Consider the following 57,671-nt stretch of genomic DNA (forward strand, 5'->3'; position numbering starts at 1 on the left):
AGCACAATAAAAGCAAGCAGGTGTACGTTTATAGAGTAAACGTTAGAACAAAATGGAACAGTATAGACTCTTAGCAGAATGCCTATTGCCAGCCCACATGCTTGACTGGTTTGACTTGAAGACTGTACGTGTCGAGAAGAAAGGTGACACACAGGTGATTCTCCTTTATCTCGATGAGAACGAGCAGAAACCTGACGACAGAGAAGACCTGCGCCCCAATGGATTTACACGCGAAAGTGTGTTTCACGACTTTCCGATTAGAGGTCAGGAAGTTCTGCTTCACGTGCGCCGTCGCAGATGGCTTGATGCAGATGGTCACAACTTGATGACCGAATGCAATCTCATTCAGGAGTCCACCCGCTGCTCTACGGAGTTGGCGGATTTTTTAAAAGAAGCGTTTGGAGACGCGCCCTATAACGGCCCGTTCGTTTGAGGATGACTATCACATAGACGGTGATGAGTATGGCAGAGCCTACAAGGACCACCTAAGCGGCTATCGTGAATGGTCTGAACTAGGCCATGCTGACGAGTGGCTCATCTTCCCAGAGAACATAAGTCCTCACGTCAGCATAGATGAGACATGCTTGTCCACGGGAGAGGTATACACAATAGCCTCGAACATGGATGCACATGGTCGCAAGGGATGCCTTATTGCTGCCGCCATGTACGACCGTGAGGATGAGATCCTTAACTATTTTGTCAATCGCTCTACCAATGCATCAGCAGAATCCCTCAATGCAAAGATCAAGCATTTCAGAGCACAACTCAGAGGTATCATTGACCGTAAGTTCTTTCTCTTCAGACTAATGAAGATCTATGCCTAATCCACACACTTTTACTGGTGCCCCCCTTATTCCTCTTCCTCTTCAGAGGAGGTGTCGAGGCGTGTGTCGAGCGAGATGCTTACGGCAGCGAAGCGGTCGATGGAAATCACGATGGGTATATACTCGTCGGTGCCAGGATGACTGACACTTGCTGCAAAGCGAAGTGTGGAACCATCGACACGGTCGAAGACGAGCCCCTCGAGTATGCCAGTGGCACGATAGTCGTCGTCGAGGCAGCTGTTGAAGTCGGCCTTAGTGAAGGTGCGTGAGAAGAATGTCGTGCCGTCGCCACGGGTGATGTTGAGCGAGATGCGGTTGTCATAGAATTGCTGCCCCGTCTCGTCCTTCACCATTGCGAGGCTGTCGTCAGCCTGTCGGTGTATGACACACGTCAAGTGACTGCCAGCGAGGTCAGCCTCCGCCGTCTGGTTATACTCCTGCATGCGCACGGGCGCCGCCGGCTCTTTCTTCTCCACTTTCTTCACGATGATATCGTCAGTCTTCTTTGTCTCTTTGCAAGCCGTGAAGCCTGCCGCTACGGCCACCAAAGCCAAGATAAATATTTTCTTCATTCTATTCCTAAATTTCGTTTTGAGTGCAAAGATATATCTCTTATTTTCAATAATTTGCACCTTTTCAAGCTTTAATTTTGAGTAAATATACACCTTTTCAAGCTTTTATTGTTTGCAAAATTACACCTTTTCAAGCTATAATACAAGTTTTTTGTCTTAAAAAAGAAAAAACAGAGGAAAAACTTGTTTTTGTTTTCACCTCTCAATTGGCACCAAATGTATTGATTAGCACAAAAAAAGGTGCGGTAGTAAAGCCGCACCCTATATATTTAATATTCAAAATCTTACAGTGTGAAATCTGCCGTTCCGCGGATGTCAAGTTCGCTGGCTCCGATGTATGCCCTGAACTTGCCAGGCTCCGACTTCCACTGATGTGTCTGCTCGTCGAAGAACTGGAGGTCGCGTGGAGTGATGGTGAACTCTACCACCTTTGTCTCGCCGGGAGCGAGGCTCACCTTGTCGAAGCCCTTGAGCTCCTTTACCGGACGGTCAACCGAACACTTCAGGTCGCCCAAGTAAAGCTGCACCACCTCCTTGCCCTCACGAGAGCCAGTGTTGGTGACGCTCACCGTCACGTCGTAGTTCTCGCCATTGGCCTTCACCGACGGCTTGCCATACTTGAATGTGGTGTAGCTCAGACCAAAGCCGAAGGGGAACTGGGGCTGCACTTTCTTTGTGTCGAAATGACGGTAGCCCACATAGATGCCCTCCTTGTAATACACCTGGTCGTTGACGCCGGGATAACCCTCCTCGCCATACTGGAAGCAAGGATAGTCGTTCTTCTCCTTTGCGAAGGTGATGGGCAGCTTGCCGCTTGGGTTAACCTTGCCCGAGATGATGTTGGCAAGGGTCTCGCCCGACATCGAACCGAGGTACCAGCACTGCAGCAGAGCCTTCACCTGTGAGAGCCATGGTGTGGCGTATGGGTTGCCGGCATACATCACGGCGATGATGTTCGGCTGTATCTTGGCAAGTTCGGCGATGAGCTCGTTCTGTCCGTAAGAGAGGTCGTAGGTCAGTCGGTCGCCGCCCTCGCAGTCCTGCTGATGGTTTTTGTTCATGCCACCGATGAAAATGATGAGGTCGGCATCCTTAGCCTTCTCCAAAGCCTCAGCCTTCAGTCTTGCCTGAGTCTCGGCAGGTACCTCATCTACATGTGCATACATAGGACGGCCGGCTGCATATCCCTGTGCGAAGTCTATCTTGTCGCCATACACGGCCTTGAGACCCTGCAGAGGCGAGATGTCGAACTTGGTCTTCAGCTCTGACGAGCCGCCGCCCTCGCTCATGTTGCGCACGGCATTGTCGCCCACGACGAGGATCTTGTTGTAGCGAGACGCATCGAGAGGCAATATCGCATTTTTCAATCTTTCAATATTTCCATTTTTCAACAGCACCACACCTTCTTCACCTACTTTCAGGCAAGCCTCATAGTGGTCGGGCGAGCACTGCTTGCCAATCACCTTATTGGGGTTCATGGCTGTGCGGAAGATGGTGCGGAGCACGCGTGCGGCCTTGTCGTTGAGCACGTCCATGGAAATCTTTCCCTCACGCACGAGCTTCTCAAACGGGTCAGCAAGGAAATAGGTGTTGTAGCCCTGCGAGTTGTCGGCAGTCATACCGTTGGTAAACGAACCCATCTCTATGTCGAGACCACCGGTGGCAGCTTCCCATGTGTCGTGAGTGCCGCCCCAGTCGCTGATGACAGCACCGTCGAATCCCCAGCGCTTCTTCAGGATGCCGTTGAGCAGCGAGTCGTTCTGGCAGCAGTGGACGTTGAGCCACTTGTTGTATGAGCCCATCATGGTCCACAGTCCCGACTGCTTCACACACTTCTCGAAGGCAGGCAGATAGATTTCCTCCACGGCACGCTCAGAGACGTTGACATTGACCGTCATTCGGTTCACCTCATGGTTGTTGAGGAAGAAATGCTTCAGGCAGCAAGCCACGCCATTCTTCTGTGCGCCTTTGATATAAGGCACTGCCATCTCGCCAGCCAAGTAAGGGTCTTCGCCCATATATTCGAAGCTACGTCCGTTGAACGGGCAGCGTGCGATGGTTGTACCAGGTCCGAGCATGATGTCTTTGCCACGGAAGGCAAACTCCTCGCTCACCTTGTTGCCATAGTGGTATGACAGGTCGCGGTTCCATGTGGAAGCCAAGCATGTGAGCGACGGGAAGGCCACGATAGAGTCGTTGTTCCAGTTGGCGTAACCCCATGAGTTCCAGTCTATCTCAGCACGGCAGCCATGAGGACCGTCGGCCATATTGAGCTGACGGATGCCAAGGCGCGGCACTCCGGGTGTTGTGAACTTACTCTGTGCATGCAGTATCTGCACCTTCTCGTGTAATGTCATACGTGAGAGAGCATCCTGCACACGGTCTTCTACTGGAGCGTTAGGGTCGAGATAGACCTGTGCTCCTGCCGCCAACGTCGTGGCGACCATAATTGCCATTGAAAAGAATTTTTTCATAACTGATTGTTGTTACTTTTTTATAGTTAATGATTTTTCAGATAGTCCGTATCCTTTAGCTTTTATGGTGACGTCGCCACCGTCGGTAGCCACCACGCAGAGCGCACGCCCGTTAAAAGCCTTGCGCTTCGTGTCCTTAAAGCGTTCCATGGAAATAGGGTTGCCATTGTCAACACCCACTATGCGTCCGCCTTCCACCTCGAAGAATATCTGGTCTTCGGCACGCGGACAGAGGTTGCCGTCAGCGTCAGTCACCTCCACGGTGATGAATGCGAGCGAGTCGCCGTTAGGATTGTTGACAAATGCGTCGCGATCGGCAGAGAGACGCAGGGCGGCAGGAGCGCCGGCAGTGCGTATGGTCTGCTCAGCCACCACCTTTCCTTCACGTCGTGCCACGGCCTTCACCTCGCCTGGCTCAAACCTCACACGCCACATCAGGTGATACTGGTGAGAGTCTTTCTTCGCCTTCACACCCTGTGAGCGTCCGTTGATGAACAGTTCCACCTCGTCGGCATTGTTATAGTAGCACCACATGTCGATCTCCTCGCCGGGAAGCCAGTTCCAGTGGGGGAAGAGATGGAGCACCTGACGGTCGGTCCATTCGCTCTGATACATGTAATAAGAGTCCTTGGGGAATCCGGCAAGGTCAACAATGCCGAAATAGCTGCTGCGGGCGGGGAATCCGTATGGTGTAGGTTCGCCGATGTAGTCGAAGCCAGTCCATATAAACTGTCCGCCCACGAAGTCGTTGTGTTTCACCACGTCCCACGTCTCTTCGTGTGTAGAGCTCCACGAGGCGTGCATATTGTCGTAGGCCGAGCACTGGAACGACGGGTCCTGATACGGCAGCCACCACTCTACGGGGGCTTTATACACCGAGTCTGACGGCATCATATAGAAGCCGCGGGTCTGTAGTGCCGACACGCTCTCTGAGAAGATGAAAGGCTTGCCGGGGAAATTCTTTGGCACGTCTTTCACCCACTCGTGATGATAGTTAAAGCCGATGATGTCGAGAGCCCCGCTCTTAAAGAGATGATTATTGGGGTCAGGCTCGTTGCAGCCTGCTGTGATGGGGCGCGAGGTGTCGTAACGGCGTATGACGTTGCACAGATTACGGCAGAGGATAGAGTTGACGCTCATCTCCTCGCCATGTGCGAGGGTAGAGGCGTCGTGGCCGGCATTGAGTATGAGGTTGGCCTGTTCGGCAGTAAGATTATCGGCATCAGCCGACGACCACTGCTCGAGCACCTCGTTGCCTACGCTCCACATGAGGATAGAGGGATGGTTGCGGTCGCGGAGCACGAGGTCGGTAAGGTCGCGCTCAGCCCACTCGTCGAAGAAGCGTGCGTAGTCGTTCTTGGTCTTGCGGCGTCGCCACATGTCGAACGACTCGTCCATGACGATCAGTCCCATCGTGTCGCACATGGCGAGGAGCTCAGGTGCGGGAGGGTTGTGTGAGCAGCGTATGGCGTTCGTTCCCATCTCCTTCAGTATGCGTAGCTGGCGGTGCAGGGCGTCTTCGTTGATGGCGGCACCGAGGCATCCGAGGTCGTGATGCAGGCAGACGCCGTTTATCTTCATCTGCTTGCCGTTGAGCGAGAAGCCCTTGGCGGCATCAAAGCTGAAGGTGCGGAATCCCGTTACCGTCTCGTATGCGTCCATCACCTTGCCTTTCAGCTCTATCGTGGTCACCACCTTATATGTATATGGGCGCTCGCACGACCAAAGCTGGGGGCGCTTCACGGTGAGTGTCGTATGATATGTGGAGCGCGACTTGTCGGCAGGCTTAGGTGGATAGACAAGCAGCATGGGCGAGGCAGAGGGCAGAGTGACGGTCTTTGCTGCTTCAGCCACGGTCTTTCCTTCGGCATCCACCACCTTATTCCTCACCACAATCTTCTCTTCCGTGCCAGTCATATTGTCCACCACTACCGACACGTTCACCTTCTTTCCTTCAGCCACAACGTGTGTTCCCCAGTGAGCCACATGTATCTTTTCGGTCTTCACGAGCCACACATGTCGGTAGATGCCGCAGCCACTATACCATCGGCTGTTGGGCTGGTCGCTGTTGTCCACACGCACAGCCACCACATTCTCCCCGCCAAACTTCAGATGAGGCGTAAGGTCATACCGGAATGAGCTGTAGCCGTAGGGACGCTGTCCTAACAGTTGTCCGTTGATCCACACCTTGGCGTTCATATACACGCCGTCGAAGTCGATGTAAAACTGTTTGCCCTTGTCGGCGGCATCCACAGAGAATGTCTTGCGATACCACCCCACTCCACCGGGCAAGGCACCGCCGCTGTTGCCTGAGGGAGCCGAGGCAGAGAAGTCGCCTTCGATGGCCCAGTCGTGTGGAACATTGAGAAGTCGCCAAGTCGAGTCGTCGAAATCACGTTGTGACATCTGCGTTGAATCAGCGAGAGCGAATCGCCACCCTTTGTCGAAATTGAGAGTCTCACGGGCGTCGCTTCTGCATATCACTGCAAGCATGGCAACGATCGATAACAATAGTTTTTTCATAAAGTTAAGTTATTTGTTATTATTTTGTGTGCAAATTTACAAAAAACCTACGTTATCACCAAAGCTTTTGACGTTTTTTCATTATTTTCGTCGTTCATTGTCTTCCTCTATTGATGCGAGAGGCGAGACCATAATTCGTTGCTTGTCGATTTTCACTTCTACTATATTCATCATGTTGAGATTTTCCACTATGACTTGAATACCCTCACTACGGTCAGGCACAAAATGAAAGGGAAGATAGTCAACGTGACAAAGAAAGACCGCAAGGCAAGCGGCAACCGCACAAGGAAGGTGTCGGGCTACGTGACCGACGAGAACGGAGAGGCACTCATTGGAGTAACCATCTGCAAAGGCACCACACAAGGCTATATGCTTGGCGGCACATACGAGGTCATCGACCGTGGAAAGAAGGGCACTGACGAGGATTATTTCCTTAGCCGCAATATTGAACTTTTCAACAGTTTCACACCTGAAGCCACAAACTATCTCGAAACTGGACATGTTTTTAGAAATATTAGCAACGCAAACATGATGTACGACTACCTGATGGACTTCGCACAAATGTATCATTCCCACTAAGCGTGCTCAGTAACAATCCAAACATAACAAAACACAACTATGAAGAATAAAAAGTCTCTATTTCTCGCAGCGACAATACTGTGAGTCGCTGGTGATTCGCTGCCATTGGTCCACTTCGTTCCTGGTGCTTCTCACACGGGGGATGGATTATCCTAAAAAAGGATGATCACTCTATTATGATGACCTTTCCACCTCTTATGTATATGCCAGCCTTTTTGCCATTAGTCTTTGTACCCTGCAAGGTGTAGATGGCATCGTCATTGTCTGTGGCATCTTCATGGATATTGTCGATACCAGTCGATTGGCTCTTAAGATACTCTGCATAGTCGGGCAGGTAATAGCCCACATGTGGAGGCTGGTTGTAAGCGGTGTTCTGCCATGCTACTCCCATACGATATGTGTGGTCGTGCATAAGTGTCGGTATGGCGTGTTCAGTCGGAATGTTTGTTGTGAAGATATTCAGTGTGCATCCGTCTGACGAGTCCCATAGGATGATTTCCTCTCGCCAGTCGCCGAGGAGGTCGGCAGTGAGGTTGGGAGTCTTCTTTGTGCTGTTGCATGTTTTTGAGTTTCCATAGTTGTAGAGGGTTAGCAGTCGTGTCATTCCATTTCCGTTCCATGTGTCCATAATGTCACCGTCGAGCAGTTCGTCCTGCAAGTCGCCGTTCCAATAGCAGCGGAAGTTGAGCGATGTGCTCTTGGAACTCACCACCTTGTTAGCAGCATTACGCTGGTTGCGGTCGTTGGACGACGAGAACTCATATCCCCTGTTTGCACCGATTATATCCGATGCTATGCCTCTTCCGTTGTCTTTCCCTCCTTCGGCACTGCATATAATCTCACCTGTGGCGGCATCATGCAGGTCCCATCCGTAGGGCGACTCCTCATGCACGGTAAACACCTCCATGCCGGGACGGTCGGGGTCGATGTCGCCCACGTGAATTGCGTCGCCATGACCATAGCCTGTGGAATAGAGCAAGTAGCCGTTGTGGTCGATGGCAGATGCGCCGAGTGTGATCTCGTCATATCCGTCGCCGTCGTAGTCGCCCACACTGAGGTTATGGTTTCCGTTGCCGTATGTAGTTCTGCTTCCGCTCTTTCGTCCCGTAGGTTCAGGGGCAGCTATATCCACTACAGCTCCACTTTCGTCTCTCACTTTGTATTTTGTCTTTGAGTATGAAGAGTGCATCCATCTCGTTTTCAGTTCCTTGCCGTCAAATTCCACAGCCCATACATAAGAATATGTGTAGTAGCCTCTTACATATATGGCACAAGGCGAGTATTCGGCACCGTCGAGATATGCCACTGCCGCAAGATAGCGCTCACCGCGGTTGCCGTATTCCTTGTCGGTCTTGCCCGTACGGTCGTCCCAGTTCTTTGTCCATCCGTTCACTCCGTCAAGACTGTCATAGTTACCGTTTCTGTTGGGGTTATAAAGCACGGTGTGTATGGCCTCGCCCGTCTCTCCGTTGAACACCGTGAGCCATTCCTGTCCGCCTTTTATCCTTCCTTCTGAGTTGCGCCAGTCCTTGTAGTTGTCCACGGTCTTGATATTATCTCGGGTAGCCGCCTCGCTGACATATTTTCCGCTGCCGTCCTTGCTTCCCGGTGCCGTCTTGCACATCATCTCGGCCTTGCCGTCACCGTTGAAGTCATACACGAGGAACTGGGTATAGTGTGCTCCCGCCCTGATGTTCACTCCAAGGTCGATGCGCCATAGCTTTGTGGGCTTCTCTGATGTCATGTCGAGTTTATATGCGTCGAGATATACGTTTCCTGTATATCCCTTCTGCGAGTTGTCCTTTGAGTTCGACGGGTCCCATTTCACTATGAGTTCATATTGTCCGTCGCCATCAACGTCACCCACCGAGCAGTCGTTCGGGGTGTAAGAGTAGCTCTCGCCGGTGGGAGTGACTCCGTCAGCGGGCTTGTCGAGGGTTTGTCTGAGGAAGATCTTGCTCCAGGGAGTGAATGACTTCGTGCGCTCCACCTCCTTGCCGTCCTTCTTCACCACAATCTCATAGCTGCTTAACTCTGTACCCTCGCTATCCTTGAAGTTCGACACTTTCGAGTCGCTCTTGATGGTATTGCCGTCTCTTACGATGTCAAACAGGACGCCAGGCTCATCTGTGCCCAAGATTCTCCAACTGAGGAATATTCCCTTTCCGCCCGATGCAGGCAAGGCCACAGGAGCGCGGTCGAGGTTTTCCATCTGTGAGATAGGTGTAAAGAATAGTGTGTTGTTATCTTCCTCCGTCGCGTTTACGCCCATAGCGGCGCATGATAGCAGTAGTGTGCAGATAAGATGTTTCATTTCTTTATTTTGATTTACTTATAGATTACGTCTTTGGCTGCAAATCAAATGCAAATCGAGAGCAGAACTTGCCAAGATGCAGCTTTGGTTATGCAAAAGTACAATTAAAATTTGAAAGGACAAAGAAAAAGGGAGAAAAACTTGCGGCTTGCTCCCTGATTATATTTCTTTTTTCATTGAGAAGATTGCTTCCTTTAGCGAAGGAAGCTCTTTTTCAATAATCCACCATATTTGGTCGATATCAGTTCTCTATCGTATTGCATATATTCCATCTCGCTCTATTCTTGATTTTAACAATGGGTTCATGTTCTTATGCATACGGACAACATCTACGGAACATTTAAATAAATTCTCCAGATAATCTTTCAAGGCAGCCAAGAGAAACGGATTGGGTGTTTGCGTTTCTACACACACATCCAAGTCGCTCTTTTCCGTCTGTTCGTTTCTTGATACTGAACCGAAAATGCGCAAAGTCCTAATCCCAAAATCACTTACGATTTTTGAACTATTCTCCCTTATTGTTTTTATACAGTTCTGTAATTCCATCTTCATTCTTTGAATTTATTTCGCTGCAAATCAAATGCAAATCGAGAGCAAAACTTGCCAAGCTCGCTTGAGCAATTATGCCAAGATGCAGCTTTGGTTATGCAAATCAAATGCAAATCGAGAGCAGAACTTGCCAAGCTCGCTTGAGCAATTATGCCAAGATGCAGCTTTGATTATGCAAAATTACAAATAAAAAACGAAAGGACAAAGAAAAAGGGAGAAAAACTTGCGGCTTGCTCCCCGATAAAAATATTATTCCACTAAAACAGGTCACTATGGGTACCTGTATCAACAAGTATCAATTCCAACGCACCCCCTCTTTGTTTCGTTATGTTGGGATGGTCAACCTGCAAAGTGAACAATGACAAGTAGAGTCAACGAGGATTATAAATAATAAATTAACTTGTCAACCTGTTTTATGAATAAGACGATAAGTAGTCAACATAAATAGTTTAACTACAGATGACAACTGGACACTCGTGTGTCACGGTCGTTCCATAGTTAGTGTCACGAGTGTTCCATAGTTATGGTACGGTCGTGTCACTAACTATGGTACGACTGTTCCAAAGGCCTTTCTTTTTCCGCAATAACCGTCAATGTCTCACTCCTTCGCCTGCCATTCATCATCCTTTAAGGAAGCACTTCTTGAGGTCCATCATGATGTGCTCTATTTACTCTTTATTTTCTATAGTTTTTTGGTCTTTATACAAGCAACATGACGAAAAGGCGGCAGAAATGATGGGAAAATGGCAAGAAAGTAGCTATCATTGTCATCCAACAAGCCCTATGACGATGCGGTCTTAGGCAGTTTTTCAGAACGTCTGTCACCTTATAAAAGAGATAAAACACAGATATACAGATGGTTAAAAAACGAGGTGACAGTGACAGATGTTTTCAAACTTTTATTTTTTAGATAATGTAACCGACGAACGAAGCAAGAGCAGAGCCACTTCACCAGTCAGCACTGGTATGGATACTATCTGATTACAGTGATTGATGAAAAAAAAAATGTAGCTGCCGAGAAAGCAAAGAGGCAGGACGTGATGTCCTGCCTCTTTGCTGTATGCTGTTTATGCTATGATTGACAAGCGTATTACATCTTCACGGTAAGGGCCTTGCCATTGTACTGAACCATCTTACCTGCGGGATTGTCGAGGTTGAGCGGTGTGCCATCGGTGACGAGAACCACGTTGAAACGACGGGTCTTCAACATGCCGTCGAACGAACCGCGGCGAGCACCGATGGTGAGAGTCTTCGACGCATCGTCCCACTGGAAGAGGATCTTCGACGACTTGCCCTTCTCATAGTTGTAGTTTGTTCCCTCGTCTTCGTAGAGCTCAAACTCGCCGTTGGCTCCTGTATAGACATAGAGATTGATGAGTTCGGGTTTCTTCTCGTCGCTCCACTGCAACTCAGGACCGAAGGGAACGATAGCTCCCTCGCGAACGAATACTGGCATCTTCTCGTATGGGGCGGAAACACATACCGACTTGCCGCCATCATAGCGCTTGCCTGTATAGAGGTCGTACCATGCTGACTGCTTGGGGAAATAGACGTCGCGCGAGCGTGCCTTGTATGTGCCTACAGGACAAGCCATGAAAGCTGGACCAAACATCCACTGGTCGCCGATATTGAGCACTTTCTCGTCAGAACCGAAGTCCATGACCAAGCCACGGAGCATGGTGTAGTCCTTGTAGTTCACCCAGCCTGCCATAGAATAGAGATAAGGCATCATGCGATAGCGCAGCTTGTCGTAATAGACGATGGCATTATAGCAAGGATGGCCTTCGGGTGCCAGGTTCCACACCTCGCGATACGGCCACTGTCCATGGGCGCGGTAGAGAGGGATGAAACAGCCAAACTGGTTCCAGCGTGCGTTGAGCTCGCGCCACTCCTTGAGGTCTTCGTTCTCATATCCACTCTTCTCATATAGCTTCTGAGCCTCTACATAACGATTCTCGACACAGAATCCGCCCTGGTCCATTCCCCAGAATGGCACTCCTGCCATGGAGAAGTTGAGTCCGGCTGTCATCTGCGCACGCATGTCCTCCCATCGTGTTCCGATGTCGCCGCTCCATGTGGCGGTAGAGAAACGCTGTTCGCCGGCAAAGCCGCTTCGTGTGAGCAGCAGCACGCGCTTGTTGTTATCCACTGAGCGCTGACCATTATAAATAGCATCGGCGTTAACCACAGAGTAGGCATTGAAATACTCCTCGCTTGTTCCCAAGGCTGTAGGTCCGCAGAGAAGCTTGCGATATTCTATCGGCGTGCAGTCGCGCACATTAGGCTCAGAGGCATCCATCCACCAGCAGTCGATGCCGAGGGTATAGAGATTGTCGTGCATCTGCTGCCAGAAGAGCTTGCGGGCACCGGCAGAATAAGCGTCGTAGAATGAGCCGAGATAGCCAGGTCCTACCCAGTCACGGATATTGTCCTTTATGGCCTGCTGATACATCCATCCGTTCTTGTCAAATGCCTTGTAGTTGTCGGTAGAGGCATAGTACTTGGGCCAGTGGGAGATGAGTATGCGGGCATTGTTGTCGTGGATGAAATCCACCATTCCCTTGGGGTTGGGGAATCGCTTCGGGTCGAACTTGAAGCTGCCCCATTTGTCCTCTTCCCAGTAGAGCCAGTCCTGCACCATCACGTCAACAGGTATCTGGCGCTTGCGGAACTCACCGAGCACGCCTTCCACCTCAGCCTGTGTGTTATATTTCTCACGGCTCTGCCAGAATCCGAGCGACCACTTTGGCATCACCTGTGCACGACCGGTGAGGAAGCGGTAGCCCTTGATGACGTCGTCGTAGCTGTCGCCTGCTATGAAGTAATAGTCCATCTCCTTGTCCATCTCTGCCCATATCGACATGCGGTTTTGCTCCTCTTCGGTCTGGGGAGTAGCGGCACGCAGTCCGCAGTAAGCCACGCCACCGTCTGGCTGCCATTCCACTCTCAGAGGGGTGCGCTTACCCTTCTTCAGGTCAACCTCAAACTTGTATGCATTGGGATTCCATGCCGTGCGCCAACGCTCGGGCACTACGAGGCGCCCATCCATATATACCTTTACATAGCCCGAATAGTAGAGAATGAAACGGTATTTGGCTGTCTCAGGAGCCTCGATGGAGCCCTGATATACGACGTTAGACTTGCCGAGGTTGATGTCTTGCGGCAGATTGCCCACCACGCCTGAGTGCTCGTAGTAGAGGGAGTCTTCGCGACGTTCTATTACCTTGCCTGTCTCTTCGGTATAAGTTCCAGTGAGCGAGCCCTGCTTGCCGTTCTTGTCGTAGATCTTGAAGGCACGGTGGAGCTGCTGGTAGTTATTAGGGTTGCCCCATCGTCCGTATGAATAAGAGTCCCAGAGGATGCCATAGTTCTTGTTGCTGACCACGAATGGTATCGACACCTTTGTATTATATTGGAACAGCTCCTCGTTACGGCCCTTATAGTTCATCTCTTCAGACTGATGCTGTCCAAGGCCGTAGAAAGCCTCGTCGTCAGTGCTTTCAAAGAGAGCGTGCCATGAGTAGCCTGAACGGTCGTCGAGTGAGAGTTTGTTTAGGTCGGTGGTCTTTCCCCAATTCACCTCGTCGGGCGATGTCGGGCGATAGTTGGCCGGCAGTTCGGTCTGACTTGAGACATACTTTGTAAAAGTCTTGCTTCCGGGAGCTTCTTTCAGCAGCACCTTACCTGTGGTCTTGTCGTAGAATGTGAGTTGTCCGTTGCTTTTGTCAACGTTGACCTTAAGCTTTGCCGTTTCGACTGTAAGCGTCCTCTCGTCTTCCTTCACGTCAGCCTTATACTTGCCTTCGCGGTTGACTACTACGAGGCTCTTGCGTTTCTGCGGTATGGCCTGCTCAGGTGTTGCCTCCACGCGTATGATGGCATCGCTGACCACTGTTAGACGCATTGCCTTGACGTTGTTGTCACTTGTCTGAGGTATTTGCAGACTAATCTTTCTGCCGTCACGCTCGTAGCCTGCGGCATCAGCATTCACGGCCTGCGCCATTGAGGCAGCAAGCAATGCTGTTGATAATAGGAGTCTAAAACTCATAGAACTGTACATATATTTTAGTTATTGTCAATTTTCAGTGGCAAAGATAGTGTTATTTTCTGATTCGGTAATGATAAAATGTTATTCAAAGGTGACGTTTTTGTTATTTCAATACAATAATTATCACTCTTGCTAACATTTAAAGACAAAGGGCAGACGCTTTTTCATCCACGTCTGCCCTTTATGCATACCTATATGGTATTATTTTCCAGCATTGTCGATAGCCTTTATCTTGTCTTTGATAAGTGCAATCTCGTCCTTCAGCTTCTTCACCTTCCGGTTCATCTCGTCGATAAGGCTATTGCCCTTCTTGCTGCTTGCATTGAGGAATCCGAGATTGTTCTCGTATGTCTGCACCTCGCTCTTGAGTTGTTCGTACTGTCGCACCAGGCGTGCACGTTCGTTGTCGAGAGCGTTGCTACCTTGTTCGGCGGCGGCCTTGACCTTGTTCTTGAAATTGTTGAGACGCTTGCGTGCAACGCTCACATGGAGCTTGTCGTAGAGCTCGTCGAGAACGGCATGATACTCGTCATACACTTTGTCCTTATCCTTGAAAGGCACATGACCAATGGCGCCATACTCTTCGATAAGCTTCTGGAAGGTCTGCTGCACGTCGTCAACCTGCTCGTCGAGCAAGGCCTTGAGACGTGATATCACGTCGCGTTTCTTCTCGAGGTTGGCATGTTCCTCGCTGCGCTGTCCTGCTCCCACCTTATTGCGGGCTTCGAAGAACTCGTTGCAGATGCCGAGGAACTCTTCCCACAGCTGGTCGCCTATCTTTCGTGGCACCATGCCGATGGTCTTCCACTCTTTCTGCAGTGCGATAAACTTGTCGGCGGTCTTCTTCCACTCGGTGCTGTCTTTGAGAGCCTTTGCCTTCTCGATGAGGGCACGTTTTTTCTCCACATTGGCCTTATATGTTTCCTTGAGTGTCTTGAAATATTCGGTCTTCGCGTTGAAGAAAGCATCGCAAGAAGTGCGGAAACGTTCAAAGATCTTCACGTTCATCTTCTGTGGAGCAAAGCCAATGGTCTTCCATTCTGCCTGGATGTCCATCATCTCCTTGGTATGCTTCTCCCAGTCGGCAATGCTGTTGTTTGGCTCGGCAACGAGAGCCTCTGTACGCTCGCAGAGAGCTGTCTTCTTGGCGAGGTTTTCCTCCTCCTTAGCCCTGAGATTATCAAAGTGCTGCTGATGGCGCTTGTTGACCACGGTGGATGCAGCCTTGAAGCGCTGCCATATCTCCTCGCGCAGGTCCTTTGCCACTGGACCTGTCTCGCGGAACTCCTGATGCAGTTTCTGCAACTGATGGAATGCGCTGATGACGTCAGCCTCATTAGCAAGTCGCTCGGCAGCCTCGCACAGGAGTGTCTTCTTCTCGAGATTCTTCTTGAAGTCATACTCCCTTGCCTCGCTGTTGAGCTTGAGCATGTCATAGAACTGCTCCACATAGAGCTGATAGCTACGCCACAACTCGCTCACCTTTGGTGCGGGAACGTTCTTTATTTCCTTCCACTCCTGCTGCAGGGCCTTGAACTCGTTGTACGACTTATTAGCCTCTTCTGGAGTGGTCACCATTGACTTTATCTTTTCGATAATCTCAAGTTTACGTTTGAGATTATTCTCCTTTTCTTCTTCCTGTAGTTTAAACAACTTGGCACGACGTTCCTTGACGATGCCCATCTCAGCCTTGAACACTTCCTCGTCTTCATCGGGCAGGATTTGGAATGTTTCCGGGTCGGCACCGCTTTCCACAAACGCCTTATAGGCTGCCTCGCGCTCGGCGATGTGCATCTTGTAGAACAGCGTCTTCAGGTTTTCCACCTCGTCTTTGTCAGGATCTTCTTCGCCGTGGGCGATCTCCTTGATACGCTCCACGATCTCCTTCTTCGACGCATAGACGCGCGTGACTGGTGCAGGAGCTTCGGCCTCTGTTGGTGCCTCGCCGTCTGCCTGTGTCTCTACTGCGGGAGCCTCTACAGTGCCTTCTGCTTCTGTCAGAGTGTCCTCAACTTTGTTCACTTCCTCCATTTTGCCTGTCTCCAGGTCTTTCTCTTGAGAGTCCATCATTTCACTTTTTTATTAGTTAATGAATCGGTACGATACGAAATTTAGGCACAAACTTACGCAAAAAAAATGTAACTGCCTAATTTTTGAACGTTTTTTTTCAAAAAAAGTAACTAAATGAGTCGTTTATGCCGGAAAATCCACCAAAACAACCCTGAAACTGCTATTGAAATCACCATTGCGATGACAAATCCATACCTGCTTGTTTCCATTCCGTTGACCAGGTTCATACCAAAAAGACTGGCTATGAGCGTTGGGAACATCATGAGAATCGACACTGAAGTAAGGGTTCGCATCACGGTGTTCATATTATTGTTGATGATCGACGAATAGGTATCCATGGTCGATTCGAGAATGTTTGAATAAATGTTTGTCGTCTCCCTCGCCTGGGTCATCTCGATATTGACATCTTCGATGAGGTCGGCGTCGAGTTCATCTATCTGAAGTTTGAATTTCAGTTTCGACAGAAGAGTCTCATTGCCACGGATGGAGGTGACGAAATACGTGAGCGAGTCTTGCAGACGGCTCAGTCCTATCAGCGACTCGTTGTTCACCTCCCTGTCGAGATTTCGCTTGGCTTTTTCTATAAGGCTGTTGATCTGTTTCAGACGCTTCAGATACCACACTGCCGACGACAGGAAGAGGCGGAAGATCATATCGACATAGTCGGTGAAACCCACGCCACGTTTCTGCTGGAAGCTCACGAAATCGATCATCATATTGGTCTCGTAATAGCACACGGTGATGGTGACGTCGCGTTTGTGTATGATACCAAGCGGCACTGTGGTATAAGGTGTACGTGAACGTATCTCCTTGACATAGGGAATACGGAGAATGATGAGCATCCAGCCGTCGTCGTATTCATAACGGGCGCGCTCGTCGGTATCGCTGATGTCAGACATGAAATAGTCTGGTATGGAAAATTGCTTCTCAAGCAAAAGCTGGTCTTCTTCTGTTGGACACGTCACTTGTATCCAGCAGTTTGGTTCCCACTCACTGATGGGTGTCAGTCCTCCATTGGTGTTCCAATATGTTCTCATTGTTCCAATCCATTATTGTTTTACAAAAAGATAGCCGACTCTGTTCGGCTCACGAAAATGTCAAACTGGCAAGAGGATTGGCGTCTTGCCATCCTCACGCCTAATAATTGTTGTTTTCCGCGTGATAATCGTCCATAATTGTTGAAGTTTTAAAAATCCGGTGCAAAGGTATAAAAAAAATAAATAAAGAAGAATGAAGAATGAAGAATTTTGCGTCCAGTAACGATTTTTTAACAAAAAAGACAAGGAGTTGAGGAGATAAGGTGATAAGACATATGTCTAAGCATTTGAATATCGTGCTTGAACACTATTGTCTTAACCTCTTAACTCCTCAACTCCTATAAAATTGAATCCTATATCTCTTCCAGAGCCTGCTTCAAGAGATTCCAGAATGGTTCTACGGTGGCAATGAGGGCACGCTCGCCAGTGGTGTGAGGTGACTTTATCGTGGGACCGAGCGATACCACATCGAGGTTTGGATACTTGCCAAGGATGATTGAGCACTCCAGTCCTGCATGGTCTATCTGGATGATGCCGTCCTCGCCGGTCTGCTCCTTATAGATGCGGAGGAGATGATGGAGGATAGGACTCTCGGGATTTGGATCCCAACCACCATAGCTACCGGCTGTCTCTACCTTCATGCCAGCCATATTAAGACAAGAGGCTATCATATTCACCACGTAATCCTTCATGTCCTCGCGAGCCGAACGTGGCAACAGCTTTATCAAGGCGTTGCCGCCTTCGATATCGATGATGGCGAGGTTGCTTGATGTTTCCACGACATGAGGATAAGCGGGTATCATGCGTACCACACCATCGTGAACGGCATAGATGGCATCCACAAGATTGTCCTGAATCTCTTCCGGCAGTTCCATCTTAGGTGTCTCAACGTCTTCAGCAAAGAACTCAATGTCGCTCTCTATGCCCTTGTATTCGTCTTCAAAGTCAGCCTTCCAGTCTGCCACCAGCTCTTTAAGAGCTTCGACGTTCTCCTTTGGCAGTGTGAGCACCACCACAGCCTGGAAAGGAATGGCGTTGCGCATGTTTCCTCCATGCCAAGAAGCAAGACGTGCATCGAGGTCGGCTATTGCCTCTCTCACGAAACGCACCATTAGTTTGTTGGCATTAGCCCTGCCTTCGTTTATCTCCAGACCAGAATGTCCGCCACGCAGTCCCTTCAGCGTCACACGTACAGCAGCGTCGTCGGCATCAGTCTCAACCTCTTTGTATCCCAGTGTGGCAGTAACATTTATTCCGCCTGCACTACCTATCACAAACTTGCCCCAGTGTTCTGAGTCGAGATTGAGGAGCACATCGCCGTGAAGTTCGCCTTCGGGCAGTCCGTTGGCGCCAAACAGACCAGTCTCCTCATCGGCAGTGATGAGTGCTTCGACAGGTCCGTGTTTGAGGGTCTTGTCTTCCATGACAGCCATAATGGTGGCAACACCGAGTCCGTTGTCGGCTCCGAGGGTGGTTCCCTTTGCCTTCACCCATTCGCCATCGATATAAGTCTGGATTTGATCGGTCTCGAAGTTGTGTGTGCTGTCGGGCGACTTCTGCGGCACCATGTCCATATGGGCCTGAAGTATAACGCCCTTCTTGCCTTCCATGCCTGGAGTGGCGGGCTTGCGCATCACGATATTGTCGGCTGCATCCTTAAATGCCTCCACTCCCACACGGGCAGCGAAGTCGATAAGGAATTGCTGTACTTTTTCCAGATGTCCTGACGGACGTGGAACTTGTGTCAGTGCATCGAAGTTTCTCCAGATGCACTCGGGATTCAGGTTTTTAATTTCACTCATAGCTTTTTAGTTTTTATAAAATTCAAGGCCACCCAACTCCATACTCCGAGCAGGACGACAAGCATTGTCTGAACGGCATGTACGATAAGTACGAAGTAGAGGGCATTCTCGTCTGCCACTCCATAGAGGATGAGCATCGTCTTCACTGCGAAATGCCACGGACCGGCTCCGTTAGGCGTGGGCACAAGCACCGCTATACTTCCCACCACGAAGGTCACCATTGCACATCCGATGCCGAGATGACTGGTGAAGTCGAAGCAAAAGAAAGTAAGATAATAGTGAAGGAAATAGCTTACCCATATACCGAGGGTGAAGAAGATGAACAAGGGGATGTTTTTCACTTCTTTCAGCGACATCACTCCTTGCCATATTCCGCTCAAAGTGGCTTTCACCTTATTATATATATATAGCTTCTTCAAAAGGAAATGCAGAAGAACCACACATGCCATTCCGCAAACGAAAGTGACGAAATAGCCTGCAGCAGTGAAACGGTGAACCACCGACTCAAAGCTGGTACCTGTACGGTCGAAAAAGATATTGAAGATATTTAGCTGGGCAAGGAGTGTGATGCCGGTCACGCCTGCCACAAGCAGCGAGTCGATGGCACGTTCGGTGACTACCGTTCCCAAGGCCTTGGAAAACGACACACCGTCGCATCGCTTCAGCACTCCGCAACGCGTGAACTCGCCTATTCGAGGCACTAACAGGCTGGCGGCGTAAGACAAGAAGACAGCATTGACGCTGGTGACAGAGCGCGGATGCTCGCCAATGGGATCGAGCATCTGTTTCCATCTCCACCCACGGAAAGCCTGAGCCAAGATACCAAAAGGAAATGACAACAACATCCAAGTCCAATCCATCTCGTGCAACACGACATGACGGATGCTGTTGAAGTCAAAGCCACGGTACATCCAGTACAAGATGGCTCCGCCCAACAATAATGGCATCAAGATCTTCACCACGATACTCGTTATCTTCATCGCTGTCTATTCTTCCCTATCCTATCTTATCAGTTGAAATAATACAAGAACGTGGCGACTCCCTCAAGCGCCTTCTTCTTCTGGTCCTTAATCTCGATAGCAAACTTTATCTCTACCTTTACCGTACCACGGAGGTTAGCTATCGACAGGAGGTCGGCAACAAGGCGTATTGATTCGCCCGACTTCACAGCCTGACCAAACTTCATCTTGTCCATTCCGTAGTTTACCATCATCTTCAGGTTGTTAACCTCAATGATCTGATTCCACAGATGTGGTAACATCGACAAGGTGAGATAACCATGTGCGATGGTAGTCTTGAAAGGACTCTCCACGGCAGCCTTCTCGGGATTGACGTGTATCCACTGATGGTCGAGGGTGGCATCGGCAAAGAGGTTGATACGCTCTTGTGTCAATTCCACATAGTCTGAAATACCGATGTTCTTGCCGAGCATTGCGGCAAACTCTTCATAGTTGTTTATTACTACTTTACTCATTTTGTTATTCTTTCTAAGATTAATTTTCGTGCAAAGGTAATAATTTAATTTGTAATAATGCACTTTTTTCTTCTATTATTTTGCAATATCGGTATGTTTCACTACCTTTGCCACAAATTTTTAACAACAATAACACATAATAACAGAACTCATTATGAAAACATTATTCATCGCCATCATCATGGCACTGACACTAAATGCCAATGCACAAGACAACAACAAGTGCAAAGAGGTGTTGCTCGAGACCACAGCTGGCAATATACGCCTGAAGCTATACAACGAGACACCATTGCATCGCGACAACTTCATCAAGTTGGTCAATCTCCACGTCTATGACTCACTGCTATTCCACCGCGTCATTAAAGACTTCATGATACAGTGCGGCGACCCAAAGAGCAAAGACGCCAAACCAGGAGACTTTCTCGGCGAGGGCGATCTTGACTGGACCGTAGAGCAGGAGCTGCGCCTACCACAAATCTTCCATCGTCGTGGTATGCTTGCTGCTGCCCGTGAACCAGACGACTCCAATCCATACCGCGAATCGAGCGCTTGTCATTTCTATCTTACATGGGGAAAGACATTTACCGATGCCGAACTCGACAAGATGCAGCAACGTCTTGACACGCTCTACGGCTACCGCGTGAAGTTGACCCCTGAGATGCGTGAGACTTACAAAACCATAGGAGGCATTCCTCATCTCGACGGAGGCTACACTGTCTTCGGCGAAATCACTGAAGGTCTTGACGTGGTTGAAAAGATCCAACTAAGCGCCACCGATGACAACGACCGTCCGCTCGAAGACATAAGGATAATTAAGGCCAGCGTGATAGAAGAGGTGAAACAGCAAGCAAAAAAGCCTGTTGCCACAAGGCGTCCAGTAAGAAGGAATACCTCGGGCAACAGACGATAAGCTATAACAAGAAGTCGGTCAATTCGGCATAAGCCTTCTGACATTCACGCTCGGTAGAGAGCAAATTGTCGATAGCGTCGTAATAGTATGACAGACCTACGAGATATTCCACTATTGATATCTCACCAGCTTTCAACGCCTTGGACAGAAGCACACTATTGTCGGCTTCTGCCAAGGCTTTTTTCGATGCCTCGACAGCATGGGCAAGTCCGGTGGCACGTATATACCGTTCCTTTAGCATGCCGTAAAGCTGACTCTTGGCGTCATCGCGCATAGCATCTGCAGCCTCGCTCTCACGCTTTGCCTGCTTGATGCGGCGCGAACTGCCCCATAATGGTACGCTAAGACCCACGGTCAAGCCTTGAAACTGCTCTCCCATCGTCTTCTCGCTCATATAACCAAGCGAAATGGAAGGAAGGGCAGACTGACGGGCAGCTGACAACTGACTGCGACTCATCTCCGTCTGGCTCTCAGCATATCCCAAAGTGGGATGCGACGCCATTACCTGAGCGTACCACATGTCAAAGTCAGAAGGCAGTTCTGACGCTGCATAAGCCGTATCGGCCAACTGAAGCCTTTCACCGCCGTTGAGTCGGGCGAGCTGGGTCATCACGGCCTGACGCTCTGTCCCCGCCTTCTTAAGCTCAGTCACTATCTGTGAGAGGCCAAGACGGACGTTGTTGAACTCAAGCTTGTTGCTTGCGCCTGCCTCCAAGCTACTTTTCTGTGCCTGATAGATGGCGTCGGCATGACTCATCCTACGCTCCAGTTCGGCTATATACTTGTTATAATACACCACGTCGATGAGTGCTTCTTTCGCCTCAAGCAATATTGCACTTCGTTCGGTCTTATACTGCCAATCCACCATGTCGTCGCGTCGGCGAGCCACCCGCGTCTTGGCACCTGTGATGGTAGGAAAGTCAAACTCTTGACTCACGCTGATATCCGTACGATTACCTATCGACGAAGGGTCGCCCCACAGTTTGTTTACTCCCACCTCCGGATCGGCAAGGGCATTGTCTGCATGGTTAGCACGTTTCTGAGCCTCAACAGATTTCACCATTGCCTTCAACGTCGTGTTGTGGGCTTCTATTTCTGCCATTGCCCTCTCTATGCCATTTTGTGCAAAGAGAGTGGAAGTAGTCATTATTGCTACAAAAAATACCGTTCCTCTATTCATATTCAAAAAAATTTATGTAATTGTCAACTCTTTACTCATTTCTTTAGTCCCCTCTTCTCCGTCAACAGATACATCACAGGAATGATAAACCCATTGAGGATAGTGGAAGTGAGCAAACCGCCAAGGATGACCTTTGCCATCGGACTCTGTATCTCATTGCCAGGCAGGTCGCCGCCTATCACCATTGGTATCAAAGCCAACGCAGATGTCAAGGCTGTCATGAGTATCGGGTTAAGACGGTCGGCAGAGCCTTGCATCACACTTTGTTCCAATGTCATGCCACTCTCGCGCAGATCGTTGTATCGCGACACAAGCAACATGCCGTTGCGCGTAGCTATGCCGAAAAGCGAGATAAATCCGATGATTGACGGGATACTCACCACGCCACTCGTCATCCATATAGCCACCACGCCGCCAATGAGAGCCAACGGCAGGTTTACCATTACCACAGCCGACTGTCTGACATTATGGAACTGACTGAACAGCAGCATGAAGATGACAAGCAAAGAGAGCAACGACGTCAAGGTAAGCGTTCGTGAGGCTTCCTTCTGGCTCTCAAACTGTCCGCCATATTCCACATGATAACCTTCAGGCATACGGACGTTCTCATCCACCTTCTTCTGTATGTCGCTCACCACGCCAATAAGGTCTCGTCCTGCCACGTTGCACGAAACTACCACCTTACGCTGAGCATTCTCACGACTGATGGTATTCGGACCGGCAGTTGACGTTATATCTGCGATATTCTCGAGAGCCACCTTTCGTCCACCGGCATCAACCATAAGATGACGTATTCCCCAGATACTTTGCCGGCTGGCATCGTCCACCTTCAACGTGAGCGCAAATGTCTGGTTTCCCTCAAATACCTGCGACACCTCGCGACCCTCAAGCAACACTTCTATCATATCAACAAACTCAGGCATCGTGACACCATATTTAGCCAGTATGGTCCGCTTGGGCTTTATGGTGAGCTGAGGGCGCTCCACTTGCTGTTCCACGTTAAGGTCCGCCACCCCTTCAATATCCTTGATGTTCGACTTTATCTCGTTTCCGATCTTGAATATATGGTTCAAGTCAGGGCCAAACACTTTTATCGCTATGCTGGCACGAGTACCAGAGAGCATGGCGTCGATACGATGACTTATGGGCGATCCTACCTCTACATTCACTCCCGGTATCTCACTAAGACGCTGACGGATATCAGACAACAACTCATCCTTGCTTCTGTCTTTCAACACGTATGGTGCTTCTATCTCCGACGTGTTGACCCCAAGGGCATGCTCGTCGAGTTCGGCTCTACCCGTCTTCCTTCCCACCACCTTTATCTCTGGTATGGAAAGAAGGATTTCCTCAGCTCGGTGTCCTATCTTGTCAGACTCGTCGAGGGCTATTCCTGGCAAAGTGCTTACGTTGATAGTGAAAGAGCCTTCGTTGAATGGAGGCAAGAAGCTGCTACCAAGACCCATGAATACGACTATGGCTCCCACCAATGCTGTTCCTGTTGCCGTCACTACAATGCGCTTATGACCCAAGGCCCAACACAAGGCTTTAGTATAAGCCTCTTTTAGCTTTCGTGCCACATAAGGCTCGCGGCCTTCTTCGTTGAGTTTTCCCTTTGCTAAAAGGAAGCTACACATCACTGGAGTCATCGTCAGCGCCACCACTGTAGAAGAACAAAGGGCAACGATAAACGCCACTCCTAAAGGCTGCAACATTCTTCCCTCCATACCAGAGAGAAAGAATATGGGCACAAAGCTGGCTATGATTATCAACGTGGAGTTGAGGATAGGCAGACGCACTTCCTTTGAAGCCTCAAAGATTACCTCTATCACCGGTCTTCGCTCGCCATCGGGCAACATCCTATTGAGGCGTAACCTACGATATACATTCTCCACATCGACAATGGCATCATCCACGAGAGAGCCTATGGCAATACACATACCTCCAAGGCTCATCGTATTGATTGTCAACCCCATAAAATGCAATGCCACAATAGCGGCAAGCAGCGAAAGCGGAATAGTGACAAGTGAGATTATCGTTGTACGCACGTTCATCAGGAAGAGGAAAAGTATGACCACTACAAGCACACCGCCTTCTATCAGCGCGCTCTTCACGTTGTTTATACTACTCTCGATGAAATGCGACTGGCGATAGACATCGGTTGACATCGTCACATCAGCCGGCAGGCTCTTCTTCAGTGTCGATATGGTAGAATCAAGGGCTTCTGTCAGTTCCAAGGTGGACACCGACGGCTGTTTCGTCACGGTCATCATCACGGCAGGTTTGCCATTATACGATGCTGTGCCCATACGTGGCATGCGGTTGCCCACCATTACTTCGGCAATGGCGTCAAGACGAATGGGAGCTCCTGACGGCGACTTCTTCACTACTGCCTTCCCTATCTCTACAGGGTCATTGGTGGTTAGCAGTCCGCGGATGATGTACTCGTTGCCATACTCATACAGAGTGTTTCCTGCCACGTTACGGTTCATATTGCCGACAGCGTTTATCACCTCGTTAAGTCCTACACCGAAATGCTTCATGCGTTCGGGACTAAGCTGTATCTGATATTCACGTATATCGCCTCCTAACACAGCCACTTGTGCTACTCCTCCCGACGACATCAGACGTGGACGAATGGTCCAGTCTGCAAGGGTGCGTAGCTCCTGTAGCGACGTGGAGTCAGAAGTGAGCGACACAAACATCAGCTCACCAAGTATGGACGACTGTGGACCCAGTGTCGGACTTCCAATGCCTTGTGGTAAGGCGTCGCTAATGGTAGATAGTTTTTCATTAACTATCTGACGGGCACGATACACGTCGGCACCCCAGTTAAACTCTACCCAAACGACAGAGAACCCGTTGGTTGACGACGATCTCACACGACGAACATCGGTGGCTCCGTTGACGGCTGTCTCTATTGGGAAAGTCACAAGGCGCTCCACCTCCTCTGCAGCCATGCCTTTTGCCTCAGTCATCACCACCACGGTAGGGGCATTAAGGTCGGGGAATACATCGACTTCCATATTGTCGGCAGTATAAAGACCACCTATTGTCAACAGTACTCCCATTATGAGCACCACGAGACGATTGTCGAGCGAAAATCTTATTATCTTGTTCAACATAATCGTAGATATTAGTGGTTGTGATTATGTCCTTCAGGAATCACTGATGACGCTGAGGCGAGTTTTACTTGGTAAGCCCCAACAGTAACGACACTCTCGCCAGCCTTTAGTCCGCTGACAATCTCAGTACGTACGCCATCGGTCTGACCAATCTTCACCTCACGCTTCTCAAAGATGCCTTCCTCACCCTTATGGTCGTGAGCCTCTGCCTCGTGGGCATGGTGGTCTTCATGCTCATGAGCATGTTCAGCATGTCCATGGTCATGATCTTCATGCTGTTTTACATATACATAATATAGACCCTGTTCTTCGGTCAACGCGGTATTAGGCACAGATATCACGTTCTTTCTCTGCTTGAGCAACAGATAAACCTCTACAAACGACCCTGCAATAATATCGCCTACATTGTCAAACTCGAATGTGGCAGGAAGATATGCTGAGCCTTCGGGCAACGTCCGGCTATACGATACCAGTTTTCCATTGAGTTCAGATAGCTTATAGATGTTTTCATTTCCCGTGGCACGGAAGTTAGCACTCCTTATTTCATCCATGTTCCTGTATGCACATTCCGGTACATCAACAACGAGTTGCTGACGGCGGTTCTGAGTGACAACAACTATAGGGTCGCCCACATTCACATAGTCGCCAGACTTCACAAGCAACGACTTGACGAAACCTCCCCGGCCGGCAGTCACGACAGCACTTCCGCTACGAGACGACGCCACACCCTCGTATGTCACACGTGCAGTCTCGTAGTTTAGTCTTGCCTGTTCGTATTCGCGCTGAGAGACGATATTATCGTCAGCCAAAGGTTTTATCCTCTCCAATTCTCTCTTTGCAGCATCGAATGCAGCCCTTGCCTTAGCTATAGGGTCGCCATCCTGTAGGTTGCGTGCAGTAATGTCAGCCACGGCTTGTCCTCTTGCCACTTCACTTCCCTCCGACAACGATGCGTCACGAAGAAACACTATACCACTCATCGTGGCGGCAACAGTCTGCTCGTCACCCTGCCTTCTAACTATTTGTCCGGCTGCTTTCATCACAGCGGTAAAATCTCCTTCAACCACTGTCTCTGTCTTTATACCAGCTTTTTCCATCTGTTGGTGAGTCATCACTATCTCACCTGCATGCGACTCATTTGTCTCTCCCTCATGGTCGTGAGAGCCATGAGTTGTCTTTCCCGATTGACAACCTGCCAACATGCAAGTTGCCATCAAGATAAAGAATATATAAATATGTCTCATTGTAATACTTGTTTATGTAAACTTGTCTTTTTCTTTTGTTTATGAGTATTTGACGCTCATTCTTTTTCCAGCAAGATATCAACAAAAACAAGGAGGGGCTCTCAGCCCGCATAATCCTCCATAGCCTTCCAGTAGCTTTTTTTTGGACTGACAATAAAGATTTTGCTTCTCTTCAACAACTACATCTCTTACATGCCATTCATAGCCAAAAACGACAAACAATGGCAGGAGATAAACATCAAATGCATTCCTGTTATTGCCTGCCATAACGTCAAGCCACTGTGCATTCTTTATACACGAAGAGCAATCCTCATGTTCACTATCTCCATGATGTTCAGTATGTTCGTCATTAATATTATTGTCTATCCCGCATTGTTCCATTATCATGCATATAGCCTCACCATGATGATGATGAGGAATAATAGGAGCTATCAACACCGACATCACCCCTATTGTCCACACTATAATGAGAAAGATGCGTTTCATTTCAATAACACTTATTTCGGTTCTGACGTTCCCAACTCTTCGTCCACCATGTTTGTCAGGTCAACAAACTCTGCTATTGAGAGCTGCTCAGGACGACGGGTCATAATATCATGATTGAAAAAGCCCTCACTCACCTGAATGCCGGCAAACAACGGGCGCATACTCACTCGCAACATCTTTCTGCGCTGGTTAAACACCGTCTTAACCACTCTCTTAAACAACTGCTCGTTACAACCAAGTTCTGTGGTCTCGTTACGGGTCATTCTTATCACCGCGCTCTTCACCTTTGGAGGCGGATTAAACACGCCCTCATCCACCGTAAACAGATACTCCACATTATACCATGCCTGGATCATCACACTCAGTATGCCGTATGCCTTGTTTCCTGGAGACGAAGCCATTCGTTGGGCTACTTCACGCTGTATCATACCAGTGCAACAAGGTATAAGGTCTTTATTGTCGAGCATCTTAAAAAATATCTGTGATGAGATGTCGTATGGATAGTTTCCAGTTAGCACAAACTGCTGACCGTCGAATATCTTGTTTAGGTCCATACGCAGGAAATCCTCACCTATTATATTATTAATAAGGCTCGGGAAACGTTCGTAGAGATAATTCACCGACTCGGTGTCTATCTCCACCGCCTTCACTGGACGGGGTTTTTCAATAAGATACTGTGTGAGTACACCCATGCCAGGCCCCACTTCGAGAACAGGGAGCTCGGGACAGGCATCGACCGTGTCCGCAATACGTTTGGCTATCGAGAGGTCAGTAAGGAAGTGCTGACCGAGATTTTTCTTTGGGCGTACTTGTTTCATATAAAAATATTCTTAAGAGTAATGTATGGTATTTTAGGGAGCACGTCCCTTTTAATTTCTTCAAAAAGAAAGAGCGCAACCCTAAGATTGCGCTCTCTTTTTGTTGGGATACCCGGACTCGAACCAGGAAAGGCAGGACCAGAATCTGCAGTGTTACCATTACACCATATCCCAATTTTGTATTGCAATCGTGTTGTTCCCTGATTGCGAGTGCAAAGGTACGGACTTTTTCTTAATCCTCCAAACTTTTCCTGCATTTTTTTTGTTTTTGCCTTAAATATTTCGTTTTTTCTTACAAAACTAATATAATATCGAGCAAAAAGGTGGAGTCAAGGATTCTCTTTAATTACTTTTATAGGTTTCCTCGCTCTTTGTCGAGATAATATTTGTATGTTGCCACTGTAAGTTCGTCGCATGCCGCTTCGTCACACACGACAATGGCCTTTGGGTGCATCTGCAACATAGAGGCAGTCCACTTGTGCGACACATTACCGTCAACCACATGCTGAAGCGCGCGTGCCTTATGGTGACCATTACAGAGTAGCAGCACCTCTCTGGCAGCCATCACGGTACCGATACCAACGGTGAGAGCCTGTTTTGGCACGAGGTTCATGTCGCCGTCAAAGAAGCGGCTATTTGCGATGATGGTATCAGTGGTAAGTGTTTTGATACGTGTCTTTGATGTCAGTGATGAGCCAGGTTCGTTAAATGCGAGATGACCGTCAGGCCCTACTCCACCCATAAAGAGGTCTATTCCGCCAGCATCCTCTATCATCTTCTCGTAGTTGTCGCACTCTTCCACAAGATCCTTGGCATTGCCATTGAGGATATGTACATTCTCCTTTTTTATATTTATATGCGAGAAAAAGTTAGTCCACATAAACGAATGGTATGACTCAGGATGATTCTCGTCAAGATTAACATATTCGTCCATATTGAACGTGATTACGTTTTCAAACGACAGTTCTCCCGCCTGGTATTTCTTGATTAGCTCCCTATAAAGTCCCAAAGGAGACGAGCCCGTCGGACAACCTAATTTAAAAGGCTTCTCCGCTGTTGGATTTGCCTCAACGATTCTCTTGGCTACATAGTCAGCAGCCCACTTAGACATCTTATCGTAGTCTGGTTCGATAATTACTCTCATATATTTTTTTCTTTTTTGTCCGCAAATTTAGTAAAATATCCTATATTGACAAAGAATTTATCGATTTTTTTGCAATAATTATTTAGAATATCGACTGTTGGGTGGCAGTAGTAAGCAGTTCGAGCATCTTCATGCCTATTACCGAATTGCCTTTTGCGTTTAGTCTCGGGCTCCATACCGCAACAGAATAAAGGCTGGGAAACACCGCCGCGATGCCGCCTCCTACGCCACTCTTTCCTGGAAGTCCAACGAGATAGGAAAAGTCGCCTGCCTCGTCGTAAAAACCACAAGTCTGCATGATGGCATTGATACGTTTCACTTGCGAACGCGTGAGATAGACATCCGTATAATCAAACGGTTTGGTATGGTCGGCAAAGGGCAAGAAGGCATGTGCCAGTTCACGGCAACTCATTTCAACCGAGCACATAAGGAAATAGAAGCGCAACACTCGTTCTATGTCGCCCTTAATATTCCCGTGATATTTCAGAAGATTGATGATAGCTGCATTGAGATAGCCTTGTTCCCGCTCTGATTCTGCCACTGCATGATTATAGTTTATAGTATTGCTGCCCGACATATTTCTGACAAATTGTAGGAAAAAACCTTCGGGATCTTTCAGTCGTTCACACAAGATGTCTGTCATCACGATAGCTCCGGCATTGATAAAGGGATTTCGTGGTTTGCCCTGTTCTATCTCTAACTGTACAAGCGAATTGAACGCTGTGCCTGACGGTTCGCGTCCCATACGTTCCCATAAGCCCTCGCCCTCAATCGAGAAGGCCATAGCCAGTGCAAACACCTTCGATATACTCTGTATCGAAAAACGAGTGTCAGCCTTCTCGTATGTGTAAGCTGCACCTCCTATTGTTTCTATGCAAATCCCCATCTGGTCAGGATTAACATTGGCAAGAGCCGGTATATAGTCTGCCTGCTTTCCTTGCCCTTGCAGAGGACGTACGCTGTCGATGATATTCTCTACGATTTTATTATATTCCATTGTTGTTTGAAGTTTTATCGCAAGTTATTCCAGGTTATTTCATTCGGGCAGCAAAGGTAACGTATTTTTGCGACACTAACAACAAAAGAGATAAAAATCAACTCTTTTTTCACTAAAGTTATATCTGCGGCATATCAATCAGGTTGTTTGCTATGGCATAAATGGTCAAACCGGCAAGAGAACGTATCTGCAGTTTGCGTACTATGTTGCGACGATGGGTGACGACGGTGTTGACAGAAATGAAAAGTTTATTGGCAATCTCCTTATTCGACATGCCCTGCACAAGACAGACTATTATCTCTTTTTCTCGCTCAGACACAGTCTCAGCACTATCAGGACACTTTATCATGTTTGTGAGGCGTGCCGTCACATCGTCGGCTTTCACTTTCTCCTCCAACAGTCGGATGGCTGGCACAAACAGCACTTCCTCGACATTGCTATGGTTTGCCAGCCACTCCTCATTATTATATATATCATAGAGAGTGGCGGTGAGCTGGTGGTTAGCAAGTCCGTTATGTGGAAGATACTTGATGATGATATTTTTCAGCTCAAGGAATTTGCCTGTAGTGTCGCTATGGTGCTTAGAGAATATTTCCACGTTATAGTTCGTCATCTGCTCTCCTCTAAGCAGAGCCTCAACATAAGGGAAGAGAGTCTTCTCCTCGTACTTCATATGCAGATGTATGTCGTGTGCATACTCATCATAGAGACGAATGATGAGCGGCGCCAGATTGTTTCCGCCACATAGCGATTCCTCGAGTTTACGGCGTATAGTAGGCAGTTGGAAGTCGAGGAAATAATTATGCGACGCCCGCAGGTATGTCAGGAGCGTGCTGGCAGAGATCTTGTCGTCGGTTTCCTTTGGTGTGAAACCATTTATCAGGAAGTTCACTACTGTGACAAACGTGTAACAGTCAACACCTTGTTCGCGACACACTTCCTCCACAGTCTTGTCCCCAAAACCCAATCGGATGCCAAAGGCACCCAGTCCCTGCAACATGCTGTAATTGTCGCTGATTAGGTCAATCATCTTGTCTCCAGCTTCGTATAGTTTCAACCTTTTCATTTCTCTATGACTTTATTTTGGGCGCAAAGTTAGTCATTTTTTGCCATTCTTACAATACCAAAAAATAGGTATTCGTCATTATTTCACAATATTAACATCACTACAACAAGGTATCGGGGTAATCTTTTATTGGTATCATGAGACACTCACACCTTGTAGAATACTATGTTTTGCGTATTTCAGATTACTACCAAACCATCTACCTTTGCAGCCCAAACAAAAGGATTAGAAAAAGAAATGAAAAAAAGATTTGTACTTATGGCTTTTGCCGCGATTGTGGCCAACAGTCGTTCATATGGTAACGACACTATTCTGGATTATTCCGACAACAACACCCCAGAGTTATCAAAAGACGACAGACATAAAGAGCACCACGACAACGACATACATCGCACTGTGAATCTCGACGACGTGGTAGTGTCGGCAAACAAAAGTGTGGTAAAGCGTAAAGACGCGCCGGTCGTGGTAAATGTCATCAGCGCAAGATTGCTTGAACAGGTCAATGCTCCCGACCTTGCAAAGACCCTTTCCTACCAGTCGGGACTAAGGGTGGAAAACAACTGCCAGAACTGCGGTTTCCCACAGGTGCGCATCAATGGTCTCGAAGGTCCATACTCACAGATTCTCATCAATAGCCGTCCCGTGGTAAGCGCCCTTGCCGGCGTCTATGGATTGGAACAAATACCTGCTGCCATGGTCGATCGTATAGAGGTGGTGAGAGGCGGCGGCTCGGCCTTGTTCGGGGCAAACGCCGTGGGAGGAACGATAAACATCATTACCAAAGACCCGAAAAGCAACTCCTTTGAATTATCCAACACACTCTCGTCAATCGGCGGCAAGGCATGGGAAGACTATATGGGAGCTAACGCGTCGCTCGTAGGACACGAAAACGAATATGGTCTCTCGCTCTATCAGTCATACCGCAACCGCCAACACTATGATCACGACGGCGACGGATTTTCCGAACTCGGCAAGCTCTCTTCCCACACCTTCGGTCTGCGCGGTTTCTATCGTCCGTCAGCATTCACCCGTTTGGGATTGGAATATCACACCACCAACGAATTTCGTCGTGGCGGCAACAAGTTTGACCTGGAGCCACATCTCACCGACATCACCGAACAGACACGACACATCATTAATAGCGGGGGCATAACATACGATATAGCATGGAAGGAATGGGCACAGAAAGTGTCGTTATTCTCTTCTGTCCAGCATGTGGACCGTAACAGCTACTATGGAGCACAGCAAGACCCTAATGCTTACGGCAAGACAAAAGATCTCACTTATGTCGGCGGTGCCACATATACCGGTCGTTTCGGTCATCTGATCTTCTCGCCTGCCACGCTCACCGCTGGCATTGAATACCAATACAACTCTCTTCATGACATAATGACTGGCTATAAGCGCGACCTGAAGCAAGACGTGAGGATTGCCAGTGCATACGGACAGGGCGAATGGACCATCCGTCAGTTCACCGTGCTCACTGGCCTTCGCATCGACAGCCACAACCTTATAGACAATCCCATCTTCAGTCCGAGGGTGAACGTCATGTGGAAGCCTGCCAAAGACATTCAGGCTCGTGCCACATGGTCAACAGGATTCCGTGCGCCACAGGCTTACGACGAAGATCTCCACGTTACAGCCGTGGGTGGCGAAGGTGTACTGATAAAACTTGCCGAAGGATTAAAGCCCGAACATTCCAACAGTTTCAGCGGATCGGTAGATTGGACTTTCCGAAGCGGCCACTTCCTTTTCAATATCCTCGCCGAGACGTTCTACACCTCACTCACCGACGTGTTCTATCTGCAAAACATCGGTGTGGATGACAATGGCTTTACAATACAGGAGAGACGCAACGGCGACGGAGCGGAAGTATATGGAGTGAACATTGACGCAAAGGCAGCCCACGGCGACAACTTCTCTCTTCAGGCAGGACTCACCATGCAACGCAGCCGATACAAGGAGTTCACTACCTGGAGCGAAGACCCGACGGTAGCGCCTGTAAAGGACATGCCCCGTACACCTGACGTTTATGGCTATTTCACCATGAATGCCAAACCGGCAAAGCGTTTCGACCTGTCGTTGTCTGGCATTTATACCGGCAGGATGTATGTGCCACATTTCGGTGAGCAAGACGAGATGGTCCACACCCCATCCTTCATAGAACTATCTGCAAAAGCCTCTTACACATTCACGTTAGGTCATCATCTTAATTTCCAGATTAACTGCGGCATACAAAACATGTTCAACGCATTCCAGGAAGACCTCGACCGCGGCGAGTTCCGCGACTCAGGTTATTTCTATGGTCCGACGCAGCCACGCACGATATTCGTTGGTGTGAAGATATTCTAAGACAACAGAGTGAAAAATTCCTCTTTCCGCAAAATTCTTCATCATTTATTCTACATTCTTCATTATTCTTCGTACCTTTGCACCCGTTTTTTAACATATTCACAATTAACAAAATGTACAACAACAATTCAAACAAGAAGCAGGGCGCTATCGTGTTCAAGCATTTTGGACGCAAAGGCTACTCGCTGTTTGCTTGTCTTGGACGTGAGGTACTGGTGGGTGTGCTCAGCGTTGCCACGCTGCAACACGCCAGTGCCGGAAGCGTCAGCGTAAGACAAGTGACAGCAGACACCATTGCCACCAAGACCGACCGCGAGATGACGCTCGACGAGGTGACCATTAGCGGTTCTAAGGCACCTCTGACACGCGCCCAGGCTGCGAGAATGGTAACTGTACTGGAACGAGCCGATATACAGGCGGCGCCAGTGCAAAGTGTTAACGATTTGCTGAAATATGCCGCAAGCGTGGATGTCAGGCAGCGTGGACCTATTGGAGCGCAGACTGACGTGAGCATCAGAGGCGGCAACAGCGAGCAAATCACTATCTTGCTCAACGGCATCAACATCTGCGACCCGCAGACAGGACACAACGTGTTTGATTTCCCAGTTGACATCAGCGAAATCGAACGTATTGAAGTGCTCGAAGGACCAGCAGGCAGGGTCTATGGAACATCGTCGCTGCTTGGTGCCATCAACATCATCACATCGCCACGTAAGGAGACAAGCGCCTCGGCTCATGTAGAAGGCGGCAGCTATGGCTATCTCTCTGCTGGAGCCTGGGGAAACATCGCCCATGACAAGTGGAGCAACCAGGTGTCGGGCAGCTATACGCGCTCTGACGGTTTTACCCGCAACAGTGCAGGCGGCCTTAACGGCGACTACAGCGGCGGGAAGGCGTTCTACCAAGGCTCGTATGACGATGATGACGTCAGGGTAAACTGGCATGCTGGCATCTCTACAAAAGACTATGGCTCGAACACTTTCTACGGAGCCAAATGGGACGACCAGTTTGAGCATACCCTCAAGACATTCACTGCCATACAGGCGGAGACGAAAAAAGGCAAGATACACCTCAAGCCTTCGATCTACTGGAATCACTCCAACGACCGCTTTGAGCTCTATCGCGACGACGAACAGAAGGTGCCATTCAACTATCACAGGACAGACATCTTCGGAGTGAACCTAAACTCATATTTTGACTGGACATTAGGACGCACCGCCGTGAGTGCTGAGCTGAGAAACGAGGACTATGTAAGTTCGAAACTCGGCGAGCCTCTCAACAATCCGAAACCAATACACGGCACCAACCGCACCTACGCCTATGGCATCAACCGCACTAATGTGAGTTTTGTGCTGGAACACAATATCCTGCTCGAACGTTTTACGCTGTCAGCCGGATTGGTGGCCACGAAAAACTCGTGGAGCGACATGGCAATGAAGGTTTATCCTGGCGTGGATGCCAGTTATCGTATAGGCGACGACGTGAAGTTGTTTGCCTCATACAACACCTCGCTGCGCATGCCTTCATACACTGAACTTTACTACTCTATCGGAGGACATGTGGCAGACAAGAACCTGAAGCCAGAAGAGGTGAATGCCATCGAGGGCGGCGTGAAATATGCCGCACACGGCATTGCCGCACAGGCGAGCGTGTATCGCAACAACTGGAAGAACATGATTGACTGGATACGCCACACAAGCGACGGACCTGACGCTCCATGGGAATCAGTCAACTTCACTGAGGTAAAGGCGACGGGATGGGAAGCACAGCTGTCAATGGACTTCAAACAGCTGCTACCAGGACAGACTGTCTTGAAACACATTAATGTCTCTTACAACTATCTGTTCCAGAGCAAGGACATTGACAACGACATACAGAGCAAATACTCTTTGGAGTATCTACGTCACAAGTTTGTGTCAAACCTCCAACTCAATATCATCGACCGTCTCGCCCTCGGCATCAACTTCCGCTGGCAAGAACGTCGCGGCACTTATACCGACTACGATGGTGAAGTAAAGAACTACAGTCCCTACTCTATCGTTGACGCGAGACTATGCTGGTCGGCTCCACGATACAACATCTATGTAGAAGTGAACAATCTCTTCGACACAGAATACATAGACTATGGCTGCGTGCCTCAGCCTGGGACATGGCTCATAGGAGGCGTCTCAATAGATATATAGAAAAAATGTATGAAGAATGTGGAGTGAGGATTCTCACTCCACGCTCTTCACACCTTCTTCTGATTTATAAAACGAAGTAATAAAACCTTCTTATTTCTTATTCTACGAAGTTAAAAAGCCTTCTTCTGCTGTTTTATACTACGACGGGGAAACTCCATTATCTCCCTTATACTGCGACGGGATGACACCATATTTCTCTCTGAAATACTTCGAGAAATAGCGAGGATTGTTGAATCCCACCTTGTAACTTATCTCGCTCACTGAGAGCTGGCTCTTGAGAATGAGCTGTTCGGCGTGACGGAGACGAATGTCACGAATGAACTCTGACGGCGTCATGCCAGTGATGGCCGTAAGACGCTTGTATAGATGCACACGCGACATGTTCATTGCTTCGCTCATGGTCTCGACGGTGATGTCGCCATTAGAGAGATTGTCTTCCACATATTTTGTTGCAGCATCCACCAGTTTCTGGTCGAGACTTACTATCTGCACATCTGTTATTGTAGGAGTGATGAGAAGTTTCTCTTGCCGCACCACAGGTGTAGCTTTCTGACTTTCAGCAGGTTTCATTTCACTTATCTGCGTCATAAGAGTCTCTACACTGTCAAACACCTGTTGTTGCTGCTCGTAACGGCGCTCGTCGTTTTCGCCGCTCATCAGCGTGTCGAGCTTGGTGAAGATATTGTCGAACGACAGTCGCAGTTCGTCGCTGATATTGTCGTATGCCGTCTTTGCCTCGCGGCGTTTACGCATCTCCTCTTCCTTTTCCATCTTCAGTTTCTCGAGTCGGAGTTTCTTTGTCTCGCGATGATGCCACATACGTACCAGCATAGCCACGACGATGGCGTAGATGATATAAGCCCACCATGTGGCCCAGAACGGTGGTCGCACCACAATCTCAAGTCGGCTCTCATCGACGCCCATCTGATTGCGGTCGTCGAGGAGTTTTACGACGAGTGTGTATTTGCCCGAAGAGAGACCTGTGAACGAGATGTTCGGGTTGCCAGCCTCAGTCTTCATCCACTTGTCGCTGAATCCATCGAGTCGATATACATATTGCGAACGGTTTTTTATCAGTCCTTGGTCTGATGCCATCTGGATGGTGAACTGATTCTCGTTGTGTTTTAGTTCCACCCGTCGGCTTTCGTTGATAGCTTCTGGCAGTATGACATGTCCGTCGTATTTCTTTCCCACCTCAATCTGTTGTCCGTAGAGCAGGAAGCCGCTGAACACGGGATATCCCACAATTTTCTGACTGCCAAGGCGTTCTGGGTCGATAATATCGAGACCGTTACTGCCTCCGACGAGGACATGTCGGTCGCTGGTAAGGCAGACCGAGCGTTGGTTGTACGGGCCAGGCTGGAGTCCGTCTCTGTTGTTATAGTTGCGGATATCGTACTTCCACTCTCCATTCGAAATGGTGAGCTGTATGTAAGATATGCCATATTCTGTTACAACCCAAATGTTATGGCGTGAGTCTTCGATGACCGAGCAGACGTTATTTCCGGAGAGTCCGCTTTCCTGATCGAGCAGTGTCACCACGCCCGTAGTATTGTCAAGCACATTCACGCCTGCCGACGAGCAATACCACACCAGTCCGCGCGAGTCCATCAGCACTTGTGTACAAGCTGAGGCGACAACCGACGAGCGTGTGGCATCCTGGTCGAGTTTCATGTTTACCACCTTACGTTTCTTAGGGTCGATGAGCGAATAGTTGTTTGATGTTCCGACAACGATCCATCCTTCAGGTGTTATCTGCATCGACGAGACGTAGTTGCTCGAGAGATGTGAGTTTGTCTGGTTATATGTCGAGATTTTCCCATCCTTTTCAATACATTGCACGCCGCCGCCAAGTGTTCCTATCCAAATATTCTTGTCGGCCGACTCTACGACAGCCCACACATTGTCGTCTGAGAGTGTACCCTTGCGCATGGCTGTGAACTTCCCATTGGCATATTGGATGAGTCCGCCGCCAAAGGTGCCGAACCAAAGTGTGCCGTCGCTGGCACAACGGCTCGTGACGATGATGTCTGACGAGAGTCCGTGGGACGCCATGGTAAAAGACTGACGTTCGCCTGTCACGGGGTTGTATCTAATGATTCCGTTGTCGTTGGTTCCGAGCCAGTAGTTGCCTTCCTTGTCTTCGGTCACGGTGTTGATGCTGCCCAAGGCCACGTTTTTCACGTTGTCTTTGTTGAGCACCACCTGGTTGACGCCTCCGGTATATGTGCCTATCCACATCTGGTTGTCGAGCGAGCGATAGAGTCTAAGGAGATTATGGTCAGACACGCTCGACTCGTTTGCCTTGTCGTGGTTGTAGTTGTACAGTTCACGTTTCGCATAGTCGATGATAAACAGGCCCGAGTGGTCGGTGGCTACCCACATCCTGCCGAGATTGTCTTCCTGAACGTCGCCTATGATTACGTCTGAAGACATTCCGCCGATGCCGAGACAACGCAGATAGTCAGTCAGAGAGTCGAACCATCGCTTATACCGATGGTCGTAAACATAGCACCTGCCTTCGCTTGTCACCCAGTAGTTTCCTTTCCGGTCCACATAGATGCGTCTGGATACAGCTTCATGAGGCTGTACCTTTTTTATGTGCTTCGACACCCACGACACGCGCTTCTCCTCTCCTATGAGCGACATGAGCACGCCGCAATTGGTCATCACGAGTGTGCTGCGCCCGTAAGAGGCTATTGAGGTGACGGTCTGTTTTCCCTTTACGCCGAAAGCATTGTTTATCACATCAAAACGCGCCTTTGTCCCAGTGCGTGGGTTATAGTAGTAGAGATCGCCTTCCCATGGTTTCATCCAGTAGTTCTTGTCGCGGTCAATAAACACCTTCTCTACATTATTTGTCATTCCCACCTTCTTACACCAAGGCGAGAGGTCGTGTATGAAACGCTCCTTCTTCGGGTCATAGACGCAGTATTTTGTTTCCTGCTGCACCCATAGATATCCGTCGATATCCTCATAGACATTGTCAACATGGTCGTTGAGGAGCGAGACGGTGTCTTTCGTGCTGGAGTGGAAGACGCGGAACCTATATCCGTCATAGCGGCTGAGTCCGTATTTCGTTCCTAACCACACGAAACCCTTGGAGTCTTTCAGGATGCAGTTGACCTGAGAGTTTGAAAGTCCGTCGCGCGTGTCGAGGCGCTGGAACTTTATCTGTGGCGTTTCTGCCACGGCCGTTAGCGCCATCATTATCAAGGCTACAAGCGCTACGGTCAATCGTGTAATTTTCCAATATTTCATCTTTTGCGAAATAAGTAGGTTTGTCTGTTCTATATATATAATAAGGTGTAGGTTTTATCTTTGCTTTGCCGACGTGTCTCTGATGACGAGTTTCTGCGGCACGATCACCTTTCTCACCTTAGTGTCGCCGTTGATGGCTTTCATCAGTAGCCGACACGCCTCGTGTCCCATTGTCTGCGACTGGTCGGCGATGACCGACATGCGCGGTGTGACGTATTCGGTATGCAGGTCGTCTGAGAATCCTATTAGCGCCACGTCGTCGGGAATGTGCATCTTCATCTGCCTGATGGCCGAGTAGGCGGCGAATGTGACGATGTCGTTGAAAGCGAGGATGGCATCTGGCCGATTCTCCTTTGACAGCAGTTTCATTGTGTTGTCGAAGGCGGTATGATAGTCTATCTTGTCACACACCACCACTTCGCGATCGATGGGTATGCGATGTTCTCTCAGGGCTTCGAGATATCCGTGTTTACGGCGTTTCACCATGTCGAGATGGTTTGGTCCGCCGATAAAGGCGATGTGGCGGCTTCCCGTCTCGATAAGATGTTCGGTAGCCATCTGCGCCGCCTCGTCGCCGTTGGCCGTTACGGTAGAGAACTTGTCAGACATGCACGTGCGTCCGAAGAAGACGAGAGGAATGCCCATATCGGCGATTTCCTCGAAGTGGGAATAGTCGGTAGTGTTCTGAGCAAGGCATGCGATGATGCCCTCCACGTGCATATCTATGAAATTGTCCACGACCTTCGCCTCTTTCACGAAGTCCTCGTGACTGTTGGCACTGATGACCGAATATCCGGCTTTCGAAGCCTCTTCTTCTATTCCGTCAAGTACGGCGGAGTAGAAATGTGTCACCAGATTAGGTACCACCACCCCGATTATTTTCGGCGCCTCGCGTCTCAGGCTGCGGGCAAAGGGATTAGGGCGGTAGTTGAGTTCCTTGGCAAGTGCTTTCACACGCTGCTGCATGTCAAGTCCTATCTCCGGGCTGTTGCGCAACGCACGGCTAACGGTGGCTATGCTGACACCAAGCTGCTTTGCCAAATCTTTCAGTGATGTTCTATGTTTTCCGTTATTCATTGTCACTTTAGGAGTCTTTTATTTCTTAGGTTTTGCCTTTCAGAGTGCAAATATACATGTTATTTTTTAAAATCGCAAGCGTTTACGTAATTTTTTTAGTCAAAAACTTGATGATTAACAAAAAAAACCTTATCTTTGCAGCAGAATTTGCAATGAGTAATGAATAGTTGATAATAAGTTAGTTAGAAAACGTAAGAAAAGGAAGGGCTGTCGGGAGACAGCTCTTTTTCATTTCGAAACCTAATTAACATATCATTTTTTTGAAGTTAAAAAAAACATCATAACATATATGACATACGCAATCATCGGCACCGGCGCCATCGGCGGTTACTATTGTGCAAAAATAAACAAAGCAGGATTCGAGGGTCATTTCCTCCTGCATTCAGACTACGAATACGTGGCTGACAACGGACTTACCGTTGACTCTTGCGACGGGGCTTTCCGCCTCGCCGCACCTGCTATATATGACGATACAAGAAAGATGCCGCAGTGCGACGTGGTGATAGTGGCGCTGAAAACCACCAACAACCAGCTGCTGCCAACGCTGCTCACACCGCTGCTAAAACCCGACACCATCGTGCTGCTGATACAAAACGGCATCGGCGTAGAGGCTGAGGCAGAGAAGATGATGCCGGACATACAGCTCGCTGCCGGACTCGCCTTCATCTGCTCGGCAAAGGTCGGACCAGGACACATCAACCACCAGTTCTACGGCAACATCAACATCGGTAACTACAACTGCAGCGACACCGACAAGTATAACCGCCTGATTGACGACTTCCGAAAGGCGGGAATAGGTGCCTCCGACGTGGACTATTATGAGGCAAGATGGAAGAAGGCCGTATGGAACATGCCTTTCAACGGCATGACCGTGGCTCTCAACACTACCACCAACCGGCTCCTCGACAACTCTTCCACCAGACAGCTCATCTACGACCAGATGCTCGAGGTGATAGGAGCTGCCAACGCCCTCGGCATAAAAAACATCGACAGCAGCTTTGCCGACAAGATGATACACAACACGGTGAAGATGCCGCCCTATTCGCCAAGCATGAAACTCGACTTCGACAACAATCGACCCATGGAGATTGAATATCTCTATACACGACCCTTGGCCGAGGCAAAGGCTGCCGGATTTAGAATGCTGAAGTTGGAAATGCTGGAACAACAGCTGCGTTTTATAGAAAAAGAACTGAAAATAAAAGTACAACATGATTGATTATATAAAAGGTGAACTCACAGAACTCACACCCGCCATAGCCGTGGTTGAAGCGGCTGGCGTGGGGTACGCCATGAACATCTCGCTCAACACCTTCACAGCCATACAGGGAAAGAAAGAAGTGAAACTCTACGTCCACGAGGCAATACGCGAGGACGCTCACGTGCTCTTCGGATTTGCCGCAAAGAAGGAAAGGGAGATGTTCCTGCTGCTCATCACCGTCTCGGGCGTAGGACCTAACACGGCACGCATGGTGCTCTCGTCGATGAGTCCCGCCGAACTGTGTAACAGCATCTCAACGGGCAACGAACGCATGATAAAAACCATAAAAGGCATAGGACTGAAAACGGCACAACGCATCATCGTCGATCTGCGCGACAAGATAGTTACACTCGGCATCACACAGGAAATACCTGCCGGAGGCAGCATCGAACAGCCCGTAAACAACCAGGTGAAAGACGAGGCGGTGAGCGCACTCACCATGCTCGGCTTCTCGCCCGCCCCATCGCAAAAGGTGGTGGTGAAGATTCTGCAAGACAATCCCGCCATGCCGGTTGAACTGGTGGTGAAAATGGCATTGAAGATGATAAAGTAAGAAAGGTAGTGATTTTACTTACAGATTATAGCCTTACGGCTCAAAACACCTATAAATTGTAATTTTTTGCCACTTTCCTTTATTTTTTTATGCCATTATGACACTTATTTCACAGAAAAAGTGTAATTTTGCAACCGAAAACAAGAATAAACAGTCAAACATCAATAAAAAAGAAATGAAAAAGATTAGAGCAGCCGTTGTGGGATACGGCAATATAGGACGCTATACCATACAGGCTCTCGAAGCGGCCAACGACTTCGAAATAGCTGGTATAGTACGTCGTAACGGAGCGGAAAACAAGCCCGCAGAACTCGCACAGTATGACGTGGTAAAGAACATTCGCGAACTGAAAGACGTGGATGTGGCTATTCTCGCCGCACCGACGCGCTCTTGCCCCGACTTCGCAAAAGACATACTTCCTCTCGGCATCAACACCGTTGACAGTTTCGACATACACACCCGAATCCTCGAGTATCGCAACGAGCTGATGCCAATCAACAAGGAGACCAACACCGTGTCGGTAATAGCAGCCGGATGGGATCCAGGTTCTGATTCCGTAGTACGCACACTGATGCAGAGCCTCGCTCCTAAGGGCTTGAGCTACACCAACTTCGGTCCAGGTATGTCGATGGGACACTCGGTTTGCGTGAAGTCGAAAGAAGGCGTCAAGAACGCTCTCTCAATGACTATTCCTCTCGGCGAAGGCATTCACCGCCGCATGGTGTATGTGGAACTCGAAGAGGGATACAAGCTCGAAGACGTGACAAAGGCCATTAAGGCCGACCCGTATTTTGCCAACGATGAGACACACGTGTTCCAGGTGGCATCGGTTGACGACGTGCGCGACATGGGCCACGGCGTAAACCTCGTGCGCAAAGGCGTCAGCGGACAGACACAGAACCAGCGTCTGGAGTTTAACATGAGCATCAACAATCCCGCACTCACCGGACAGGTGCTGGTGAACGTGGCCCGTGCTTCCATGCGCCTGCAGCCAGGATGCTACACCATGATCGAAATACCTGTAATAGACATGCTTGAAGGCGATCGTGAGGAACTCATATCTCACCTCGTATAATATATACCACACACAAAAACGACATCATATAAACCACAACAAGATGGGAAGTTAAAAGACACAACGTCTATTAACTTCCCTTTTTCGTATATTAACGACAACAGGAGAATGAAAGCTCCATATTATTTTCTGCTATTTTCTTTCATATTATTTTGCTGAAAGGAAAAAAAATGGTATCTTTGCACGAAAATACTATTTCGATAACTTAAAAAACATATAGTCTGATGAAATTAAAAACCACATTACTGACCATCGCCGTGGGAGCAACACTCGCTGCCTCGGCACAGACGGCACCGAAACTGAGTGCCAACAACATTGATGAAGTACTGAAAGCCATGACACTCGAGGAGAAAGCCACGCTGCTCGTCGGTGCCACAAACCAAAGCGACGCCGGCAGCGGTGCCATGGTGGGACAGACAAAGAAACTCGTGCCAGGAGCAGCCGGAGTGACAGCCGCCATACCGCGACTCGGCATCCCCATGCTCGTATTAGCCGACGGACCGGCAGGAGTGCGTATCGACCCTCTGCGCGAAGGCGACACCAACACTTATTACGCCACCGGCTTCCCCGTTGGCTCAACGCTCGCATCGACATGGAACACACGACTCGTGGAAGAGGTGGGACGAGCCATAGGCAACGAGACACGCGAATATGGCGTTGACGTCATCCTCGGACCAGGCGTCAACCTCCACCGCAACCCGCTCTGCGGACGTAACTTCGAGTATTACTCTGAAGACCCGCTGCTCACCGGACGCATTGCCGCCGCCTATATCTGCGGCGTGCAGAGCCAAGGAGTGGGAACGAGCATCAAGCACTTCGCCGTCAACTCTCAGGAGACCGACCGCACACGCGTAGATGAGCGTCTCTCAAAGCGTGCCCTGCGCGAGCTATATCTCCGTGGCTTCGAGATTGCCATACGCGAGAGCGACCCATGGACCGTGATGTCGTCATACAACAAGATCAACGGCGAATTTGCACAAGAGAGCTACGCACTGCTCACCGACATACTGCGCAACGACTGGGGTTTTCGCGGTATGGTGATGACCGACTGGACCGGACTGCGCAACACTGCAGCACAGGTGCATGCCGGCAACGACCTCATGGAACCTGGCTACGACAACCAGATTGAGGACATCATCAAAAGCGTGAAGTCGGGCAAACTCAAGGAGAGCGACATGGACATCTGCGTGCGCCGAATACTCGAGCTCTGCGTGCGCTCGCCAAAGATGAACGGAGTGGCCTTCACCAACAAGCCTGACCTCAAGGCTCACGCTCAAGTGACACGGCAGTCGGCAGCCGAAGGCATGGTGCTGCTGAAAAACAACGACGTGCTGCCTATGCAGAAGATAAACAAGGTGGCGCTCTTCGGAGTGAACTCTTACGACTTCCTGCACTGCGGATGCGGCTCGGGCAACGTCAACGTGCCTTACGTCATCGACATGGTCAACGGACTGAAGAACGCCGGCATCTCAACGACCAAGACCCTCACCGACATCTATCAGAAATACGTCGAGTATGCACGCGTGAAGTTCGAGGCTGACCGCGAGACCACCAAGTGGTTCCAGATGCCACAGTTCGGAAAGGTGAAACTGCCCGAGATAGAGATCTCGCAGCGTTGCATCAACGAGACATGTCCTGAAGCCGACGCTGCCATCATCACCATCGGCCGTCAGGCTGGCGAAGGCATGGACCGCGACATAAAGACCGAGTTTAACCTCACCGACCTTGAGCGCGACATGATATTCCGTGTGAGTGACGTCTTCCGTCTGGCAGGCAAACCCGTCATCGTCATCCTCAACTCTGGTTCGGTAGTGGAGACGGTGTCGTGGCGCGACCGCGTTGACGCTATCCTCATGGCTTGGCAACCGGGCGAAGAGGGCGGCAATACCGTGGCCGACATTCTGACGGGAAAGGTGTGTCCGTCGGGCAAGCTCACCATGACATGGCCAGTAACGGCGTCCGACCATCCTTCCACCGCCAACTTCCCTCAAGACGAGCTCTCGCTCTATTCTTATCGCGAGATGAAAGGCTGGGGAGCGCCGATGAAGGGCTTCGACTTCACCAACCACGAGGAAGATATCTACGTGGGCTACCGCTATTTCGACACCTTCGACAAGCCCGTGGCTTATCCTTTCGGCTATGGCCTCAGCTACACAAGCTTCACTTACGGCAAGCCTGCGGTGAAGGTAAATGGCGACAAGGTAGAAATAAGCGTCTCGGTAAAGAACACCGGAGCCGTGGAAGGCAAAGAAGCCGTACAGGTCTATGTATCAGCACCAGAGGCGGGACTCGAGAAGCCTGCCAAGGAACTGAAGTCGTTTGCCAAGTCACGCTCGCTGAAGCCAGGCGAAAGCGAGACACTGACAATGACCATCCCCGTACGCGACCTCGCCTCTTACGACGAACAGAACAGTCAGTGGCTTGTGGCTCCAGGCCAATACACCTTCGCCGTAGCCGCCAATATCAACGACATCCGCGGCACTGCCAAGGCCACACTGAAGCAATATACGGAAAAAACCTCCGACGTCCTCGCCCCAACAGCACCTCTCAATCTCTTGAAGAGGAAATAAGACGTGAGAAGTTACACTCGTGTAAAACCGCTTTCATTGTTATGGTAAGATAGTGGTAATAGAGTGTGGAAAAGTTGTGATGATAGAATGTAGAATGATTGTGATAATAGAAAAGCCCTATCCGTATGAGAACTGGATAGGGCTTTATTGTGTTATTAAGCTTCAAGGTAAAGCACACGACTTGAATAGTGTTACTCTGCCTCGAGGTAAAGCACACGACTTGAATAGTCAATCTGCTTGCCCCAATCGAGGTTGTGAGTGTAAGGAATTTCAAGTCCGTTGGCCATGAGATATTCTCCGGAGAAAGACTTGCCCTCAAACTTGAGTGGAGTCTTGTCGATGCGGTTCAGCTCACGCACGCGGTAACGCTTGGTAGGATCAAGACCAGCCATCTTCACTCTTGGCAGATGCTGGTTGACGAAGGTCTCTGTCTTCCACCAGTAGAAGACGGCCTTGTCTTTTGCATCGTCGATATACATCATCGAAGCCACTCCGAGATTGTCGTATGGCGAGAGGAGGCGGTAGATATTACCGAGTTGTACCACTGGTCGAATCTGCTTGTACTCGTTGATAGCTTTGCGGCAGAGTTCCTTTTCGTCGGCTGTCATGTTCTTAGGCTGAATCTCCATGCCGAGACGTCCGCTCATGGCAACGTCGATACGATACTTAAGAGGCACGACGCGCTGGGTCTGATGGTTGGGAGCAGCGCTGATGTGCGATGCCATGGTCTGAGCTGGGAAGAAATAAGAAGTGCCCCACTGCATGTAGATGCGCTGCAAGGCGTCGGTATTGTCGCTCACCCAGAACTCGTCGAAGTATGGCATATAGCCCCAGTTGGCACGTCCGCCTCCGCTGGCACAGTTTTGGATGACGAGGTCAGGATATTTTGCACGAATGCGCTTCAAGGTCTTCACCAGTCCGCGGTGATACTCTATGAGCATGTGGCTTTGGTCGTCGGCAGAGAGATACTGTGATCCGTGGTTGGCGAAGTTCATGTTTGAGTCCCACTTGATATAATGTATTGCAGGATATTTTGTCATCATGCCGTCGATGACGTCATAGACAAAGTCCTGCACCTTCGGGTTGCTCATGTCGAGCACGAGCTGAGTGCCGCCACGACCGTAGAGTAGGTCACGTCCGGGAGCTTTTATCACCCAGTCGGGATGTTGTTCGTAGAGTTCGCTTGGATTGTTTGTCATCTCAGGTTCGAGCCAGATGCCGAACTTTATGCCGTGTTTCTTGGCGTCGTCGAGAAGTCCGCCGATGCCGTTAGGCAGCTTGTTGGGATCCACTTTCCAGTCGCCGAGCGAAGAGTTGTCGGTGAGTCGTGGATATTTCTCTCCAAACCATCCGTCGTCCATCACAAAGAGTTCGCCTCCCATCGATGCGATGTCAGCCATCATCTGGTCCATTCCCTCCTCGTTGATGTCGAAATATACGCCTTCCCACGAGTTGAGCAGAATGTCTCTCACCTTGTTTCCGTGTGCGAGCTGATAGTTACGTCCCCAGCGGTGGAAGTTTCGGCTCACGCCGCTCATGCCTTCCCGGCTAAAGGTGAGGGCGAGTACTGGAGTAGTGAATGTCTCGCCACGCTTGAGATGATATTCCGATGCTTCCTCGTTGATACCTGCGAAGAAGAGATGGCTCTCGTCGTCGTGAGTGTTTACGCGGAGCTTGTAGTTGCCGGTGTAGCAGATGGCAGCTCCGATGACGTCGCCATCGTTCTCACGTCCCTTGCCGTCGAGCGAGAACATCACTTCGCCGTGTGAGGTATGCGAATTGCGAATGCCGTCTTTATTCTCTATCACGAGCATACCTGGCTTCAGCGGTTCTTCGCTCACCCTGCCTTCGTTGGCCCACGAGCCGTAGAGATGCGACACCCATACGTTGCCTCGTCTTATGGGCAGGCAGCCCGAGTCGTAGCGGAAGAGAGTGACGGTTTTCTTCTCTGCATGGCTTATCTCAGTCCAAGTCTCGATCACATCGACATCATTGTATGTACGATAGCAAACATTGACAAAGAAAGGCATCTTCTTGTCTTTCATCTTCACCACGTTGACAGTAGCGTTAGCCTCCTGTCTGGTCTCGGTGCCGGTGACCTGCAGCTGCAGAGTCATGTCGCCGTCTGCATGTCGCACGGCGAGACACGGTTCGGCTGCGCAGTTATATCCGTATGCTGGATAAGCGCTGTAGCTATGACTTTCTACGTCGATAGCCGTCTGAAGGTCGGCGGCAGAGAGTCGTGTTCCGTAATATACGAACTTTAGATCCTGACCGTTTGTGGCATCCACGACGAGCGAGGTGCGTGGCGTGGAGATGTTGATGTTTTCTGCTTGCATGCCTAACGAAGCGAGGCAACACGCGATGAATGTTGTTAGTTTTTTCCTATTCATAAATACTTTTATTTAGGTTATGTAAATGTTTTCGGATGCAAAGTTAGTGCAAAAGTGTAAAACATTATGATACTTTTTTAGCAGGTGTTAGTATTATCAAGCAAAGACCGCACGAAACGCCTTTTTTTCAAGACGTTATCGTGCGGTCGTTATCTCGCAATTTCAATTTTTACTTAGCTTTCTTGCAGCAATCCTGACTTTCAGCCTTGTCGCAAACCTGCTTCTTGGCGCAAACCTTCTTGTTGCCAGCCTGCTTCTTGCACTCGCCTTGCTTCTTGCACTCGCCTTGCTTCTTGCATTCGCCTTGCTTCTTATCACAAGCCTTCTTGCAGCCGTCAGCAGCCTTTTGGCAACATTCTTTCTTACACTCCTGTTTCTGTTTTGGACAGGTCTTCTTGTCCTGTGCGAAAGCCACTACCGACATCATCAGTATGGCAAACATTAAGATGTACTTTTTCATTCTCTTTCCTATATTATTGTTATACAAAACTTGTCAAAGCCCACATTCCTGCGGCTTTACGGCGCAAAGATACGAAATAATCTGATATCGGCAATGCTTTTTTTGTGATATTTTGTAAGCAAAAAGATTTTTTAAGTTTTCACCATTTCAATTTGCCATACTTTTCCTTATACCACAACTGCCATGCGTTGACCATGTTCTGCCACAGCACATAGGCTCCGGGAGCTACGGCAGCTAACGGATTGAGGAACGAGATGGTAAGCCAGATGCCGACGACGGTGTTTTTCTGACCTAATGCTTGTCCGGCGCTGATGCTCTCGCCGTAAGGTCGGCCGACGGCCTTGCCGATGGCGAATAGCGACACGCACACAGCCAAGGGGAGTAAGAGCAGCCACACGAGCGTCATTCCCGACACCGTGGAGGCGAGGATATTGCGCACGGTGACACCCGAGACAATGGCGAGGTTGATGCACCAGAGATAGAAGGCGAGGTCGCGTTTGGAGCGTAGCCAGTCGGTAAAAGCCGGAATGATCTTTCTGCTGGTGAGTGCAAGTGCGAGAGGCACGACGAGCACGACGGTTACATTTCTCAGCACCATGAGCATGGCAGAGAGGAAAGTGATGTCGGCCTCTTTCTCCACCATTGGGAAGAACAGCGGAATGATGACCGATGTCACCACGTTGGCAATGATGGTATAGATGGTGAGCGAGGCGATGCTGCCTCCCAGTTTCTCGGTGACGACCGGAGCGGCTGCTGCTGTAGGACAGATGATGCAGATAAACACGCCCTCGAGGATGAGTTTCATGTCGGCATCAGTAGTCAACGTTATCAGCCAGACGAAGAGTGCCGACAAGGCAATCCTTATGCCCTGCAACTTGAAATGCCACACCCGCGGTCTGAGTTCCTTGATCTGTATCTTACAGAAGGTGACATAGAGGATGGTGAACAGAATGACGGGCATCACGTCAAGACACAGCGGTCCCGCCACGTTGCCAATAGGCTGCAGCTGCTCGATGCGTGAAAAGAGCAGATACGCCACCACGCCGACAAAGAGCGATACGGGCAGTGAGAAACGCTTGAAGAATCTTATCATCTTTATATATAATATTCCGCCGAATCTATCAATCCAGCCCGAAGGGCATATTTTGTTGCCTCGTGGACGTTGTTCACGCCCAGTTTGCGGAAGATATTTTTCCGGTGAGTGTTTACAGTATGGAAGCTGGAGAAGCGCTTGTCGGCAATCTCCTTTGTGGTCATGCCGAGGGCGATGTCCTTCAGTATCTCAGTCTCGGTGCGAGTGAGTTTCACCTCGTCGGCATCAGCCGCATGCGTGTCTGCCGGAACGAGCAGCATCTCAGTCATGCGTTGGCAGACGTAGCGTCGGCGGCGTATAGCGTAGTCGATACATTCGCGTATCTCGTGCATCGGCGACTCCTTCAGCAGAACCGAACAGTTTTGCCCCATAGCCATGATGCGTCGCACGAAGTCGATAGTCAGATCGACACTGAACATGATCCAAGCTGCATCGGGGAAACGGTCGTGCAGGATCTGCATCTCCTCGATGTCGTTGATGTCAAAGAGCGTATAGTCGATGATACAGAGTGCATCTGGATGCTGGCTCAGCATCTCGATGAGTTCATACTTGTCGTCGGTCTGACGCATGTTGACATCTCCATACGAACCCAGCACATGCTGCATGCCGGCTCGTGTAATATCCTGTTTATCAGCTAAAGCGATCCACATAGTTGCTTACAGAAATTTTCGTGTGTGCGGTGCATATATGAGTAGATGGCCGAGAACACGGTAATTTCTATTATTGGATAAAGATAAGGCACTCCGGCAAGGCAGAACACGTAGATCATGATGGCACGCTGATTGAACGTGAGTTGGTTGGTGAATTTCATCAGCGGCAGCGAGTTGTGGCGGAACTCGTCGCGCAAGGTCTGCGGTATGTCTTCCGTGTTAGGCCAGCGCAGTCTTATCACCTTGTAGAGAGCCTGGAACTCGGGTGTTCGTTTCTCCTGGCTACGGCAGTAGTTGGCGTAATTGTAGTAGAACATTTTCGCCCAGAAGTTGCCTTTCCATGGCATCTTGTCGTAAATGGCGCGTTGGCTCTCGTAGTCGTCGAGTTCGCTACCTTTCTTGCCAAGTAGGAAGAAGAGGTGAATCTGTCGGTAATAGTCAGAGAGCGACGACTGTGGCGAGTGGCACAGGAAGCCAGCCACGACACAGAGTACGAATCCCCAATAGCCCCACGTGATGTTGTCGAGGAAAGGCAGCGGCTCGTCCATGAGTCGCAATGCGATGGCGAGATATATGGCGAAGAACCACACGTCGCCCGAGAATCCGTCGAGCATACGTCCTACGAGTGTCTTCTGTCCTGTCAGTCGTGCAAGCTGTCCGTCTGTGGAGTCGCAGAAGTTAGCGAACATCAGCAGCACCACGCCCCAGATATTGTGTTCGATGTCGGGGAAATAGAACATATATCCCGCTCCCAGTCCGAGGAAGATGGAGAGGATGGTGATGGCGTTAGGATGGACTCCCAATGCCTTCCACATCAGGGCGAAAGCCAATCCTATAGGTCGTGTGAAATAGATGTCAATCCATTCTTCTGTATCCTCCGACTTCATCGAAGCCTTGAGAAGTTCTGAAAATTTTGTTGCCATAAGTGAAGAGATATGATTATTTTAGAAAATCCTCTGCCTTTTTTATGTCCGACGCATGGTCGATATCGAGCACTTTGGAGAAGTTGAATGCCTTGAGCGAGAGTCCGTCGGCGACGAGTGCCCGCTGGAAGTTGCGCATGCGGCTGTCGCCCCGCTCAATGCAAGCCGTGAGGGTGTCGATGGCACGTGGAGTAAGTCCATATATTCCGCCCGAGATAAAGCGGCATGTGTCGCTCTTGTCGAGAAACGCCTTTATGTCGTTGTTGCTTTCATCCACATCTACATAGAGTGGTTTCTCGTCGTCGATATAGTCAGTGACGCCCATCAGTCCGTCGATGCCCTTTTCCACGCTTTCCTTCAGTGCGCTGACATACTCTTTAAACTCCTCTGGGCGGAAGATGGTGTCAACGGTGGTGAGACAGAACGGTCCGTCGGTCAGATAGCGGCTGATTTCATAAAAGCTATGCATCGACGATGGAGTGCTCTTTACCACGAAGCGCAGAGGCACCGGTCGGCCTTTCAGTCCGTTTTGTTGTATGTCGAGCAGGTGGTGGCTCACCTGTGTTGTAAGGTCGTTGCAGATTACGACTATCTCTTCTGCATCGTTGTCCATAAAGACTCTGATTAGGCGGTCGATGAGCATTTCACCAGCTACCCTAACCAATGGTTTTGGCGAGTCAATACCTTCCGCAGCCAATCGGCTGCCCTCGCCAGCGGCTATTACAGCATATTTCATTCTACATTCTAATTTGTATATTGGGGTGCAAAATTACAAAAAAGAATGTAGAATGACGAATACTATCCTAAAAACTTGCGATAAACCTATAAAAACTTGCCTTAATCCTTAAAAAAAATTGCTTTAATCCTTAAAAAAACATGCATTAAACCTATAAAAGATGCTGCTTTAGACCTATAAAAGATGTTATTTCTTTGTCACGTTGATGTTATAGTCGCCAGAGCCAGCCTTCTGCTTGCTGATGTTGTTGACCGAGCCGTAGATGCTGATATCGCCCGAGCCGGTAAGGTTGGAATTGATGTTTCCGCAACTCTCGCACTTGATAGTAATGTCGCCCGAGCCTGTCAGCCTTACGTCGGTGTTGATCACCTTCTGCTGGTTGACGTCTATCTCACCCGATCCAATCACAGAGATATCGGTAGTAAGAGCCTCAATGTCTTTCACATCGATGTCGCCCGAGCCAGTCACTTCCATCTTCGCATTGTCGCAAAGTATCTTCCCGTCGAAGTCGATGTCGCCCGAGCCGCGCACCACGAGTCGAATGTTGTCGGTGTCGAGCGGCATCTCGCTCTTGAAGTCGCCCGAGCCAGCAATCTCCACGCCGATAAGGTCAGGCGAAGTGACATAAATGGTAATCGGTTTTTCCTTGCTAAAGACGAAGAAGCCGCCATTACCCTTCATCGACACGTTGAGACAACCCTTGTCGATTGTCGTCTTTATGTCTTTTATCACCGACTTGTTTGCCCTCACCTTCACGGTGCAGGTGTTGCCCTGTCGATAGATCACTGTCGGCGAGCCTTGTATGGCTATACTTGTAAACTTGCCCACCTTCCGGTCTTCCTGTACCATGATGTCCTCCTTGTTTGATGTCACCGACGAACACGACACGAGCGCCAACACGGCAGCGATAAACATAAATAACTTTTTCATTTTTATAATCCTTTCTATTATCAATTATGTTGTTTATTTTGTCTGTTTGACGTTGCTATGCGGCAAAAAGTTTCACTTATCACACTTTTTTTTCAAAAAAACATCTTTTTTTGCCGTTATTTGACTAATATTTAATACTTTTGCATCATAAACAGAAAAGACAATGACTACAATGCTATCGATAATTCAGCTTTTGGATGCCATCAACGACTATCTCTGGACCTATGTGGTAGTGGTGATGCTCGTTGGTTGTGCCGTATATTTCACCGTGAGGTCAAAGGGCGTGCAGTTCCGACTGCTTGGCGACATGGTGAAGATTATCACAGGACGCCCTATATATATAAGTAAGGTGGAAGACAGCTCGGCGACGGCCTCTGCCGACGATGCCGACCGCACGAAGAAGATAGGTTCGTTCAGGGCATTCTCCGTGTCGCTGTCGAGCCGCGTCGGGACGGGCAACCTCGCCGGAGTAGCCTCGGCGATATTCGTCGGCGGTCCGGGAGCGGTATTTTGGATGTGGGTCATGGCTCTTCTCGGCGCTGCTACGGCATTTGTGGAATCGACACTCGCACAGCTCTACAAGCGGCGCGGCAAGGAGTCGTTCTACGGCGGTCCGGCATATTACATGCAGTACGGACTCCACAGACGATGGATGGGAATACTCTTTGCCGTGCTCATCACCATCACCTTCGGCATGGCCAACCAAGTGGTGCAGAGCAACACGCTCTGCGACGCTCTCTCCGACGCCTCGGGCATCAGCCGCGCATGGATAGGCGCTGGTCTCACGGCGGCCACGCTGGCCATCATCTTCGGTGGCGTGACGCGCATCTCCAACTTTTCAGGCATCGTGGTGCCGTTTATGGCCGCAGGCTATATCTTGCTCTCGACAGTGGTGTTGGCGATAAACATCACCGAGATCCCGTCGATGATAGCCCTCATTGTGAAGAGCGCCTTCGGTATCGAACAGGCGGCGGGCGGCATGATAGGAGTGGCGATGATGCAAGGCGTGAAACGCGGTCTGTTCAGCAACGAGGCAGGAGAAGGCTCGGCACCTAACGCGGCTGCCATCGCCCACACGTCACATCCCGTGAAACAAGGACTGCTACAGGCTCTCGGCGTGTTCTCCGACACCATCGTCATCTGTAGCTGCACCGCCTTCATCATCCTCCTTTCCGGGCTCTACGACAGCGGACGCGACGGCATCATCCTCACGAAGTATGCCCTTGAAGCCCACGTGGGAAAGGCTGGAGGCTTGTTCATCACCGCCGCCATCTTCCTCTTTGCCTACAGCACGATCATCGCCAACTATTTCTATGGCGAGACCAACATAAGGTTTATCACCGACGGCAAGACGTCTATCAACATCTTCCGTCTGATAACGGGAATAACAGTAATGGCAGGCGGACTGGTCACCTTGCAGACGGCTTGGAGCATGGTGGATATATGTATGGGCATAATGACTCTGGTCAATCTCATCGCCATCATCCAACTCTCGCCAAAGGTCTTTCAGCTTCTCGACAACTACATTGAGCAACGACGCCAGCACCGCGATCCGCAGTTTAGACGCTCGATGATGACTGATACAGAGAAGGACATCGAGTGTTGGGAATAGTTCATTTGCAGGAAGTTAAAGAAGAAGTTTCCTTGAGCGAAGCGAAAAAAAGAAGAAGTTTCCTTGAGCGAAGCGAAAAAAGGAGGAAAGGAGTTTGACAAAACAGAAAATAAAAAACAAAACAATGGAACAGCAATTTCAAATCAAATATCCATCGCTGATGGAAAACAAAAGAGTAATGTATGTGCACGGATTCGCCTCGTCGGCACAGTCGGGCACCGTGGCGCTGCTAAGACAGCTGCTGCCAAACACCGACGTGGTGGCATACGACATACCACTCGACCCGCAGGAGGCAATCAGCTTCCTTCATGCCAAATGCGACGAACTGAAGCCAGACCTCATCATAGGCACGTCGGCAGGAGGAATGATGACCGAACAACTATATGGCTTCGACCGCATCATCATCAATCCAGCCTTCAACATCGGCGACACGATGGTGAAACACGGCATGACGGGAAAGCAGACTTACCAAAACCCTCGGCAAGACGGCGTGCAAGAGTTTATCGTCACCAAAGCCCTCGTCAAACAGTATGCCGAACTCACCCAACAGTGTTTCACAAAGGCAGACGACGAGGCGGAGAGACAACGCGTGTGGGGACTCTTCGGCGACAAAGACCCGCTGGTCCACACCTTCGACCTCTATCGCAGCCATTATCCGCAGGCCATCCACTTCCATGGCGAGCATCGTCTGTCAGACAAGATAGCCATTCACTATCTCATTCCCGTGATACGATGGATTGACGACCGGCAGGAAGGACGCGAGCGACCCGTCGTCTATATCACCATCGACGCCATGCGGTCGCCCCAAGGCATGCAGCGCCCCAGCATGCACAAGGCCTTCGAGATGCTCATCGAACACTATAGCGTGTATTTCCTCTGCCCAGCCGACTCCAACGACAAGGAGGCGATAAGCGCCGACCACGACTGGATAGAAGACATCATCAGCGCACCGTCATACAACCGTGTCATCTACGCCAACAACAGCGCCCTACTCTATGGCGACTACAAGATTGCCACCGCCGCCGACGACGCCTTCATGGGCACAAACATACGTCTTGGCAGCGACGAGTTTAAGACATGGGACGAGATCATCACCTTCTTCGAACGCCTCGGCGGACAGTAAATCTTCGACGAATGAGACATCTTTTCATCATAACGACAATAGCGGCTACACTGGCCCTCATCACCGCTTGCTCGTCCGACTCCACCACCGAGACGGAGACCGCGGTCACGACAGATGCCGACACCACGGCAGTGTTCATCATGCAACTGCAACGTTGCTCCAAGCTCTACACGGCCGAATACGACATCCACAAAATCGTCACACACTCTGACGAGAAACGGCTGAAGGGAAAGATCTTCAACCGCGACTTCGACGTGAAGATGCCGCTCGGCGACAGGAAGATAGCCATTCCCATCGACGTAAAGCTGAAGGCATATATCGACTTTGCCGACTTCTCGGAGGCAAACGTCGTGCGCAGCGGCGAGAAGATAGAGGTCTTCCTCCCCGACCCACATGTCGTGCTCACCAGCAGCAAGGTGAACCACGACGACATCCGCGAATATGTTGACTTCACGCGCAGCCGATTCTCCGACGCCGAACTCACCGACTACGAACGTCAGGGACGGGAAGCCGTGATAAAGTCGATACCACAACTCGGCATACTGCATACCGCACAGCAGAATGCCGCACAGGTCATCGTGCCTATGGTGGTGAAAATGGGATATAAAGAAGAGAACATCACCGTCACCTTCCGCAAAGACTACAGGTGGCAGGTGGAAATGGTAAAAGACTGACAGACAATGGAAATACGAAAGACTTTACTCGAGATACTGAAAAAGTCGTGGTGGCAGATTTCTCTCACCATCATCGGCATCATCGCTGTCCTCAGCGTGCTGTCGTGGCTAAGAAATACTATCGAGACAGCCTCGGTGGAGATTGTGTCTGACAACAATATCGACATCACGCCCGAACAGATACAGGCCATAAAGGCTATCGGACAGTGGGAGTTTCTTGCCGTCAACGACGAGGTGATGGTTGACACCGTCAGGAAAGGCATCTTCTCTGACGACCATCTCGTGCGCATCTACTACGGCACCCTGCGCCTCGGCATCGACATGCACCGCGTTGGTCCACAATGGATAGAGGCTCATGGCGACACCATCAGCGTCACCTTGCCTCCCGTCGGCTTGCTCGACAACGACTTCATCGACGAAGCGCGCACCAAGTCGTTCTACGAGAGTGGCAGATGGGACAAGAGCGTGCGCAATGCCCTCTATCGCAAGGCTTACGACAAGATGCTCAGCCGCTGCCTGACGGCACAGAACGTCAGCATTGCCGAAAACAATGCCGACCTTCAGATGCGCAACGTGATGAAAGCCATGGGATTTAACATCGTCACTATCCGGTTTGCCGGAAAGAGTGAAAAAAGAGACAAGTGAAAAAGACAAGTGAAAAAAATGACAAGCGAAAAAATGACAAGTGAAGAATAATTAGAACACAAAAATAATAAGAATACTATAGCTAATGGAACAACTTAACGCGTTTTTCGGTGACATCAGTTCACTTCTCTGGGGATGGCCAATGATGGTCATGCTTCTCGGCACCCATCTCTTTCTCACCATCCGTCTGCGCTTCCCTCAGCGCAAGATCTTCACTGCCATCCGCCTGTCGGTCACTCGCGACCCCGAAGCGAAAGGCGACGTCTCGCAGTTTGGTTCTCTTGCCACAGCCCTTGCCGCCACCATCGGCACAGGCAATATCATCGGCGTGGCAACGGCCGTCTCGCTCGGCGGTCCAGGCGCCGTGTTGTGGTGCTGGCTCACGGGAGTCTTCGGCATCGCCACCAAATATTCTGAAGGTCTGCTCGCCATCAAATACAGGGTGAAGTCTTCTGACGGCCGCGTGCTCGGTGGACCGATGTATGCCCTTGAACGCGGATTAGGATGGAAATGGCTTGCCGTCCTCTTCGCCTTCTTCACGGCCATGGCCTCGTTTGGCATTGGCAGCACGGTACAGGCCAACGCCATGTCGGTGATGACCTTCGAGGCTTACGGCGTGCCGCAGTGGCTTACCGGCGGCGTTGTGTGCTCGCTGCTTGCGGCCGTGGTGTTCGGTGGTGTGAAGAGCATCGCCCGCGTCTGCGGAATCCTTGTTCCTTTCATGGCCTTGCTCTATGTCGTCGGCTGCATGGTGATCCTTGTGTTCAATGCCTCGTTCATCATTCCCGCACTGAAGCTCATCGCCACCTCGGCATTCTCGCCCGAAGCGGCAGGTGGAGGTTTCGTTGGCTCGGGCGTGATGCT

At 49.7% G+C, this 57,671-nt stretch carries 42 protein-coding genes, 1 tRNA gene and 1 pseudogene (1 of these 44 running past the window's edge); 15 read left to right on the forward strand and 29 right to left on the reverse strand.

Annotation, left to right across the window (positions count from 1 at the left end; translation table 11 throughout):
• The first annotated feature begins 52 nt into the window (after positions 1–52).
• The gene (locus CIK99_RS12590) at positions 53–433 is read left to right on the forward strand and encodes a hypothetical protein (protein WP_094381892.1); all 381 of its coding nucleotides are present in this window, start codon (positions 53–55) and stop codon (positions 431–433) included.
• A complete protein-coding gene (locus CIK99_RS12595) occupies positions 399–824 on the forward strand; it encodes a transposase (protein ID WP_094381846.1) in 426 nt (141 codons plus the stop codon). The genes CIK99_RS12590 and CIK99_RS12595 overlap by 35 nt, the downstream gene beginning before the upstream one ends.
• Before the next feature lie 26 nt (positions 825–850).
• On the opposite strand, the gene CIK99_RS12600 is transcribed toward CIK99_RS12595, so the two are convergent.
• The 3 genes from CIK99_RS12600 to CIK99_RS12610 form a co-directional block, all read right to left on the reverse strand.
• Positions 851–1,396 carry a DUF4738 domain-containing protein gene (locus CIK99_RS12600; protein ID WP_094381847.1) on the reverse strand — a complete coding sequence of 182 codons (546 nt, stop codon included), beginning with the start codon at positions 1,394–1,396 and terminating at the stop codon, positions 851–853.
• A 284-nt stretch (positions 1,397–1,680) separates the two neighbouring features.
• Positions 1,681–3,870 carry a glycoside hydrolase family 3 C-terminal domain-containing protein gene (locus CIK99_RS12605; protein ID WP_094381848.1) on the reverse strand — a complete coding sequence of 730 codons (2,190 nt, stop codon included), beginning with the start codon at positions 3,868–3,870 and terminating at the stop codon, positions 1,681–1,683.
• 12 nt (positions 3,871–3,882) lie between these two features.
• Positions 3,883–6,393, reverse strand: coding sequence for a glycoside hydrolase family 2 TIM barrel-domain containing protein (locus CIK99_RS12610; RefSeq protein WP_094381849.1), 2,511 nt, complete (start codon positions 6,391–6,393; stop codon positions 3,883–3,885).
• A 225-nt stretch (positions 6,394–6,618) separates the two neighbouring features.
• On the opposite strand from CIK99_RS12610, the gene CIK99_RS12615 reads away from it, so the two are divergent.
• On the forward strand, positions 6,619–6,972 hold the full coding sequence (locus CIK99_RS12615) for a hypothetical protein (protein ID WP_094381850.1): 354 nt from the start codon (positions 6,619–6,621) through the stop codon (positions 6,970–6,972).
• A 166-nt stretch (positions 6,973–7,138) separates the two neighbouring features.
• On the opposite strand, the gene CIK99_RS12620 is transcribed toward CIK99_RS12615, so the two are convergent.
• The 8 genes from CIK99_RS12620 to CIK99_RS12655 form a co-directional block, all read right to left on the reverse strand.
• Complete coding sequence (locus CIK99_RS12620) at positions 7,139–9,286, reverse strand: rhamnogalacturonan lyase (RefSeq protein ID WP_158215986.1); 2,148 nt, start codon at positions 9,284–9,286, stop codon at positions 7,139–7,141.
• Positions 9,287–9,535: 249 nt separating this feature from the next.
• Entirely contained in the window at positions 9,536–9,838 is a 303-nt protein-coding gene (locus tag CIK99_RS12625) for a nucleotidyltransferase family protein (protein ID WP_371591037.1), read from the reverse strand.
• Between the two features lie 1,087 nt (positions 9,839–10,925).
• Positions 10,926–13,883 (reverse strand): TIM-barrel domain-containing protein, encoded by a 2,958-nt coding sequence (locus CIK99_RS12630; RefSeq protein ID WP_371591038.1) that lies wholly within the window; start codon positions 13,881–13,883, stop codon positions 10,926–10,928.
• Between the two features lie 201 nt (positions 13,884–14,084).
• Positions 14,085–15,953 (reverse strand): DUF349 domain-containing protein, encoded by a 1,869-nt coding sequence (locus CIK99_RS12635; protein ID WP_094381852.1) that lies wholly within the window; start codon positions 15,951–15,953, stop codon positions 14,085–14,087.
• Positions 15,954–16,063: 110 nt separating this feature from the next.
• The gene (locus tag CIK99_RS12640; protein ID WP_094381853.1) at positions 16,064–16,990 is read right to left on the reverse strand and encodes a magnesium transporter CorA family protein; all 927 of its coding nucleotides are present in this window, start codon (positions 16,988–16,990) and stop codon (positions 16,064–16,066) included.
• Between the two features lie 353 nt (positions 16,991–17,343).
• On the reverse strand, positions 17,344–18,792 hold the full coding sequence (locus CIK99_RS12645; protein ID WP_094381854.1) for an aminoacyl-histidine dipeptidase: 1,449 nt from the start codon (positions 18,790–18,792) through the stop codon (positions 17,344–17,346).
• Positions 18,789–19,772, reverse strand: a complete 984-nt coding sequence (locus CIK99_RS12650; RefSeq protein WP_094381855.1) for a lysylphosphatidylglycerol synthase transmembrane domain-containing protein — start codon at positions 19,770–19,772, stop codon at positions 18,789–18,791. The genes CIK99_RS12645 and CIK99_RS12650 overlap by 4 nt, the downstream gene beginning before the upstream one ends.
• A gap of 29 nt (positions 19,773–19,801) precedes the next feature.
• Entirely contained in the window at positions 19,802–20,266 is a 465-nt protein-coding gene (locus CIK99_RS12655) for a MaoC family dehydratase (RefSeq protein ID WP_094381856.1), read from the reverse strand.
• A 154-nt stretch (positions 20,267–20,420) separates the two neighbouring features.
• On the opposite strand from CIK99_RS12655, the gene CIK99_RS12660 reads away from it, so the two are divergent.
• Positions 20,421–21,176: a peptidylprolyl isomerase gene (locus tag CIK99_RS12660; protein ID WP_094381857.1), complete on the forward strand. Its 756-nt coding sequence runs from the start codon at positions 20,421–20,423 to the stop codon at positions 21,174–21,176.
• A 1-nt stretch (position 21,177) separates the two neighbouring features.
• On the opposite strand, the gene CIK99_RS12665 is transcribed toward CIK99_RS12660, so the two are convergent.
• The 9 genes from CIK99_RS12665 to CIK99_RS12705 form a co-directional block, all read right to left on the reverse strand.
• Positions 21,178–22,323 carry a TolC family protein gene (locus CIK99_RS12665; protein WP_216822810.1) on the reverse strand — a complete coding sequence of 382 codons (1,146 nt, stop codon included), beginning with the start codon at positions 22,321–22,323 and terminating at the stop codon, positions 21,178–21,180.
• A 68-nt stretch (positions 22,324–22,391) separates the two neighbouring features.
• Positions 22,392–25,481, reverse strand: coding sequence for an efflux RND transporter permease subunit (locus tag CIK99_RS12670; RefSeq protein ID WP_094381859.1), 3,090 nt, complete (start codon positions 25,479–25,481; stop codon positions 22,392–22,394).
• Between the two features lie 11 nt (positions 25,482–25,492).
• Positions 25,493–26,725: an efflux RND transporter periplasmic adaptor subunit gene (locus CIK99_RS12675; protein ID WP_094381860.1), complete on the reverse strand. Its 1,233-nt coding sequence runs from the start codon at positions 26,723–26,725 to the stop codon at positions 25,493–25,495.
• A gap of 78 nt (positions 26,726–26,803) precedes the next feature.
• A complete protein-coding gene (locus CIK99_RS12680) occupies positions 26,804–27,211 on the reverse strand; it encodes a DUF6769 family protein (RefSeq protein WP_094381861.1) in 408 nt (135 codons plus the stop codon).
• A gap of 11 nt (positions 27,212–27,222) precedes the next feature.
• Positions 27,223–28,029, reverse strand: coding sequence for a 16S rRNA (adenine(1518)-N(6)/adenine(1519)-N(6))-dimethyltransferase RsmA (gene rsmA, locus CIK99_RS12685; RefSeq protein WP_094381862.1), 807 nt, complete (start codon positions 28,027–28,029; stop codon positions 27,223–27,225).
• 103 nt (positions 28,030–28,132) lie between these two features.
• Positions 28,133–28,203, reverse strand: a tRNA-Gln gene (locus CIK99_RS12690).
• A gap of 178 nt (positions 28,204–28,381) precedes the next feature.
• A complete protein-coding gene (gene nagB / locus CIK99_RS12695) occupies positions 28,382–29,173 on the reverse strand; it encodes a glucosamine-6-phosphate deaminase (RefSeq protein WP_094381863.1) in 792 nt (263 codons plus the stop codon).
• An 82-nt stretch (positions 29,174–29,255) separates the two neighbouring features.
• Positions 29,256–30,170 (reverse strand): glutaminase, encoded by a 915-nt coding sequence (locus CIK99_RS12700; protein WP_094381864.1) that lies wholly within the window; start codon positions 30,168–30,170, stop codon positions 29,256–29,258.
• A 118-nt stretch (positions 30,171–30,288) separates the two neighbouring features.
• Entirely contained in the window at positions 30,289–31,236 is a 948-nt protein-coding gene (locus CIK99_RS12705) for a helix-turn-helix transcriptional regulator (RefSeq protein WP_094381865.1), read from the reverse strand.
• A 381-nt stretch (positions 31,237–31,617) separates the two neighbouring features.
• Between CIK99_RS12705 and CIK99_RS12710 the strand changes: the two are divergent.
• Positions 31,618–33,588: pseudogene (locus tag CIK99_RS12710) on the forward strand (TonB-dependent receptor plug domain-containing protein); the annotation flags it as partial.
• Positions 33,589–33,701: 113 nt separating this feature from the next.
• Positions 33,702–35,771 (forward strand): TonB-dependent siderophore receptor, encoded by a 2,070-nt coding sequence (locus tag CIK99_RS12715; protein ID WP_094381867.1) that lies wholly within the window; start codon positions 33,702–33,704, stop codon positions 35,769–35,771.
• Between the two features lie 138 nt (positions 35,772–35,909).
• On the opposite strand, the gene CIK99_RS12720 is transcribed toward CIK99_RS12715, so the two are convergent.
• Together CIK99_RS12720 and CIK99_RS12725 are read right to left on the reverse strand one after the other, a co-directional pair.
• Entirely contained in the window at positions 35,910–39,032 is a 3,123-nt protein-coding gene (locus CIK99_RS12720) for an AraC family transcriptional regulator (RefSeq protein WP_094381868.1), read from the reverse strand.
• 54 nt (positions 39,033–39,086) lie between these two features.
• Positions 39,087–40,109 (reverse strand): LacI family DNA-binding transcriptional regulator, encoded by a 1,023-nt coding sequence (locus tag CIK99_RS12725; RefSeq protein WP_094381894.1) that lies wholly within the window; start codon positions 40,107–40,109, stop codon positions 39,087–39,089.
• A gap of 289 nt (positions 40,110–40,398) precedes the next feature.
• Here CIK99_RS12725 and CIK99_RS12730 point away from each other — a divergent pair, with 289 nt between their 5' ends.
• The 4 genes from CIK99_RS12730 to CIK99_RS12745 all read left to right on the forward strand — a co-directional run bounded on the left by CIK99_RS12730 (position 40,399) and on the right by CIK99_RS12745 (position 45,568).
• On the forward strand, positions 40,399–41,328 hold the full coding sequence (locus CIK99_RS12730) for a 2-dehydropantoate 2-reductase (protein ID WP_094381869.1): 930 nt from the start codon (positions 40,399–40,401) through the stop codon (positions 41,326–41,328).
• The gene (gene ruvA, locus CIK99_RS12735) at positions 41,321–41,923 is read left to right on the forward strand and encodes a Holliday junction branch migration protein RuvA (protein WP_094381870.1); all 603 of its coding nucleotides are present in this window, start codon (positions 41,321–41,323) and stop codon (positions 41,921–41,923) included. Before CIK99_RS12730 ends, ruvA begins: the two co-directional genes overlap by 8 nt.
• A gap of 175 nt (positions 41,924–42,098) precedes the next feature.
• On the forward strand, positions 42,099–42,998 hold the full coding sequence (locus CIK99_RS12740; RefSeq protein ID WP_094381895.1) for a diaminopimelate dehydrogenase: 900 nt from the start codon (positions 42,099–42,101) through the stop codon (positions 42,996–42,998).
• 224 nt (positions 42,999–43,222) lie between these two features.
• The gene (locus CIK99_RS12745) at positions 43,223–45,568 is read left to right on the forward strand and encodes a glycoside hydrolase family 3 C-terminal domain-containing protein (RefSeq protein WP_094381871.1); all 2,346 of its coding nucleotides are present in this window, start codon (positions 43,223–43,225) and stop codon (positions 45,566–45,568) included.
• A 191-nt stretch (positions 45,569–45,759) separates the two neighbouring features.
• Here the strand turns inward: CIK99_RS12745 and CIK99_RS12750 are convergent, their stop codons facing one another.
• The 7 genes from CIK99_RS12750 to CIK99_RS12780 all read right to left on the reverse strand — a co-directional run bounded on the left by CIK99_RS12750 (position 45,760) and on the right by CIK99_RS12780 (position 52,753).
• A complete protein-coding gene (locus CIK99_RS12750) occupies positions 45,760–47,961 on the reverse strand; it encodes an alpha-galactosidase (protein WP_094381872.1) in 2,202 nt (733 codons plus the stop codon).
• Between the two features lie 169 nt (positions 47,962–48,130).
• Positions 48,131–48,421, reverse strand: a complete 291-nt coding sequence (locus CIK99_RS12755; protein WP_094381873.1) for a hypothetical protein — start codon at positions 48,419–48,421, stop codon at positions 48,131–48,133.
• A gap of 139 nt (positions 48,422–48,560) precedes the next feature.
• Entirely contained in the window at positions 48,561–49,520 is a 960-nt protein-coding gene (locus tag CIK99_RS12760) for a transporter (protein WP_094381874.1), read from the reverse strand.
• The gene (locus CIK99_RS12765; RefSeq protein ID WP_094381875.1) at positions 49,517–50,164 is read right to left on the reverse strand and encodes a response regulator transcription factor; all 648 of its coding nucleotides are present in this window, start codon (positions 50,162–50,164) and stop codon (positions 49,517–49,519) included. The genes CIK99_RS12760 and CIK99_RS12765 overlap by 4 nt, the downstream gene beginning before the upstream one ends.
• On the reverse strand, positions 50,149–51,087 hold the full coding sequence (locus tag CIK99_RS12770) for a CDP-alcohol phosphatidyltransferase family protein (protein ID WP_094381876.1): 939 nt from the start codon (positions 51,085–51,087) through the stop codon (positions 50,149–50,151). Before CIK99_RS12770 ends, CIK99_RS12765 begins: the two co-directional genes overlap by 16 nt.
• 16 nt (positions 51,088–51,103) lie before the next feature.
• Positions 51,104–51,823, reverse strand: a complete 720-nt coding sequence (locus CIK99_RS12775; protein ID WP_094381877.1) for an NDP-sugar synthase — start codon at positions 51,821–51,823, stop codon at positions 51,104–51,106.
• A gap of 186 nt (positions 51,824–52,009) precedes the next feature.
• A complete protein-coding gene (locus CIK99_RS12780) occupies positions 52,010–52,753 on the reverse strand; it encodes a GIN domain-containing protein (protein WP_094381878.1) in 744 nt (247 codons plus the stop codon).
• 172 nt (positions 52,754–52,925) lie between these two features.
• Between CIK99_RS12780 and CIK99_RS12785 the strand changes: the two genes are divergently transcribed.
• The 5 genes from CIK99_RS12785 to CIK99_RS12805 all read left to right on the forward strand — a co-directional run.
• Positions 52,926–54,365, forward strand: coding sequence for a sodium:alanine symporter family protein (locus tag CIK99_RS12785; protein ID WP_094381879.1), 1,440 nt, complete (start codon positions 52,926–52,928; stop codon positions 54,363–54,365).
• A 124-nt stretch (positions 54,366–54,489) separates the two neighbouring features.
• Entirely contained in the window at positions 54,490–55,488 is a 999-nt protein-coding gene (locus CIK99_RS12790; RefSeq protein WP_094381880.1) for a YqiA/YcfP family alpha/beta fold hydrolase, read from the forward strand.
• A gap of 11 nt (positions 55,489–55,499) precedes the next feature.
• On the forward strand, positions 55,500–56,162 hold the full coding sequence (locus tag CIK99_RS12795; protein WP_094381881.1) for a DUF4230 domain-containing protein: 663 nt from the start codon (positions 55,500–55,502) through the stop codon (positions 56,160–56,162).
• Between the two features lie 6 nt (positions 56,163–56,168).
• Entirely contained in the window at positions 56,169–56,807 is a 639-nt protein-coding gene (locus tag CIK99_RS12800) for a DUF4230 domain-containing protein (protein WP_094381882.1), read from the forward strand.
• A gap of 85 nt (positions 56,808–56,892) precedes the next feature.
• Positions 56,893–57,671, forward strand: partial view of a sodium:alanine symporter family protein gene (locus CIK99_RS12805; RefSeq protein ID WP_094381883.1) — the 5' portion only. 586 nt of this gene lie beyond the right edge of the window; only the first 779 of its 1,365 coding nucleotides appear in the window; it begins with the start codon at positions 56,893–56,895; the stop codon falls past the right edge of the window.

Source organism: Prevotella sp. P5-92 (genome assembly GCF_002251245.1).
GTDB lineage: Bacteria > Bacteroidota > Bacteroidia > Bacteroidales > Bacteroidaceae > Prevotella.

Coding starts and splice junctions, on each gene's coding strand:
- CIK99_RS12590 (WP_094381892.1), top strand. CDS start 53: ATGGAACAGTATAGACTCTTAGCAGAATGCCTATTGCCAGCCCACATG.
- CIK99_RS12600 (WP_094381847.1), bottom strand. CDS start 1,396: ATGAAGAAAATATTTATCTTGGCTTTGGTGGCCGTAGCGGCAGGCTTC.
- CIK99_RS12605 (WP_094381848.1), bottom strand. CDS start 3,870: ATGAAAAAATTCTTTTCAATGGCAATTATGGTCGCCACGACGTTGGCG.
- CIK99_RS12610 (WP_094381849.1), bottom strand. CDS start 6,393: ATGAAAAAACTATTGTTATCGATCGTTGCCATGCTTGCAGTGATATGC.
- CIK99_RS12615 (WP_094381850.1), top strand. CDS start 6,619: ATGAAAGGGAAGATAGTCAACGTGACAAAGAAAGACCGCAAGGCAAGC.
- CIK99_RS12620 (WP_158215986.1), bottom strand. CDS start 9,286: ATGAAACATCTTATCTGCACACTACTGCTATCATGCGCCGCTATGGGC.
- CIK99_RS12625 (WP_371591037.1), bottom strand. CDS start 9,838: ATGAAGATGGAATTACAGAACTGTATAAAAACAATAAGGGAGAATAGT.
- CIK99_RS12630 (WP_371591038.1), bottom strand. CDS start 13,883: ATGAGTTTTAGACTCCTATTATCAACAGCATTGCTTGCTGCCTCAATG.
- CIK99_RS12635 (WP_094381852.1), bottom strand. CDS start 15,953: ATGATGGACTCTCAAGAGAAAGACCTGGAGACAGGCAAAATGGAGGAA.
- CIK99_RS12640 (WP_094381853.1), bottom strand. CDS start 16,990: ATGAGAACATATTGGAACACCAATGGAGGACTGACACCCATCAGTGAG.
- CIK99_RS12645 (WP_094381854.1), bottom strand. CDS start 18,792: ATGAGTGAAATTAAAAACCTGAATCCCGAGTGCATCTGGAGAAACTTC.
- CIK99_RS12650 (WP_094381855.1), bottom strand. CDS start 19,772: ATGAAGATAACGAGTATCGTGGTGAAGATCTTGATGCCATTATTGTTG.
- CIK99_RS12655 (WP_094381856.1), bottom strand. CDS start 20,266: ATGAGTAAAGTAGTAATAAACAACTATGAAGAGTTTGCCGCAATGCTC.
- CIK99_RS12660 (WP_094381857.1), top strand. CDS start 20,421: ATGAAAACATTATTCATCGCCATCATCATGGCACTGACACTAAATGCC.
- CIK99_RS12665 (WP_216822810.1), bottom strand. CDS start 22,323: ATGACTACTTCCACTCTCTTTGCACAAAATGGCATAGAGAGGGCAATG.
- CIK99_RS12670 (WP_094381859.1), bottom strand. CDS start 25,481: ATGTTGAACAAGATAATAAGATTTTCGCTCGACAATCGTCTCGTGGTG.
- CIK99_RS12675 (WP_094381860.1), bottom strand. CDS start 26,725: ATGAGACATATTTATATATTCTTTATCTTGATGGCAACTTGCATGTTG.
- CIK99_RS12680 (WP_094381861.1), bottom strand. CDS start 27,211: ATGAAACGCATCTTTCTCATTATAGTGTGGACAATAGGGGTGATGTCG.
- rsmA (WP_094381862.1), bottom strand. CDS start 28,029: ATGAAACAAGTACGCCCAAAGAAAAATCTCGGTCAGCACTTCCTTACT.
- nagB (WP_094381863.1), bottom strand. CDS start 29,173: ATGAGAGTAATTATCGAACCAGACTACGATAAGATGTCTAAGTGGGCT.
- CIK99_RS12700 (WP_094381864.1), bottom strand. CDS start 30,170: ATGGAATATAATAAAATCGTAGAGAATATCATCGACAGCGTACGTCCT.
- CIK99_RS12705 (WP_094381865.1), bottom strand. CDS start 31,236: ATGAAAAGGTTGAAACTATACGAAGCTGGAGACAAGATGATTGACCTA.
- CIK99_RS12715 (WP_094381867.1), top strand. CDS start 33,702: ATGTACAACAACAATTCAAACAAGAAGCAGGGCGCTATCGTGTTCAAG.
- CIK99_RS12720 (WP_094381868.1), bottom strand. CDS start 39,032: ATGAAATATTGGAAAATTACACGATTGACCGTAGCGCTTGTAGCCTTG.
- CIK99_RS12725 (WP_094381894.1), bottom strand. CDS start 40,109: ATGAATAACGGAAAACATAGAACATCACTGAAAGATTTGGCAAAGCAG.
- CIK99_RS12730 (WP_094381869.1), top strand. CDS start 40,399: ATGACATACGCAATCATCGGCACCGGCGCCATCGGCGGTTACTATTGT.
- ruvA (WP_094381870.1), top strand. CDS start 41,321: ATGATTGATTATATAAAAGGTGAACTCACAGAACTCACACCCGCCATA.
- CIK99_RS12740 (WP_094381895.1), top strand. CDS start 42,099: ATGAAAAAGATTAGAGCAGCCGTTGTGGGATACGGCAATATAGGACGC.
- CIK99_RS12745 (WP_094381871.1), top strand. CDS start 43,223: ATGAAATTAAAAACCACATTACTGACCATCGCCGTGGGAGCAACACTC.
- CIK99_RS12750 (WP_094381872.1), bottom strand. CDS start 47,961: ATGAATAGGAAAAAACTAACAACATTCATCGCGTGTTGCCTCGCTTCG.
- CIK99_RS12755 (WP_094381873.1), bottom strand. CDS start 48,421: ATGAAAAAGTACATCTTAATGTTTGCCATACTGATGATGTCGGTAGTG.
- CIK99_RS12765 (WP_094381875.1), bottom strand. CDS start 50,164: ATGTGGATCGCTTTAGCTGATAAACAGGATATTACACGAGCCGGCATG.
- CIK99_RS12770 (WP_094381876.1), bottom strand. CDS start 51,087: ATGGCAACAAAATTTTCAGAACTTCTCAAGGCTTCGATGAAGTCGGAG.
- CIK99_RS12775 (WP_094381877.1), bottom strand. CDS start 51,823: ATGAAATATGCTGTAATAGCCGCTGGCGAGGGCAGCCGATTGGCTGCG.
- CIK99_RS12780 (WP_094381878.1), bottom strand. CDS start 52,753: ATGAAAAAGTTATTTATGTTTATCGCTGCCGTGTTGGCGCTCGTGTCG.
- CIK99_RS12785 (WP_094381879.1), top strand. CDS start 52,926: ATGCTATCGATAATTCAGCTTTTGGATGCCATCAACGACTATCTCTGG.
- CIK99_RS12790 (WP_094381880.1), top strand. CDS start 54,490: ATGGAACAGCAATTTCAAATCAAATATCCATCGCTGATGGAAAACAAA.
- CIK99_RS12795 (WP_094381881.1), top strand. CDS start 55,500: ATGAGACATCTTTTCATCATAACGACAATAGCGGCTACACTGGCCCTC.
- CIK99_RS12800 (WP_094381882.1), top strand. CDS start 56,169: ATGGAAATACGAAAGACTTTACTCGAGATACTGAAAAAGTCGTGGTGG.